Raw genomic sequence first — 57,671 nt, forward strand, 5'->3', positions numbered from 1 at the left:
CCTTCTCGGCGGAGCCACACGGATGGGGAATTTCGATGAGCGTCAGTGGGGAATTTCAGTGAGCGCGGTCACCTCATCGTGTCTTCCAGTGCGACGGCTACGACACCGGGCCCTGTGGGTGTGTCGGGGCGCGCGTCCGACTCGGCTGAGCGCTGGGTGTCGACGGCCGCAGCACCCTGCCGAACCCCGAAGCTAGTGTCGCCTTCGGTTGCTGTTTGGTAGACCACCGGGCAAGGTCGTGACGCTCACACTCGGGGCGTCATCGAGTGGCACTTGGCGATAAGCCCTGGATGCCGTCTCTTCGACAACTTTCCCGAGGAAGACGGGACCATCCACCGAGTCGGGCTCGATGGCGGGTTGCGATGACAGGGGGCAGAGAGCGGTGGAATCCGACTTCGTGTGTGCGTAGGCCAGGCCTGTGCGCCGATTCGCGCGGGTTCGCCGGCCGCACTCGGGACAGTCCCAGGTGACCGCGCTCGGGTTTGGTGGACGCAAAGTCCCGGGCCTTTCTGTCTCTGTCCGGTATTTGTCTCGGTCGGATTATGCACCGACGTCAGGACATCCTTATCCACTACAAGCGGGCAGGCGCCGAAGTCGAAGATTCCGACGTGATCGGTACCGATTGAACCGATATTGCCAGGATCGATCGCGCCGCTGTGTTGGACTCGTGGCGTTGATGGTGACGTACCTCGGAGGTCTCTAACCTGTAGGTTCTGCGAGCTCTGTCGGTGGCAGCGCTCATGCTGATCGTGAACATAGGAGGGACGTTGGCGCCTGATCGCATCACACTGCCAGAGCTTGAGCAGTACCTAGCGAGAGCGGCTGATTTGCTGCGCGGGAGCATTGATCAGGCGGACTTCAAGGCCTACATCTTTCCGCTGATGTTCTTCAAGCGGATCAGTGACGTGTACACAGAGGAGTTCGCGGAGGCCCTCGCCGAGTCCGGCGGAGATTATGAATTCGCGGCATTCGCAGAGAACCACCGCTTCGCCATCCCCGACGGCAACTTGTGGCCCGACGTACGCAACCACACCGAGAACATCGGCAGCGCGTTGCAGACCGCGTTCCGGGAGATCGAGAAGGCTAACCCTGAAACGCTGTACGGAATCTTCGGCAACGCAAACTGGACCAACAAGGACAAGCTGCCCGACCGCAAGCTCGCCGACCTGATTGAGCACTTCTCCACGAAGACACTGTCCAACGCGAACGTCGCTCCCGATGTGTTCGGCAATGCGTACGAGTACCTGATCAAGCGGTTCGCCGACCAGTCAAACAAGAAGGCCGGCGAGTACTACACGCCGCGCTCGGTGGTCGGACTGCTGATCAACATCCTTGACCCGCAAGAGGGTGAGACCGTCTATGACCCTGCTTGCGGCACCGGCGGCATGCTGATCGAGGTCATCGAGCACGTGAAGACCGGCGGCGGTAGTCCAAAGACCTTGTGGGGCAAGCTCTACGGGCAGGAGAAGGTGCTGGCGACCTCTGCGATCGCACGGATGAACCTGCTGCTGCACGGGGTCGAGGACTTCAAGATCATTCGTGAGGACACCCTGCGCAACCCGGCGTTCTACACCGGGAATCACCTTGCGCAATTTGACTGCGTCGTCGCCAATCCGCCTTTCTCACTGAAGAACTGGGGCGAGGTTGAGTGGGCGAGTGACAAGTGGGGTCGCAATCAGCTCGGCGGCGTTCCACCGAAGGGGTACGCCGACTGGGCCTGGGTCCAGCACATGCTCACCTCTGCCAACCCCGAAACTGGTCGTGTCGCCGTCGTCCTCCCGCAGGGCGCACTTTTCCGCCAGGGCGCTGAAGCGCGTATCCGCACCCACGTCCTCAGGGCGGACAAGATCGAGGCCGTCATCGGACTCGCCCCCAACCTGTTCTACGGTGCCGGTCTCGCCGCGAGTGTGCTGATCCTGCGCCATGACAAGCCCGCGGACCGGACGGGCAAGGTTGTATTCATCAACGGCGTGGACCTGATGAAGAAGGGTCGCAACCAGAACACTCTGGAGCCCAAGCACTCCCAGGCGTTGTTCGATGCGTACAAAGGCTTCGCGGACCTCGACGGGCGCGCCCGAGTCGTTGGTCTTGATGAGATCGAGGCCAACGGCTTCAACCTGAACATCCCGCTTTATGTCGTCACCGCTGACACCGGCGAGAAGCTCACGCTCGCTGAAGCGCTCGCCAACCTTGAAGCCGCCCACGCTCGGGCCGCAGAGACTCGCGCCGCACTCGAAGCCGAGCTGACGAAATGGGGGTTGAGCGCATGACCAAGCAGATCAGCCAACGGGAGCTGGAGTCCCACCTGTGGGGCGCGGCCATCGTGCTGCGCGGCCTCATCGACGCCGGCGACTACAAGCAGTACATTTTCCCGCTCGTCTTCCTGAAACGGATCTCCGACGTCTACGACGAGGAGCACGCCACCGCGATGGAGACCTACGGCGATGAGGAACTCGCCGACCTCCCGGAGAACCACCGCTTCGCCATCCCCGACGGCTGTCACTGGGATGATATCCGCTCCGCCACCGAGAACATCGGCGGGACCGTCCTGCGGGCCATGCGAGCGATCGAATCAGCCAACCCCGACACCCTGCCAGGGGTCTTCGGTGACGGGGACTGGGGCAACAAGAACCTGCTGCCCGACTCCACCCTGGCCGACCTGATCGAGCACTTCTCCACAAAGACGTTGTCGATCGCGAACCTGCCCGAGGACGAACTCGGCAACGGCTACGAGTTCCTGATCAAGAAGTTCGCCGACGACTCCGGCCACACCGCCCAGGAGTTCTACACCAACCGCACCCTCGTGCACCTGATGACGCTGATGCTCGAGCCCCAGCCCGGCGAGTCGGTCTACGACCCGACCTGCGGCACCGGCGGCATGCTCATCTCCACTGTCGTTGAGCTCAAACGGCATGGCGAAGAGTGGCGCAGCGTCCGGCTTTACGGTCAGGAACTCAACTACGGGACCTCTGCCATCGCGCGGATGAACCTGTTCCTGCACGGCATCACCGACGGCCACATCGCCCACGGCGACACCCTCGCCCGCCCCGCGTTCCTCAACGCGAAAGGTCGCCTGGAGACCTTCGACGTCGTGCTCGCCAACCCCCCGTACTCCATCAAGACTTGGAACCGTGAGGCTTTCGCCAAGGACCCCTACGGCCGCAACATGTGGGGCACCCCGCCGCAGGGCCGCGCCGACTACGCCTTCTTCCAACACATCGCCAAGAGCCTCGACCCCAAGACCGGACGCGCCGCGATCCTCTTCCCCCACGGCGTGCTCTTCCGGCGAGAGGAGGCAGCGATGCGTGAGGCGCTCGTGAAATCCGACCTCATCGAGTGCGTCCTCGGGCTGGGCGCGGGCCTGTTCTACAACAGCCCGATGGAAGCCGTCGTCGTCATTCTCCGTGCCACCAAGCCCGCTGAGCACAAGGGCAAGGTGTTGTTCATCAACGCGGTCAACGAGGTTGCCCGCGAGCAGGCACAGTCGTTTCTGCGTGACTCGCATCAGCAGAAGATTGTCGGTGCCTACCGCGCCTTCGCCGATATCGAGCAGTTTACCGCCGTCGCGGCACTCGATGAGATCGCCGGCAAGAGATACAGCCTCGCAATCCCGCAGTACGTGGCGGGAGCCAAGGCCGCTGACGCGAGCGAGCAGGTTGACGTCGCGGATGCCGTTGCCGACTGGCGCGCTGCCGCTGAGACATCCGACACCGCCGTCGCCGAGGTGCTGACCCTGCTCGGGTCGGAGGTGATGGCGTGAGTCTCAATCTCGACAAGTCCGCGTGGAAACGAGTCGCCTTCGGTGATGTCGTCCGCAACGTCAATCAGACCGTGCGGAACATCGACGAGGCGGGCACCGATCAGATTATCGCCATGGAGCACATGGACCCGGGTGAGCTGAAGATCAGTCGATGGGGATCGACGGAGGACGGCACCACCTTCACCCGGCGGGTGAAACCCGGCCAGACGCTGTTCGGCAAGCGCCGCGCCTATCAGCGGAAGGTTGCCTGCGCCGAGTTCGAGGCCATTTGCTCCGGTGACATTTACACCTTTGAAGCTGACGAAGCCCAAATGGTCGGCGAGTTCCTGCCGTTCCTGGTTCAGTCGAACGAGTTCTTCGACCACGCCCTCGGTACCTCGGCTGGCTCGCTGTCACCACGCACGAACTGGCGTGACCTCGCCAACTTTGAGTTCGACCTTCCACCCCTCGACGAGCAGAGGCGTATCGCCGACCTCCTCTGGGCTGTCGAGCGCGAGCGCCGTTCGCTCATGGCCCTGTTGAGGGAGTTGGATTGCATTCGAAGTGTTGTGCGCAACGAGCTCTTCGAGGGGTTGTCCGCCGCAACGATGCGATTCGACGCTGTCTGCATGATCGGATCGCAAAATGGCTTGGCGTTGAAGAAGAGCCAACGTGCTGGCGAGGTCCCGATGGTCAACATGGGTGAGATGTTCCGGGGCGAGGTTATTTCTGCAGATGGGGACTATGAGCGGGTTGTAGCACCCGATGAGAGTTTTCTCCTCGCACAGGGTGACCTCTTGTTTGCGCGACGCTCGATAGTGTTTGAGGGTGCGGGAGCCTGTTGCCTTGTGCCAGAGCTGGATGAGCCCTACACGTTTGAATCCTCGGTGATCCGGTCCCGTGTCGCGCTTGATGTGGCGGACCCGAGCTTCGTACTTCATTTTTTCCGCTCCGACCGTGGCCGAGACCTGATGTCGTCGATTGTCAGGCGCGGGCCGGTATCGGGAATCGCGGGTACAGATCTTCGAGGCTTGAAGTTGCCGGTGCCCGATAGAACAGTTCAAGCAGTTGTTGTCGACACGATCGACCGAGCGGGATCTGCCACAGCGGCCGTCCAAGGGCGGCTCGTCGCTTCGACAGTTCTGCTTCGGACTGTCTCTGCCGAAGTATTCGGAGGCAACTGATGGCTCAGTTCAACGAGGCAAGTACTGTCCGCGACTTCGTCCGCGATCTGATTACGTCGATCGACGTCCAGTTCGTGCCGGGCAACGAGTTGCCGCGCCGCACGGACGAAGTGTTGTTGGAAGGCGTGGTCAAGGCCGCACTGATTCGGTTGAACCCCGAGATCGAGACCGATCCGCGTAAGGCAGATGAAGTCATCTACGCATTGCGGGCGATTCTTATCTCGGCGCGTGCGACTCCGCATCCGGTGGTGGCGAACGAGGAGTTCATGGCATGGCTGACCGGGCAGAAGTCGATGCCGTTCGGCCCCAACGGTGAGCACACCACGGTCCGCCTAGTCGACTTCGATCATCCCGAGGACGACTCCTCGAATCAGTGGGTCATCTCCACTGAGGTGACCTACCAGATCGGACGGGTGAGCAAACGCTTCGATCTGGTGTTGTGGTGCAACGGTTTTCCACTGGCCGTCGGTGAAGCGAAGACCCCGATCCGGGCGGCGTACTCGTGGATCGACGGAGCCGCGCAGGTGCACGACGACTACGAGGCGAGCGTTCCGCAGGTCTTCGTGCCCAACGTGTTCTCGTTCGCCACTGAGGGCAAGGACTTCCGCTACGGAACGGTCGGGATGCCGGTCGAGCTATGGGGTCCCTGGCGCGAGGAGGAGACCGATCCCGACGCGCCGGCCAAGGTCGGCCTGGAGGTGGTGAAAGACGCTGTCAACGGCGTGCTCAAACCCGCCGCTGTGCTGGATTTCCTGCGGTTCTTCACGACCTACGCGACCGACTCAAAGCACCGCAAGATCAAGATCATCGCCCGCTTCCAGCAGTTCCAAGCAACCAACCTGATCGTGAAGCGCGTACTGCATGGCAAGATCAAGCAGGGACTGATCTGGCACTTTCAGGGCTCGGGCAAGTCACTGCTGATGGTGTTCACCGCGTTGAAGCTGCGGGCGATGGCCGAGCTGACCAACCCGACGATCCTGATCGTCGTCGACCGCATCGACCTCGACACCCAGATCACCGGGACCTTCAACGCCTCCGACGTGCCCGGACTCGTGTCGACGGACTCCCGCAAGGAGCTGCAGACGCTGCTCAGCCAGGGGGCGCGCAGGATCATCATCACGACGGTCCACAAGTTCGGTGAAGCCGACGGTGTGCTCGATAGCCGGCACAACATCATCGCGATGGTCGACGAGGCCCACCGATCCCAAGAGGGCGACTATGGACAGAAGATGCGCGAGGCGCTGCCCCACGCATTCCTGTTCGGGCTGACCGGAACGCCGATCAACAAACGGGACCGCAATACCTTCATGTGGTTCGGCTCCCCAGAGGACGAGGGCGGCTACCTGTCGCGCTACACGTTCCAGGATTCCATCCGCGACGGCGCGACTCTGCCACTGCATTTCGAGCCGCGCCTGTCCGAGATCCACCTCGACCAGGAGAAGATCGACGCGGCCTTCGAGGAGCTTGCGGCCGAACGCAATCTGACCGAGGGCGAGAAGATCACACTCTCGAAGAAGGCGGCCTCCATCGAGGTGCTCATCAAAGCGCCCGACCGCATCCGCCATATCGCCGCCGACGTGGTCGAGCACTTCGCCACCAAGGTTGAGCCCGAAGGCTTCAAGGCACAGCTCGTCGCCTACGACAAAGCGTCATGCGTCGCCTACAAGGAAGCCATCGACACCATGCTTCCGGCCGAGGCTTCGACCATCGTCATGTCGAAGTCGCGCGCCGACCCGGCAGCGTGGGCGAAGTGGACGCCCGGCGCCGAGGAGCTGGAACAAGTCGTCGCCCGGTTCAACGACCCGGCCGATCCGCTGAAGATCATCATCGTCACCGCGAAGCTGCTCACCGGTTTCGATGCCCCGATCTTGCAGACGCAGTACCTGGACAAGCCGCTCAAGGAGCACACGCTTCTGCAAGCGATCACCCGTACAAACCGCGTCTACCCGCCCAACAAGACCCATGGCTTGATCGTCGACTACCTCGGCATCTTTGACGACGTCGCCAAGTCTCTCGCGTTCGACGAGGCGGCTGTTCAGCAGGTCGTCAGCAACATCGAGGAGCTTAAGAAGCAGCTCGCCCCTGCGATGGCGACTGCGCTCGCGTTCTTTCCTGGGGTCGACCGGTCCGTCGGTGGTTACGAGGGGCTCATTCAGGCGCAGGCCGCGATCGCGGACGACACCACCAAGGATGCTTTCGGCCTCGCGTACAGCGTGGTTTCCCAGTTGTGGGAGGCACTCAGCCCCGACCCGATGCTCCAGGCATTCCACGAGGATTACAAGTGGCTTACCGATGTGTACGAGTCAGTGCGGCCGGCCGACATTACCGGTCGACTCGTCTGGCACGCCCTCGGCGCCAAGACCATCGAGCTGATCAACGAGAACATTCAGGTTGAGATCCCCGAACCTGTCGAGACCATCGTCCTTGATGCGCAGACGATCGAGGACCTGATGACTGGCAAGCGCAAGGACGTGCCGATCGCGGAGATCGAGCAGCAGATCACCGCCCGCATCGCCCGCCACCTGAACAATCCTGTCTTCATCGAGCTTGGCCAGCGTCTCAACGCGCTGCGTGAAAAGTACTCGGACATACAGCAATCCAGCCTCGACTTCCTCCGCGAGCTCTTGGAACTGGCTAAAGACACCGTCGCTGCCGAGAAAGCCATTGATGAGGAGCCCAGGGAAGAGCAGGGCAAAGCGGCGCTGACGGAGCTCTTCCAAGCGCTAAAGACCGACGAAACCCCGATCATCGTAGAGAACATCGTCAACCGTATCGACGAAGTAGTGCGCGGAGTTAGGTTCCAGGGCTGGCAGTCGACTATCCGCGGTGATCAGGAAGTGCGCCAAGCACTGCGCAAAACGCTTTACGTGCAGTTCAAGATTCGGGACAACGACGTGTTTGAGAAGGCTCTGGGTTACGTGCGCGAGTATTACTGAGCGCTCGAAGGAAGGCGTGTGTGTATGCCAGTTATCGAAGACCTCCGGGACTGGGCGGACTTGGCCAGCGATCCGTGGCCTACATTGCTCATCGGAAATGGTATGAGTATCAACACGTGGCACAAGTTCGACTACTCAGAGCTACGTGCTCACGCAGTATTCGAATCCGCGGTGGATCAGCTATTTACGGACTGGAATACGTCGAACTTCGAAGAGGTGCTCGAAGGGCTCTGGCATGCGGAACGAGTGCTGACGGCCATGAAGGAGAACAGCGAGGGTGTACGTGCCCTTTACGAACACGTGCGGCAAGAACTCGTAGAAGCAATACAGCGAGTGCATATTCGTTGGAATAGTCTGCCCATGAAGAACTTGCAACGGGTTGCGGAAGTTCTTGACCAGCACAACCTGGCCTTCACACTGAACTACGACCTGCTTACCTACTGGGCCCTGATGTACAACCAGGGGAGCACCGAAATCGTCGACTTCTTCTGGAACAACCCTTTTGACCCTTTGGACACCGAGATTCATTCGGCTACGGCGACTGGGCTACTGTTCCTCCATGGCGGTATCCACCTCTGGCATGATTCGGTCACCGGAGAAACGGGAAAGTGGACGAACCAGCAACAAGGTGGCCTGCTTTCGCAACTCGGCGACGCTTTGGAAGCAAATCCCAATCGGCAGCCCTTGATAGTCAGCGAGGGCCGACACGCACAGAAGCTCCGCGCAATTCGGCGCTCGGACTACCTATCCTTTGCGTATCGACGGCTGTCTGAGAACCACGACGCAACGGTAATATTCGGTGCGAGCTTCGGTCCACAGGATGAGCACATCGTGTCGGCCTTGCGCGCCGAGGGCCGGCGTAACATCGCCATCTCAATTTTACCGGGCAATGAGAACAAGATGGTCACTGCGATGGCTGAGTACAAGGCGAAGCTGCCGGACCAAAATCTACTGTTCTTCAAATCCACAACACATCCGCTGGGGGATCCAGCATTACTTGTGTCCGACGTCTGAGCTGACACACGTTGTCAACTCCGGTTGAATCCTGAGGAGCCTGCTCCAGTTTGTGGGTGTGAACGGGCACGGTTCCCCCGTCGGCAGGTGCCAACGGAGCGCTCTCGATCGCGTGAGATCGAGGACGCCGACCAGACGTGGCGGGCCGGCCTCCACCCAGGTGGTTCTTCGCGGAAAACTGCGCAGGTCGTCATTCCGCAAGGCGTCGCCGATACCGGTGGCTCGCTGGGTCAAGGTGACGTCACACGTCGTCCACTAAGAGTTCGGGCCTTGAGACGGACAGCGTGGGTACAGTCAACCAACATCATCTTGGGGGTCGCATTGGACCAGCTGGTTGCCGACACACTGGCGGGCTCAGTCGCGCACGTCTGGCCGTTCTTCGGAGAGGTTGGCTGGCCAGACAAGACTTTCACCGCGAACATCGCGAGGGAAGAGAACCGGGTCAAGGTGTCTGTATTGGCGCCGGGGCCGATTGGTTCCGTGCTCGACACCATCCCCGAGCACGACCACATGCCGAATTCCCTGCTCGCCGTCTCTGAAGTCCACGGCACTCTGCTTTTCGACGTCACCCGGATAGGGGGTCGACGCGTTGTAGGCGGCTCGAGGGCTTCCAGCCGCCACTACTACGCACGCGCGATCGCAGTCGGATTCAGCGCCGACAGGCTCAAGTCATCGAAGATGTACGAGATGACGGCGTATTTCCCCGGCATGGAGTACTGGTCATCGCTGACTGGATCAACGACGGAAGTGGAGCGCGATCAATTCGGTCGCCCGAAGGTCATCACGACCAGGATCGAAGCCGCGCCGGAGCACGTCTCCCAACTGTCGTCAGCGCGCTCCATTGTCCTTTCGACACATTTCGCAGTGACAGGTCCAAAGGATGATCAACGGGTATTCACGCCCCTCAGCATCTCCTCCGTCTCACGCTCACCCATGGACTGGCGCGTGCACATGAACACCCTGATCTCAATACAGAACTTGGTCAGTTTGTGCTGGGACGGTTTCGTGAGCGCGGACGGCGGATACGTCCGCCTCGATCTTGTCGATCCGGAGGAGATTTCGAACGCAAAATTCTGGTCTGACCGGCTAATGGAGGTACCCGTAGGAACTCAGCCTCCGGATCCCCATCAATCGTTTCCGCTTCTTCGTTACGAGACCATTGGCGGCATTGACGGGATCAGGCGATGGCTTCGGCTGTCTGCCGAGCATTACCGTGCGACAGGGCCCCTGACCGCGCGCCACCGGATCTCTCGCCACACCCCCGGAGAGAGTCGGCTGCTCGACATATGTACAGGCATCGAGTACTGGGTCAACTACCACACCAAGAAGGGGCGGGCGTGGGCAAAACAGAAGAATCGTAAAGATGTTCAGCCGGAACGGCTCGCGCGCCATCTAGGCAGCGACTTCACGGAATTCGTTGGTGTGCCACAGAAGTGGGCCCGGCTGCTGTGGAAGCGGTACGAGGCATTGAAGCACGAGCCGGTCTACCACTACGACGCCAGGGAGATCGCCGTGTTGGCAGATAGCGCGCAAGTGCTATTGCTCTGCGCGGTGATGAACCGCGTTGCAGGCACAAAGGTGGCGACCAAAGTCATATGCGAGAGTCCTCGGAATGACCATCTCAAATGGGATGTGCGCGAGGTGGTCACGGGCGAACGTTATCCACCAGTCCCAACAGACGATTCGGTGTTCAGACAGTCGTAGTATCCAGTAGCAACGTGGGCTGTCCTAAGGCATGTCAACGACGGGCGAAGTCGGGAACTATGCCGGACAACTGGGCCCGGGCAATGACCGCCGATTCGGAGTTAGCCGTTGTCACGGGGTTGCCAAGAATCTTCAGCGTCTAGTTCTGGCCGCCGCGGAACTGCGAGCCGCTTCTGCCGCGACGGGGCGATCGTTCCGGATGGAGTGGGACAACGTTGTAGCGCCGTCAGATCGAGGAAGTTCCCCGGTGTCGTTTCGATGACGCAGCCGATGCCGTGCTGCTCTAGTAGTCCGACCAGGTCGCCCGTTGGTGTATCAGGCAGGAGCACCGCGAGCCGCGAACCCTCAACGTACCGGCCGTAATCGAGGATCTGACCGAGTGCGAGGCGGACACTCATGCGGTCGGCCGTTCCTTTGGCCTCATACAAGATGTTCTCGGTAGTATCCGCCAGATCGCTGTACAGCGGGGGTGTCCCGGCCGGCGTAATCCGGTACCGCATCACCTGGCGACCATGAGTCTCCAAATACCGCTGAAAGCGCTCCGTTAGTCGCGCTTCCTTCTGGACAGCAGGCCCGCTCACTGTCTGCTTGACCTCAGCGGATTCCGTGGCGAGGGCGTGTACTGGGTGGACGGTGTCCATGGTTACGACTTGCAGCGAAGCGCTCGCGCCGGCAGCGGCTGCAGATGTTCTCGTTGGTCCGGCTGCTGCACGTGTATCCTCGCCCGCGCGTCCGTTCCCACCGCGATGTCGTGGGTCTGGCGCTTGTCGTGGAAGGCGTTGGGCCCCAGACACTACGGCTTTGAACTGTGCGCTCGGGCGAAACACCGGGACGGCGACCGCTTCTCTTTTGGCAATTTCCCCGCTGCGCGGATTGCGCGTGCCGCGGACCTGCCGGCGGCGCTGCTCGAAGGCGCCGAAGCCCGTAATGGTGACGGGGTCACCTTCGTGCACCGTGCGGACGATCGTGTCGACGAACTTCTCCAAGACCACGGTCGCATACCGATGATCCGTGCCCAGTTTTCGTGCGAGTTCGTCGATGAGCTCTGCTTTGTTCACTTTCTGCTGCGCTCCCGTCCAGCCAGCCTGGCAGCGCTGGGACCACGTGCGGCGTCGTTGTCCATGTCGCCATCTCCTGATCGCCATCATTCCCCGGTTGTGGCACAGAACTACCGGCATCCAGTTTTGGTCGACGGCAAGCCAAAGGGTCCACGACGACCTTCGCCGATAGCTGGCGTGTCGATCAATGTACGTGCTCGGCCTTGGCTTTTGCCGCTGAACGCTAATGCTCGCAGAATCGGCAAGGCGGGGGTCAACGCGCGGGAACGCCGATAATCCGGGCATACGTCAACGGTCAAAATGTCAACAATCAACGACGCCCGTTCTCCCGCTGATCAGGTTGCCTCACCGAGATCGTTGACCTGCGAACATCGTGTCACGAGTGCGCTCAGCCGCGGGTGGTTGAGTAGAGCGTCGAGCACCTTGGTCACGGGCACGTCAAGTTCCTCCAGCGCGACGAGGTAGGTGACGAGGTGAACCGACTCAGCGACCGAATGGAGTTCGAAGCTGTCGCGAAGCGCGCGCCACGTTTTGGTGCCGCCGTGTGCGACATGGTTGCGAGCCCACACCGCCCAGCTTGCCCAACGAGCGGTGTCGAGGCCGAGCGCCGCCTGCACATCGGGGGCGAGCCTGTCGTGTAGTGCCTGCAGGCGTGCGTTCAACGTCATGTCGCTCCCGCCGCAAAGGCACCAGCGGTGGAAGCCCTCGGCTGCCGCCAGCGCCTGGCTCACGTACTCCTCAACCATGCGGGATGAATGTCCGCACAGACCCACGACGACACTCCACGCGTAACTTGCCTGGTTTCCTTCGGTGAACCGCCGCCGCGTCCGCAGGTACGACTCGAGGGTGACGTCGGCGAGGGTGAACACGATGGATGCCGGGTTGTGCAGATCATCGGGATGGGCGGTTTGGCCGGTATGTATTAGCAGCGAGACGCTCTTATCGCTGATGGTGTGAAGGGTGATCTGCGAGGTGCCGCAAGACTTGAATGTAGCTAGTTGAACGAGGTCATCCACGGCCGACATCCGCTCCACAAAGTCGGTCATAGACCCGGACGCCCCGCCGGGCAGCTCAATACAGGCGTGAGCGCCGACTTGTAGCCGCACCTGCGGTCCGCTGCGGAACTTGGTCGTCATCATTTCCAGTTTCAGTTCCGGCATGGTCTCTGTCGCTGGACTCATCCACGGTCGCGTCGCCGTGGTGGCGACCACATACGACGCCTCTGGGATCTCAGCCCGCGCGTACTCAGCGCGGTAACCGCCGACGACCGGGAAGATGTACGGCATCAACAGTGTGCCGTCGGGCTGCTTTTCGCCCGGATGCTCAACGCCTTCGATCGGCGACCATTGCGGCGCGCAGAACCGTCCGTCGTCGGTGAGGTAATAGAGCTCGTCGATGGTGACCGTAGCTTTGACCAACGCTGGCTCATCCGTGCTGACGATGTGCGCACCGACGCAGACCCACGACGAATGCCAGAACTCCTCACGCACCGCACCGCCGAAACCTGCCGTGTGCTGGCCTCGCTGAGCATCCCAGATGGAGATCTGTTGTCCGGCGACCGTTTCGCCGTAGATGGTCCCGGGCCGCACGTCGCCCACGAAGCTAGAAGTGACCCATCCACCGGTGGGATTCTGGCGGAACTCGGGTCCCGGGGAGAAACCACCGATCAGCTCCAGGGTCGCGCCGTCATCGGGTTCCCAGGTCAGCACTCCCGGCACACGAGTACTCGGATCCTCGGGAAGGTAAAACCAACCGGTGATCCGTTGCGGCTCAGACTGTCTCATGACCGGGCTCCGTATGTGTTGACAGCATCGGAATGGGTTCCCCCATTGCTGGTGCGGGTAGGTGGTATCGGTCTGCCCACAGCGACACCGTCGACTCCAGTTGTTCGGGGTAGTTTTTGCGGCGCACTCGGGCTCGGGCGGGGTGCGTCGCCTGGGCTTCGTAGAGCGCCACGGCGCACTCGGTCATGATGATCGCCGCGGCGAGGCTGTCGGCGAGTTGGGTGAGGACGCCTTCTTCGGTGCCGAGGTAGGCGGTCATCCATTTGTATCCGTGTACGAAGCTCGATCCGACGGTGTAGAAGCGCTCGGCCCCGATCGACATCCCGTAAGGCAATCCGTCAGCGTCAGTGATGTGCGCGGGCGGGTTCTTGTCGATCCAGTTTCCGGCCCAGCGGACAAAGAACTCGTAGTCTGAGGGAGGCCGCTGTCGGGCCGCCTGCGGTAGCGATGTCAGGAAATTCAACCGCGCTCGATACTGCTGCTCCGTTTCGGCGAAACTCTGGCGCGCAGCGCCGCGGCGGTCAGTGCGCACATCGAGAAAGCGCTTCTCAACGGCGATGTACTTCTTCTGATAGCCGATCTCACGTTCGGTGTAGCCCAGAGTGCGGGCGCGCCGGACGGCGCGGTTGGGATCGGCGAGAAGCCAGATGGTCTTGGCGGCGCTCTCGATGGCGCTGCGGCACAGGATCCCGGTCGACAGTGTGCTGGTTCGCCTCTGCTCCAGCGATGCCCCGAACGCCTGAGATGCCCCTACGAGGCATTCGGCCGCGTTCATCACGGGAAACCGCGCTGTCGAGCTGACGAAGTTCCCGCCAAGCTGAGGCAGGAAGTGCGAGTCGTCGAGGTCAAGGCTGCTTCCCCGGTCCGGAACGAACCGAGACGGATCACGGGGCTTGCTGCTGCCATCGGCGCGGACTTGGTGCAGCAACGCCCACTCGCCCATCCGCCACGCCCGAGCGGCGCGATCGGCGTTGCTCCACATCAAGCCCGCCATCCGCAGCAGGCGCTCCCTCTGATCTGTGGTCACAGCTCGCCACGGTATTCGCTGCCTACGACACGGCTCGCCAACTGTGGCGAGGGGGTATTTCAGGCCCCAGACGATGACTGGGTCGAACGGAGCACGGAATACGAGAAGTGGGCGAGGCAGCACTGTGCTCAGTGGTTGCCATACCTATGAGAGACAGTTGGGCACATGAATCAACTCTTCGAATCTGATCGCAGAGACGCCGCGAGTAGATCGCAGACTGCAAATCATATCGACGGGAGTGGGCTTAAGGACTGTCTGACTAGTTGCCAGACCCGAGACCGCCCCGCACAACCCGGATAGGGTCGCGAGTCGCAGCGAATTCCTTTGCGGCACGGCGGTCCGCCGCCTTCTTATCGCGGAGATTCTTTCGAGCCTGCGGGCTTCGGAGCAACCACTGACAGTGCCGGCATGTCTCAACGTTGTGCGCAGGGTTCTTGAGATTACAGAGACGCGGCACGCGGTCCTTGGGGCTCACACCTACGACCGTATCGGAGGACGGCGGATCGACGTATGGCTTGGGTGTGGGGGATTATGACGCTGCGGCGGGCCGGTTCACCGGATGCAGTGCGCGGCGCTGGAACGTCATTCTTGTTGCGTGGGTGCTGATAAACACGACTCACGGCTGATCTGTTGGGGCTCATAGATGAGTGCTCTGGAACGCGAAGCAGCCTGCCGCCGCTGTCATCCGTACCGTCTGGATCTCGGCGTGGAGCTAAGGTCCGATCAACCTGTGCCGTGCTTTCCTCACTACGTCTTCACTGAATAGATCGGGGTAGTTCAGCACTAGCTGCTTGCTGGTCAGATCTGGGCGGCGTGGAGTTACGTCCCACGTCAGCTTGACGAATCCTTCGGCCGGGCGGGCGGGTATCGATGACCATCCACCGCAATTGGTCCCCCTCATGGGCCCCAGGTGCACCGAAGTGGGCCGGGCGGGGCGGCTGCTGCGGGGGAGGACGGCCAAGGCGCGGCAGGCGATAGGCAGGTCGAGGGTCGTTGAGGTGGCTGCCGCCGAGGAAAGGCGCAGTGGCTGCAGTGGATTGCTGCAGGATGGAGGGGCGATCAAGCGTGCGTGAGAACAGTGCTACGGCTTCCAGAGGAGGCGGCGCTCAACTCATTGCCAGCGATACGCCTGCCTGGACGCCTGGAAGTAGTGCCCGGTTGTGGCGTCCTTACACGTGACCCCGGTCACTTCATCAAAGGAACATGAAATCGCCCCGCGCCCAAACGGATAGCCATAGGTGAGAGTTGTCGCCCCTGGCTCAAATACAGTCGCGGGATAGCAGTTAACGGCAACTGCTCGCCCCTGACGCAGAGCGAAAGAGTTGATGACGTCATGAGAGCAGTCCGACCTCACCTCTGGTTTATATGTGTGATTCCCGACTTCGCAGAGCGCGGTGGTTTGACCATCGGCAGTAGCTAGCTCACAAGTGATGTTGCCGGTTTGGGACCGAAAGCGCACGACTGAGCTAGACGCAGACGTCGTCGTAGGCCCAGGCGGTACGGGATCAACCGCGGGTACAGGTGCTGTGGGCGGAGTTTCCTCGACCGAAGGCCGCGCAACCCCCGCCTTCCACGGTTGGACGACGAATCCAAACTGCGCCAGGGGCTGTAAAGCAGTGGGGTCATCTTGCATCACGTGAAACACAGTGACTAACTCGCCAGTCTCTGCCACCGCGAAATACTCTGTCCCAGACAAAGCTAAGGCATTCATCATCGTGGCCTCGGAATCCCACTGAGACATCATGATCAGGCTCGTCCGCGGCCCGATTCGTGTACATGCGCCACCGCCAACCGCCCCCTTGAGCGGTGGACCCTCAGAGTAATGAACTGTTGCAGGTCCACACACGGCTTTCAGCCAGTCATCGGTAGTACCGGTAATGGCGTGCCTCACCGAGTTGTCTGGGTGGCCCCCACCTCCATTCCCGTTCCCCGAGGTGCCGCAAGCCGCCGCTCCAAGCAAGATGGCCGCGACGCCCGCCACGGCTACCGCGCCCCTAATGCCCAAGTTCGTCATACACTCCGCCACTCCTTTAGCCACCACGATCCAGTGACCTACCCGTCAATATTCTGTGAGTATTCACGACCCGCGAGCTTCTTGTGTCGGCATCGAACAAGCATCGGCGGCACACGCCGGATCAGATCATCCGCAAGCTGACCGAGGGCAACAAGCTCCTCCGGACGGGACAAGAACTCAGCGAGGTGTGCCGGCACCTCAAACGGCTCAAAGAGCTTGAGGGCGACGACGACGCCCGGCTCAAGAAGTGGTCGCCAACCAGGCCCTCGACATGCTCAAGGAGATTTCGGTGGGGGACTTCTGACCCCGAACCGCAAGCGTCGCGTCGTGGTACTTGGCAGCAATCACCGTGGCGATCGGCAGCGACATTCGAACCGAACACGATGCCTTCAGTGTGTTGGACAAAGCCACGAATACTCCAGGAGAGCTGACGGCTGTCCGAATACTCGACATCCTGGCATGGAAGTCGAAAGGAACTAGCCCCGACTAAGCCGTTGGGATGGGCACACCGAGAGGCGAACTCGCAACGTATAGGCACAGACTCGGTGAAGCGAGATACGTTGCAGCTCAGTATTGATCGGCCGCATTGACAAACCGCGAGATGACAGCCGCTGCGGCCTGATCCCCGGTCAACTCTCGGCGACAAAGCGCTTCAATCAGTTGCGTTGTGAAAGGGTGCAGCCTCTGGCCGGCAAGCCCTGATGCGGCCTGTGCGACTGCAACTGCCTCGCACCGCCGGCCAGCGGTGAGAGGCAGTTCAATTCGTAGGCCGGGAACCGATCTGGTGTCAACGCTACGCAGCCGTGCTGCCATTCGGCGGCATCGCTGTGGATGGTCCTGTGGAGTATTTGCGAATAAGGGCACGGCCGATGACGCGGTGGCTGTGAATAACATATGTGTAATTCCCGATACATGCAGTTCAGCGGCTGTAACGGACTGTGGATGAGAAAAGTCTCGGCGTGTCGTTTGGCTCGCCCCAAAGCTTCCGTGTTCGGCGAGGACGCCTATCCGATGATCCACCAGAAGGCCGCCGCGCTACTGGAATCACTTGTCAAGAACGTTGCCCTTGTGGACGGCAACAAGCGGCTGGGCTGGGTCGCCACCAGCCTGCTTTATGGACTCAATGACTGCGACCCGTCGGCCACAGAAGATGAGAAGTACGACTGATTTGTACCCATGCAAGCCTCAATGGTCGTTGCCCCGCTTCTCTCGGTATTCATGGCTAACCACCTCGATCGGCATGGAACTGCAAGGCCTCCGGTGACCGCCGGAACTCGTCCATGTGGTCGAGAAATCCCCGGAAGTCTCTGCTGTTCGCCATCGCCGGTCCCTCGGTACGGTCTCCGTGTCGTTGGGCATCAGCCGGTCACCTCTGCGGAGGGTCGAGCAGGGCTCGGGCGTCTTTGATCAGCAGCAGCAGGTGCAGCGGGTCGGTCGGTGAGGGCTCGAAATCGAAGTGCGCGTAGAACGCCCGCGCCTGCTCGTGCAGCGCGTGCACCAGCAGTGCCCGCACGCCGATGATCTCCGCAGCGGCCACCGCGCGGGTGATCGCATCGCGCAGCAGCGCGGCACCCAGCCCCTGGCCTCGTTCCTTGCGGTCGATCGCCAGCCGCGACAACAGGATCACCGGCACCGGATCGGGCATGTTGCGCCGTACCCGCCCGGGTGTGCCGGCGCGTTCCACCGCCGCCGAGGCCAGCGCGTAGAACCCGACGACACGGCCGTCCCGGCACGTCACGAAGCACCGGGAGGCACCCTCGACATGGTTCGCCAGGGCGCGTCCCCGCAGGTACCCATCCAGGGTGGGCTCGCCGCTGTCGAACTCGGCGACCACATCGTGTTCGCTGATCGGGCGGGGCGCGCTGTAGCCGCTCACTCGTCGAAGATCGAGGGCTCCGCGAACAGCTTCTCCAGCCGCGGCTTGTGCGACACCGGCCGGTCCAGCACCGATACGAACTCCGACCAGGCCGGTGGATCGAGCATGAACAGCCGCCGATCGGCGAGAACGTTGCGGGCATGAGCCAGCGTCGCGGTCACCGTGAAGTTGGTCAGATCGGTCCCCTCCACTTCGGCGGCACGACGAATCAGCGCGTCCTGCTCGGCAGTCAGGCGCACCGCGAACCGCTCTGTCTTCGTAGCCACGCCATCCATTGTGTGCCCATTGGGCACACAATGCAACGGGGTATTGATGAAGCTTCTGAACAGCGGCGATGCACTTCATATCGGTAAGACACGCGCTGACTCACGGGAGGAAGTAGCGGGGCGAGTCGGGCCGCGGTGGGGACGGCCACCCAAGTCCGGCCGGCCAAAATTGCCGCGCGGAGGATGGCCCCGACCGCCGTAAAATCAGCGGTATACCTGCCGGCCATTCGGGGCGGCGCAATTGGTGGGGGGCGTGTATGAGCGGCGGTCAGATCTTGAAAGTCGACCCGGCCGCGTTGACGACCGCCGGCACGGCGTTCAGTCAGGCCGGTGCGAGTGTGGCGGGCCTGGGTGCCGACGCCGTGCTGGCCGACGCCGCGGCCGCGGTGCCGCAGCTGGCCACCGCGGGTGCCTGTCATGACGCGCAGTCCGCCGTCAGCGCCGCCACCACCGCGGTCGCCGACGCGGCGAATACCTTTGGCAGCAACCTGAGCAAGGCCGCGAGCGGGTACGAGTCGCAGGACGAGGCCTCGGCGGCGTCGATCAAAAAGGTGGAGATGCCGGGCGGTTAGCTGTCAGCTGGTGAGTTCGGCCCGGATGTCCTGTTCGTCGGCGCTGTGATCGCCGGCATTGCGGCACTCCCCGTAGATCTCGATGTAGCCGCGGTCGGGATGGTCGGGGTTGGCCGCGATGATGGCCATGACCTCGCCCAGATTCATCGCCCGCCCGTGTGGCTGCTTCCCCGACGGCGCCCCGTCGCGCCAGCCGTCGGCGCGCATGGCCGCGACGATCTGGTCGAGGTAGGCCTGCGGGTCCACCCCGGCGGGGAAGGTGAATCCCATCCCGACCTGCCCGCGGTACGGCGCCACCTCCTGATCGGTGCACGAGTCGAATTCGAAGGTCGCGCCGCGCACCTGCAGCCCGGCGGACGCGACGAGCCGTTTGGCCGGCTCCACGACCTGGGCGCGGGTCTGCTCGTCGCTCATCTGCGGCCCGTCCAGGCTGGCCGGGCGCTCGGCGGGCTTCTCGGAACCCATTGCGCATCCTCCTAGCAATAGTGCGCCGGCCACAGCGGCCGTCCACAGCGCCGCGCTGCGGCGGGCACGGTCAGTACTGGTGGTCTTTGGTGACGGTGCCACGGTCGCCTTCCGGGTCGTTGAAAGCAGGGGTGCCGGGGATTCGAGTGTCCCAGTCGGGCAGGTCGATAGGGGGGAGTCCGGGAAGATCGACCTTGTCCGGCAGTCCGATGTGTGGTTGCCTGCGGCCTTCGGCGGTCAGCCCGTTGTCGGCCAGGGTGGACCCGTCGCCGGTGGCGATGTCGGTCATGGACCGCAACGATTCGCTGCCGATGTCGTAGTAGCGGGAGTGGTCGCCGAAATCCGGCAGGCCGCTGCGCCCGGGCACCTCGGAATCGAAACGCACCGAGCCGAATCCGTCGCCGGCCGGGTCACGGCCGAGACCGGCCTCCATGCCCAGCGGATAGCCCAGTTCACGGTTGATGATGTCCGGGATCGGACCGGCCTGGCCCAGCCAGCTCACCGGATCGCTAGAGGCCGCACCGACATACACCTTTCCGCCCTCGGGCAGATGGAAATCCTCGGCGCTGTTGGCCAAATCCGTTCCGGGGCTGCCGATCAGCACCGCATTGTTGGCGTTCATCCCGCTGCCGGCGAATGCGTCGGCCACCGTGGTGGAACCGTAGGAGTGCCCGATGACGGTGACGTTGGAGGGCCCTCCCTCGTGGGTGGCACCGAGGCCGTTCACATCGGCTGCCAGCAGGTCACCACCGGTGCGGGCCAGGTCGGGGGTGGCGATGCGGGTGTCGGTGGGGCTGTCCGGGGCGTCGTAGCCCATCCAGGCGATCACCGACGTCGACTCATCGGGGTCACCGAGACGCATCTGGTCATACAGGTTGGTGGCGTTGTCGCTTTCCAACCAGCCGTCCTTGACGCTGCTCCCCGTGCCGGGCACCACGACGGCGGTGTTCTGGGCCTTGTCGGGGTTGCCGATCGCCACGGCGGCCTTGCCCTGACCGTTGAAGGCCAGCGGATCGTAGGCCCACAACATCACCGGACGGTCCTGCTTGCCTTCGGCGGCCATCTTCTCCAGACCCTTCTGGGTCTGCACGGCGTTGGTGTAGCGGGTGGCGTCGGCAGAGGTCAGCCCATAGGCACCCGGATTGGCCAGCACCTCCTCGGTGGACACCCCGTGCTGGGTGGCCGCGTCTTGGACCCGGTTCAGATCATCCTGCAGGACAGCCTGATTCACCTGATCGCGCACTTCGGCCGGGATGCCGTTGAGGTTGCCCAACGCCGCCGGGTGCTCGGCGATCAACTGGTTCTTCTCGGCCCCGCTCAGCGAGTCCCACCACTTCTTGACATCCTCGGCGCTGGTTCCCGGCGGGGGCATCGCGCGCGGATCACCGAGGGTGCCCGGCGGGGTTTCGGGGACCGGGCCGCCCAGCGCTGCGGCGATGGCCGCCGCGGTGGCGGTGTCGATGGCGCCGAACACCGCCAGCATCTTCTTGAGGATGGCGGTCCACGCCGGGGCCAGCAGCCGCAGCAGCGGCGGGAAGGGCGGCGGGGTGGCGGTGCCGTCGTCGGCGACCTCCCAGCCCACGGCGCGCAGCATCTCGACGGTGGCCAGCAGCCCGGTCCGCAGGTAGCCCATCTGGGTGCCGCCGGACTGCAGCGCCTGCTGCAGCGCGGAGAGCCGAGCACGCAACTCTTCCTGCTGATCGAGGTTCTGCTCGGCCTTGGCGATGGCCGCGCTGGCGGCCTGGCCCTCCCACGACGCACGCAGCTGCGCCAAGGCTTGCCGCTGCGCATTCATCGTCGCGTCGAGGGTGGAGATCTTGGTGCCGAGGTCGGCGGCGGCGGCAACCAACTGCTGCGGCCGCGACGCCTCCACCGTCGACACCGTTACCGACACTGCGACCCCCTTGCGTCCGCGTCCCATCGTCGCACGGGTTCAGGGCCTGCGTGAGCACCAAATCAGCGCCGAATCGGACGTCGCCGCCGCCGCCCTACTTGTGCTCCAACAGCCCCAACAGGTAGTCGCCGTACCCGGATTTGGACAGCTCGGCGGCGCGGGCGGCCAACTGATCGTCGTCGATGTAGCCGGCTCGCCAGGCGATCTCCTCGGGCACCGCGATCTTCAGGCCCTGGCGGCGCTCGATGGTGCGGACGAAGTCGCTGGCGTCCAGCAGCGAGTCGAAGGTGCCGGTGTCCAGCCACGCGGTACCGCGGGCCAGCACCTCGACCGAGAGCCGGCCCTGGTCCAGATAGGTCTGGTTGATCTCGGTGATCTCGTACTCACCGCGGGCCGATTTACGCAGTGCCCGCGCCAGCTCGATGACGTCGTTGTCGTAGAAGTACAGGCCCGGCACGGCGTACGGGGATTTGGGGAAGGCCGGTTTCTCCTCCAGCGATAGCGCGGTGCCGTCGGGACCGAACTCCACCACCCCGTAGGCCGACGGGTTCGCCACCCGGTACGCGAAAATCGCTCCTCCGCTGACATTTTGGAACCGGCGCAGGCTGGTGCCCAGGCCGGGTCCGTAGAACAGGTTGTCGCCCAACACAAGTGCCACCGAGTCGGAGCCGATGTGCTCGGCGCCGATCACGAAAGACTGTGCCAACCCCTCCGGCTCGGGCTGCACCGCGTAGCTGAGATTGACCCCGAAAACCGAGCCGTCACCGAGCAGCCGCTCGAATGCCTGGGCATCGGCGGGGGTGGTGATCACCAGGATGTCGCGGATCCCGGCCATGATCAGGGTGGAAAGCGGGTAGTAGACCAGCGGCTTGTCGTACACCGGAAGCAACTGCTTGCTGACGCCCATCGTGATCGGGTGCAGCCGGGTGCCCGAACCGCCGGCCAGCAGGATTCCGCGCATGCGTGTCCTAGCGTCCCGGGCCCGGCGTCTGGTCATGGCACACCACGCAGTCACCTTATCGCGGGCCCGGTGCGGGGCCGGCCCGGCGCGCGACCCGCTCAGCTCAGGACATAGGAAGTCATCGACAACGACCCGTAGCTGTAGCCGTCCACCAGAGAGCTCACCGAACCGGTTGCGGCCGCGGCCAACCCGGCGAAGTAGAGCATGGGGATGAAGTGGTCGGGCGTCGGCACCGCGGCCGCATAGTCCGGGTGTGCCTGGAGGCCGAGAACGTCGGCGGGGGAGTCGGTCAACTGCCGGTGCGCGGCGTCGTCGAACCGCCGCGCCCAGTCGAAGCCGCCTTCGGGCCGGCGCGGGTCCATCGCGGCGAGGTTGTGCACGATGTTGCCGCTGCCGAGCACCAACACCCCGCGCTCCCGCAGCGGCGCCAGCTGTGCCCCGAGCCGCAGGTGGTATTCGGCCGGTTGGTCGGCGTTGATCGCCAGTTGCACAACGGGAATCGAGGCCTCGGGGAAGGCGTGCACCAGCACCGACCAGGCGCCGTGGTCGATGCCCCAGCTGTCCACGTCGGCGCCCACCCAGGTCGGGTGCACCACATCGCTGACCTCCTCGGCCAGCTCCGGCAGGCCCGGCGCCGGGTACTGCACGTCGAACAGGTCGCGCGGGAATCCGTAGAAGTCATGGATCGTGCGCGGCCGCGGCATCGCGGTCACCGCGGTGGCCTTGATGTACCAGTGCGCGCTGACCACAAGGACCGCCCGGGGCGGCGGCACCGACCGGCCGAAACTGCGCCAGGCGGTGGTGAAGCGGTTGGACTCGATCGCGTTCATCGGGCTGCCGTGGCCGATGAAGGCGGCCGGCATCGGCGCGGGTGCGGTGTTGGCCATGGCGAACCTCCGGCTGCCAGGTTAGAACGTGCAGCTATGGCCGATGCCATCGCAGCGGGTCGGGCCCACCATGTGTGTTTGATCAGGGCGCTTCTGCGGTAGGTTTCGGTGTGTGCAGACCTGCGGGGATTTGGTGTTCTGATGCCCGATCTGTATCCCGTCGACGATACCGACGACGCGGATCCGCGGCTGGCGCCGTTGTTGGCCTGGCGCCAGCAGCTGGTCGACTCCGGCGCGGTGGCGGCCCGCAGCTTCAAAGAGGCGCATCTGCGCTTGGTGCTGAGGTCCGGGCGCACCGATGTCGAGCAGATCCGCGAGATGCTGCCGGGCTCGGTGGCCGAGCACGCCGAAGCGATGGCCCGGCTGCTGGCCGAGCTGGAAGCGCAGCCGCCGGCGGTACCCACGAGTCCGTCCGACGCACCGGCGCCGCCCGCGGCCGATGCGCACGCCATCGCGTTTCGTCATGACGAGGGGCGCCCCGGTGTCGTCGACCTGAGCTGGCCGGACTACGCAGCCAACGGGGGAGTGGTGCTGTACCGGGTGGTCAGCGCCGAGGACCGGGCCCCCAGATCCCCCGAGAACGCCGACCTGGTCGCCGCGACGCCGCTGTCGGCGGCCAGCGACGACCGCCCGTTGACCGGCCCGGTGCGCTTCTACCAGGTGTGGGTGATCACCGGGACGTCGCGCTCGGACGCCCTGAGCACCCGGCCCGTATTGCACGCCAGTGGGGTACTGGTGGCCCCGCTCAACGACGTATCCATCCGGCAGGACACCGGTCTGGTCGTCGGGGAGTGGACCGCACCGCCGGCCGCGCAGGCCGTGCACGTGTACCGCATCCCGGTCGAGGAGGCCGACGGCGACGAGGCGCGCTACCGGATCCTGGCCGACAGCGACAACCTGTCCGGGTTCGTCGACACCGGCGCGGCACGGGGTAAGCGCTACCGCTACCGGGCCCGCTGCGCGGTCGACGTCGACGGGCGCACGGAACTGTCCGAGCCCGCCGACGCCGAGGTCGAGGTGTCGGCGGTGCTGGCCGCGGTCACCGACATCACGGTGGACACCAGCCTCGACGGCGAGTCGTTCGACCTGTCCTGGGCGGCGCCCGGGGCCGAGGTGGTCGTCTACCTCAGCGAGCGCGGCCCCAGCGCCGGCGGGGTCTCCACGGAGCTGCCCGAGAACGCGCTCGAGCAGGTCGGGTTGACACCGGACCTGCGCCTGCGCCGCCCGGTGGTCGACCAGCCCCACCCCGACGGCAGCCACCGCACCCTGATGACGGGGGTGCCGTGGCCGCCGGGATGGAGCCGGGCCTATGTCACCCCGGTGACGGTCCTGGCCGGGCGCGCTGTGCTGGGGCGCACGGTCTCGGCGGTGCGTACCGGGTTGATCCGCGACATCGAGCTCGTCGAATACTGCAACAAGCAGGTGCTGACCTTCGATTGGCCGGAGGGCGCCGCCGGGGTGGTGGTCACCCTCGCCCCCAAAGGGCACGATCCGCGCATCGGGCTGACCGGCAGATCGTTCGAGATCTCGCTGGAGGACTACGAAAAGTACGGCGGCATGCACCTGACCGGAGCGCTTCCGGTCGACGGCTGCTCGCTGCACCTGGCTTCGGTGGCGTTCTCCGGCGGTCGCCGGGTGACCGGGCCGGTGGCCGGCATCGAATACCCGGGGATGCTGCGGCTGCAGTACGCGGTGCGAATCGGCCGTGACCCCAACGGTTTTCCGACGACCGCCACCGTTGCTGTGCGTTCGGAACACGATGTGCCGGGTTCGCCGTCGTTCGTGTTGGTCAACAACCCGCAGCGGATGCCGTTGAGCGTGCACGACGGCCAGCCCGTCGACGTGGCGCCGCTGGACGCCCAGGGCCAGTTGGCCGACCATCCGTCCAAGGAACTGCGCTGGACCGCGCTGACCGCGTCGGGCAGCGGCGAGCTGTGGGCCGCCAATGTCAGCGGCCTGCACGGTTGGATCCGGCTATTCGTCAACATTCTGGACCCGGCCCAGCTGAGCACCATTGCCCTGTTGGACCCGCCGGTGCAGACCTTGCAGCTCACCGCGACGGTGCTATGACATCGCGCTACGGCCAGCTCGCCTATACGTCGTTCGACGCGGTCGGGACTGTTGGCGGCTGGCAGGTCAAACAGACCGATGGTGACCTGACGCCGGAGGAGACCCAGGCGTTGATCGCCGGTGTGCACACGGTGTTTCGCCCGGTGGAGCCGGCGCCGGATTTCCCGACCGCCGAGCAGCTGGAGCAGGGTCCGCGCCGTTTGATGTACCGCCGGCTCGAGTACGGCGCCGGGTACTGGCACACGTTTCCGGCCGGGGCGGACAGCACGGGCCGTCCGGGCAATGTGTTCGCGCATGTGGTGCTGGACCGTGCGCCGAACACCCATCCGCAGCACCGCGCCATTCAGTGGTGGCGGTCACCGGGCTGGCTGCGGCCCTACGGGGCCGCCGCGGTGGCCCGAGCCGAGCTTGCCGAGGGGACCCCGCAGCCGGGTGATGCGGTGACCAAGGACAGCGTGGTGGCCTTCGCACTGGACAGCGCGACCTGGCGGTTGGCGACGTTGTTCGCCCTGCTCGATGCGGTGGCCGCGGCACTGGCCGGTGGTCCGCCGGTGGTGCTGGGGGCGCGGTCGCCGGATTCGGCGGCGCAGTGGATCGGCCTGGTGAGTTTCCTGATGTCGCCGGGGACCGCGGCCCGGATGAGTTTCTCCACGTTCGACCGTGTCGAGCAGGTCGCGCCGCACCACGGCCAGCTTTTCAGCGCGGTGCCGCTGGAGGATCTCGCCATGGTGGAACCGGGCCTGACGGTGATCAGCGAGGCCGAGACGGTGTCGCTGGGTGAACTCGGCGGTGATCCGCACCGCACGGCCGGCGGACACCACATCGAGGTGACGCGGTGGTCGGTGATGGCGCAGGTGGTGCTGTTGGACGTGGCCTCGGCGCGACAGGTGCTCGAGGACATCGACACGCTGTCCGCCCAGGTCCGCGACGACGGACTGCATCCGGCGTGGCCGATGGCCATGGCGGTGGCCGGACACCCGGAGTTTGCCGATGCGCAGGTGGAAGCGCATGAGGTGATCGCTGCGCATTCGCCGTCGGGCGCGCTGGTCGGGTCGGAGGCCGCGCGCATCATCGCCGAGGTGCTTTCGGGTGTGGTCGGCACCAGCACGGCCGACGCCTGGCGGGCGGTGCACGAGCTGCCGGACGGGGCGGGAGCGGCGTTCGCCGACGCCGCGTATTTCGCCCGGGCCATCGCCGATGATGGCTGGATGACCGGGGACGGCCCAATCCCGTTGGGGCCGAGAATGTTTCACGGGAAACCAATACCTTCGTCGCTGCGGGCCGCCATCGGGCCGGCCCTGGAGCGCAGCCGGCACCAGGGTCCAGACCGGTTGCTGAGGGTCATCGACCTGCTGCTTCGGGCCGGGGTGACCGACGACCGGCTGCAGGCGGCGCTGACCGAGGACGTGCTGCCCGGCCTCACCGATCCCGGGGTGCGTGCCCTGATCGGCCCGGCCGATCGGCTGTCGCTGGCGGCGTTGCTGCTGCACGACACTGATCCCGAGGGCAGTGGGATCGAGGACGAGATATTGGACTGGCTGGCCGAGGCCGCCCCGGTGCCGGGGCACGCGGAGCTTGCCGCGGCCCAACCCGGGGATGCGGTGTGGATTCGCGCCGCACTGCGCGGGCTGCGGTCGCGCCGCCGCGGTGCGGACGCTCCGGGCGCCCAGCTGTGGTGGTTGCGGACGACCGAACCGGCCCGGTTCGAGGCGGCCGCGTCGGCGGCGGTGTGGAATCCGCCGGATCTGTTGCTGGCCGCCGGTACCGGCCCACTGCCCGGGCTGGCCGCGCTGCGCACCCTGGTGGGCGCCGCGGACTCGGCCGACCTGCACCAGCTGGCCGGCAAGGTCATCGACGACAACGGCGACAGCATGGCCGTGGCCTGCGCGGCGGTGCGGCGCATCGAACCGGTGGACTGGCTGCACCAGCGCTATCTGCACACCCACCAGAGCTCATATGTGCCGATCTGGGACCAGGCGCTGGCCTGGTTGGAACCCGAGTCGGTGCACCCGGATTTCTCGGTGCGGCTGCTGTCCTTCGCTTTGCTGGCGGTGCTCGCCGGCCAACCGTATCCGCAGGCCTGCAAGGGATTGGCCGCCGAGACCGGTTACGGAGCACAGGCGGTGGCTCGGGTACTGCCACTGGTGGACGGCGACGGGCTGGCGCCGGTTCCGGTGGTGGCGATGGGTCTGTTGCGCAGCGGACCGGCCGATTACGTCCTCGATCCGGTGGACCAGCTCGTGGTCCGGTTGGCCGGCAAGGTGGCAGTCACCATGTCGGGCGCCGACGCCGAATCCGTGGTGATGTTGATGGCGCAGATGTCAGGTGATGCTTCCGAGGGGACGATGCGCGGATACCGCAAAATGGTGAGCAGGCTGATGCGGCGGGGCGATCATGTGTCGCTGACAGAGCGACTGAGGGGGAGCCGGGGCTGATATGAGCAAGTGCCCGCGTTGCTTCACGCCATTGAGCCCCAACAACCATCTGTGGACGCTGCCGGCCCAGGCCGGTGGCACCCGCTATCGCGACGACGTGGCCTCGGCCTATCTGGGTGCGCCGGCCGATTGCGGCCCGCTCTACACCTGGACCCGCGCTGCGGGTTACCACGGCCCGCCCCCGCCGACGTCGGAGGCCAGCCGTGCGCTGCAGGGTCCGGCGGTGGAGATCTGCCCGGTCTGCCATTTCACGCTGCCCGACGGCTTCCGGGAGGGGCACGCGATCTGCATCGCGCTGGCCGGTGCCCGCGCCACGGGGAAGAGCCTCTACATCGCGGTGCTGGTCAAGCAGCTGGAGTTGTTGTGTGAGCGCTTCGGCGTGCTGATGGAGCCGGTCACCCGCGGCACCATGCAGAGCTACGCCACCAACTACGAGAACCCGCTCTACGTGCAGCGTGGCCTGCTGCCGCCCACCCCGACGGTGCACACCCAGGCGCCGAACCAGCGTGAGCCCCTGGTGTTTTCGATCGGCGTCTGGCATGGCGTGCGACGCTTCCTGGTGCTGCGCGATGTCGCCGGCGAGGATCTGGAGACCGGTGACCTGCACGCGCCGCCCTTCCAGTTCTTCGCCCACGCCGACGCGGTGTTCTTCATGTTCGATCCGTTGCGGGTCAAGGCCATCCGCGATCAGTTGCAGGATCTGTTGCCGCCGCAGCCGTTCAACGGTGGAGAGCCGCGGTCGGTCCTGGCGAATCTGTTGATGGCGGTCAATCCCGGCCAGCCCCGGCTGGCGGTGATCCTGTCAAAGTTCGACGTGCTGCGGGCGCTGCGTGCGGTGCAGGGTTCGGAGTGGGCGCTGGTGATGTCCAACGGCGGCGCGGCGTTCCTGCGCGACACCTCCGACGGCAAGCGCTACGACGACGTCGACGGGCAACTGCTCGACCAGGAGGTGCGCAGCCTGCTGATCCGGCTGCACGGCGGCGCGATCGTGGCGGGTGTGGAGAACCCGACCTCGGGCCCGCGGCTGACCAGCCGGTACTTCGCGGTGTCGGCGCTCGGCCATCCGCCGGCCGGAAACCGTCTGCACGCCAGGGGTATCGCCCCGTTCCGGTGTGTGGATCCGGTGCGCTGGGTGACCTCGCAGTTCGGTGTGTTGTAGCCGCGTGGCATGGTGACCTGACCGAGCAGAGAGGTGACAGGTGGGCAAGAACGAGCGCACGAAGATCGTCATGAGCGACGAGGAGATCGCCGAATTCGTCGAACACAGCCGGACCGCGACGATGGCCACGGTGCTGCCCAACGGTCGGCCCCACCTGGTCGCCATGTGGTACGCGGTGCTCGATGGTGAGATCTGGTTCGAGACCAAGGCCAAGTCGCAGAAGGCGGTCAACCTGCGTCGCGATCCCACGATCACCGTGATGATCGAGGACGGTGACACCTACGACACCCTGCGCGGGGTGTCCATCGACGGCACCGCCGACATCATCGATGATCCGGAAGCTCTTCTGCGCGTGGGGATCAGCGTGTGGGAGCGCTACACCGGGCCCTACACCGACGAGATGCGCCCGTTTGTCGACCAGATGATGAACAATCGCATCGCGGTGCGGGTCGTACCCAGTCGGACGCGTAGCTGGGACCACCGCAAGCTCGGGCTGCCCGCAATGCCGGTGGGGGGCAGCACAGCCCAGTATTTGACCGCGGATACCGACAGCTAGCCCGACGGCCGCGGCCGCGGTTTGAGCCGCCCGCCCGGCAGGGGCGGCGCCGGCAGCCGTGGGATGCGGCCGTGGTAGCCGTGCACCTCGCCGAACCGCGCGCCATGGCCCTGCCACAGTTCGCGGTAGGTGGCGATGTCGTCGTGACTGCGGCCGACGAAGTTCCACCACATCACCAGTTCCTCGGTGAACGGTGGGCCGCCCAGCAGGATCGACCGGGCCGGTCCGGCGCCGCGGTTGGCCAGGTGCAGCTGGGTGCGGCCGGGCGCCTGGTAGGCCAGATCGGCGACGGCCAGTGTCGTGCCGCACACCTCGATCGACCCCCGATCGAGCAGCACGCCGTGTTCGAAGGCCGGGTCGACGTCCAGCGTCAGCGTCGCACCCTCGTCGAGATCGACCTGGGCGCCCAGCAACGGGGTGAAAGTATGTACCGGGGAACATGATTGGGCCAGCTCCCCGAGGAACACCCGGACGGTGGCGCCGTCGCCGGTGCGGGCCGGCGGGACATGGTGGGCAAAGTCGCGGTCGGTGTCACGGGCGGCGTCGGGTAGCGCGACCCACAGTTGGACGCCGTGCAGGATGGTGGTCCGGCCGGTGGAGACCTCCGAGTGAGCGATCCCGGCGCCCGCGGTCATGAGGTTGAGTTCACCGGGAAGCACCATGGCGTGCACTCCGGCACTGTCGCGGTGCTCGATTTCGCCCTCGAAAAGCCAACTGACGGTCTGTAACCCGGTGTGTGGGTGGGGTGGCACGTCCATCCCGGGGCGGGTGCGGATATCGGTGGGCCCGTAGTGGTCGGCGAAACACCAGGCGCCGATCATCGAGCGGTCCCGTTGCGGCAGGGTGCGCCGGACCAGCATGGCCCGTGGCCCGCCCAGCGGCACTTCCCGGGCATGCAGCACACCGGCGAAGTCCGTGTGGGTGCAGGCGACCTCGGCGGGTGCCGTGTCGGTGTTGCTCATGAACTTCACGGTAGCCGTGTGGCGACCGGGCCAGGCCCGGTTAGCATGACGTCATGACCGGGGGATTGACAGCCGAAGACGTTCGCAGCACGGTGCTTTCGAAGCCGCCGCTGGGCAAGCGGGGGTATGACAAGAAGTCGGTGGACGATTTCCTTGCGCTCGTGGCCCGGCGCCTGGACGGGCGGGGGCACCTCGGCGCCGAAGACGTGCGCAATGTCGCGTTCCCGAAGCCGCCGCTGTTCCAGCGTGGTTACGACGAGGACGAGGTGGACCGGCTGCTCGACGCGGTGGTGTCCACGCTCGAGCGGTAGCCGGAGAACGTTGGGGACGGTGCCGTCACTGCGCCTCGCGGCGAGTGGTCGCTCGAAGCGACGGTTCTGGTGTGGGGCCCGGGGCAATGCCCGACACCGTCAGCCGGTGTAACGACATGCCCCGGGCCCCTATTCCTCCCCCAGTGGAAATCTGCCCTTGCCCTGCCGTCCCCTCGAATCGGCAGCGCAAGGGCGCGCCAGAAAGTTCTTGATGCGTTGGTGCCAGGACCGCCTCAGGCGGCTTCGGGGAAGACCAGCCCGAGCTTGCGGACCGGGTAGCCGTTGCGCTCGGCCAGCGAGCGCAGCTGCTTGAGCGCGAAGCTGCGGCCGCGGCCGGCTTCCGGGACCATGATCCCGGCCCACAGGCCTTCGGCGCGGGGAAGTTCGCAGGCCTCCCGGGCGCACAGCCAGCGCCGGGGGCATTCCCGGCAGATGACCTTGGCCTGATCGTCGGGGGTGGAGGTCCACCGCTCCGGGTCGCTGGTGCACACGCCGAGCGGGATGCCGTTGGCCATGAGTGCGTTCATGCTGCTGCTCCTGTGAGGGCTCCTGTTGCGGTGTGTTCCGCGTTGAGGGGAACGCTATAGCAAGAACCGTAGCGATGCAACAGTTTGGTTGGAACCGTTGCATCGCGGTGCTACGGAAATTTGCAAAGGTAACGATGCCGAGTCACCTGGGGAAAGCCAGATTGGATGTAAAACCGCACGTCAGAACGTCTACAGGTACCTGCATGTACCCGTAGCGACAGTACGGTTCGGCCCATCGGACAGCCGTAGCGTTGGGGTTTGTTTGCTGTATGTGCCAGAAACCCAATGCGTAGCGGTGCTGCGGTCTGGGGTTAGGATTGGGGGGTCCCGACAACCGCTTCAGCGCGTCAGCTGAGGCTGAACACAGCGGCGAGGAAACAGCCCAGTCATGACCGACGCTGAGTACGATCTCGCTACTGGTGAGTTCGATGTCGGGCTGATCCGTGCCGGTTCCGCCGCCGCAGCCAGACGCCGCGAGCTGGACATCAGCCAGCGCAGCCTCGCCGCCGACGGAATCATCAATGCCGGTGCGCTCATCGCCTTCGAGAAGGGCCGCAGCTGGCCGCGCGAACGGACCCGGCTCAAACTCGAAGAGGTACTGCGCTGGCCGCCCGGCACCATCGCCCGGCTGCGCCAGGGCGGGCCCGTCCCGGATCCGGCGATGCCCGCGCCGGCGCCCGTCCAGTCGGCCGCCGTCGTCACCGCACCGCTGGCCGCGGGTCCGCCGGCGACCACACCGCCGGCCAGCGACGAGGTCCCACTGATCGCCCAGGCGGTGCTGACCGCGGTCAACACCTTGGAGTCGACGATCGCCACCCTGCCCGCGATCGGTGAACCGGAGTTCACCCCGCGGGTCACCTCGGTGCTGGCCGATCTGCGTCAGCTCGAGGCCGTGGCATCGCGCGCCGCCCGGCTCAGCATGGTGACCCCGGCACTGATCAAGGCGCTCAGCGCGGTCCGGCGTCAGATCGACGAACTGACCACCCGCGCGGCCACCGCACCCGGAGCCACCCTGGGCCAGCGGCTCTACGCCGCGCGCCGGCAGTCGAACCTCACGATCGCCGAAACAGCCACGGCCGCCGGGGTTTCCGAGGACACCGTGGCTCGTGCCGAGGCGGAATACCCGGTCGATGCCTCCGCCGTGCACGCCCTGGAGGCGCTGATCGGCGCGATGCGCTGAGCGCGCGGGCCGGCCCGGGCGAGGCTAGCGGTCCCGCCGCTCGTCGTGGGTGGGGAAATGCTCGGCCAAGGCCGCGGCGATCTCCAGGAAGCGGCGCCGGGTGGGTGTCGACATCTCCCGGGGATCGACGACGCCGCCGGGCCGCAGATGCCCGTCGAACGGCACCTCGATCACCCGCTGGCCCTGACCTGAGAACTGTCCGACCAGGATGGAGCGGGTGCGCTTGTCGGCGTGCCCGTCGGAGTCGTTGAGCACCACCACGGTGCGCTGCAGCAGGCTGGTCATCTCGTGGGCGGCCAGCCAGTCCAGCGTCTGGCCGGCGGTGGCCGCACCGTCGACCCACGGGGAGGACACCACGATCAACCCGTCGAGGTCGCGCAGCACCTCCTGGGTCACCGGCGAATCCATCGTCGAACTGCAATCCACCACCGAGATGGAGAAGTGCTTGTCCAGCCGCGTGGTGGCCTCGCGGTAGATGGCCGCGTCCAGCACCCGGCGCCGGGCCGGGGTTCCTTCGCCGGCCAGGACGAACAGCCCGGCGGCGTTGTTGCCGACCCGGCTGCGCACGTCGGCGAACGAGTCGAGGTGCTTGTCGTTGGCCAGCTCCCAATAGGAACTCTGGGCCTGCGGGTCGACCCGGCTGCCGAGCTTGCCGAACGACGTGTCGGCATCGATGGCCACCACGCGATCGTCCTGACGGAGCTGGGCGAAGATCGACCCGACACTGGCCGAGACGGTGGTCTTGCCGACCCCGCCCTTGCCCATCACGCCCACCTTGTAATGGCCGCGCAGAACACCTTTGATCTTGGCCTCAAGTTCGGCCTGGCGCAGGTCCTCGGCCGACGGCCCGAGGTTGACCAGCCCGAAAGTCGCCCGGTACACGAAGAGCCGCCAGCCGCTGCCGGGCGGCTGACGCTTCGGCGGGACGAGGTCGTTGACCCGGATGCGGTCGGCGTAGGACCCGGGCACCGGCGGCGTGCCGGGCACCATCCCCGGATCGGGGGCGAATCCGCCTTCGGCGGGCCAGGGCTGGCCGGGTGGCGGGCCGTAGGGCGGCTGCGGCGGGCCGCCCGGCCCGGGGGGACGCTGCGACGGCAGGTGCCAGCCCGGCGGATGGTGTTCCCAGACATCCGTTCGGGCCTCGGAGGGCCCCGTGGTCGGCGGGGCATGTCGGACATCCGGTGCCGGCGCCGGTGGCGCGGGCGGGGGCGGCGGCGGGGGTGCCGGCTGCTGGGGCGGCTGAGGCGGCTGGGGTGCGGGTGCCTCCCGGAATGTGTGCCGGGCCCGTTCGGCGTCCGGGTCGGCCGGTACACCCTGCGTAGACCCGGGATCGTCAGGGTCGCTGCTGCCCGGGGCCTTCGACGGCACGAAATCGACCGGCGGCCGCCCCGGTATCGACGGCGGCTCTGGCGGCTTGCGGTGGGTCGGCCGGGTGTCGGGTTCGAAGTGAGATTCCTCCGGCCCCGTCCAGCCGAGCTCTCTGCGCAGGGTGTCGTCGGGGTCGGGCACGCCTGAATCTCCTCACCGAACTCACAAGGGAACTTTGACCGTGCTCAAGTATCGACTACAACCCGTGTCACACGCATGATCCACCCACAATCGGCCTGAAATAACGCACCAGCAAATTTTCAGTGGCAAAGTCCGGTGCGGCGGTCGGGTACCCGGGAGGGAACTCTCGGCCGCGCCCGCAGCGCCTGCGTCCGGCACCCTCGCCCGATGCCGGACCGCACCGGGTCGCGGTCGCCGGCCGCCCGGGGAAAGACGCGTTGCCACGGCGATAGACCAGGGTCAGGCGGTCGTCGGGAGGGTCGGTCGGGTGCGCTCGAGGGTCCGAAATTGGTGCGCTGACCGGGGTGGCTGCGCTGGTAACCTCGGACCCGGCGAAGGGGGGTCGGGGCATGGGTCTGCTGGGCGAGATTGCCGAGCGTGGCAAAGACGTCATCGAGAACAATCTGAGGTGGACCGTGCGCGCCGCGCACTCTCCGATCCTGCACGCCGGGCAACAGACCATCGAGTCGATGAAGCGCAGCACCGGAGTGGGCGATCCGGAGAACGGACAACGCATCGGCGAGGGCGTGGCCGCGCTCGATGTGGCGGGGCAGGTGCTCGTCTCGGCAGCACCGGGCGACGGATGGGACAGCCTCGGGGCCGCCGCCTACGCAGGCGGCAATGCCGATCAGGTTGGCCGGATCCAGACGATGATCGGGTTGGACAACACGCTCGCCGACGTACTGAGGACCGAAGCCGGCCAGATATCGGAGGCCCGCACCAGCCTTGACGGGCATTCCGACTGGCTGGGATCGATGACCCTGCTGAGCATCGGCGCCGGCGGCATTCCGGGTTTCGGGTCCGCCGCCCGGATGTCAGCTGAGATCGCAATGGTGGCCAAGGCCGTCGAGGAGTCCAAGGCCGACCTGAACACCCTGCGCGGCCACGTCGAGCAGAACGCCGCGGTCCTGCAGAACGCCGCCGCCCGGTACGAAGCTGTGGCCCGCGATGCCCTCCCGTCCGGGGCCAAGTTCGAGCCGGGCGGCGGCGACTGCCGCGCGGCCTCCGCTGCGCAGCCGGCCGGCGGCGCGTCGGGGCAGCCCTCGTGCGGCGATGGCTCGGCACCAGACGGCGCGGCACCATTCCAGGCCGGTGCCCCGCTCTCGGCGGCCGTGCCCGCGGCTGCCCCGGCGCCCTCGGGCCTGCCGGCCGCCGGGGCCCAGTCCTTCGATGCGGCCGGAGCCGGGGCGGGCGCCCTGGGCGCGATCTTGGGTTCGATCATGAGCCCGTTGAGCGGGGTGCTGAGCGGGCTGGCGCAGGCGTTCGGTCAGGCGGCACAGATCGCGAGCCAGGCGGCCGGCCAGTTCGGCGGCCTGGGCGCGGAGTCGGCCCAGCTCGACGGGGCCGCCACCGGCGTCGAGGCCGGGACCGGCGACCAGGGTCGCGACGACAGCCATCGAGACGAGCGGCGAAACGACGAGGATGCCGACGACCGGGCCGGTACGGAGGCAGAAGAGAAGGACGAGCGCGCCGACGCCGGCGCTGAGGGCACCACCGGCCCCGCCGAGCGCGAACCGGCCGGACCACCGAACTCCACCACCGAGCACGAGCCCGCCAGGACACTGCCGCCCGACCTGGCCACCGCGGCCTTCGACGGCGGTGCAGCGGGCACGGTTCCGGCGCATGTCGGGGCGGATTTCGAGCAGGGCCAGCTGCCTCTGGCAGCGGCGGCTACATTAGATCGCGGTGTACCCGGATCTGCGGCCGTAATCGACAGGTGAGAATCTGGGGACAGGGATCGAGGGGATTTCATGGCGGGTCAGTTGCGGGTTGCCACCGCGCATTTACATGAGCTATCGACAAAACAAGGCCACGCTGCAACAAGCCTGACGGTGGCTACCGAGGCAGGCGGCGGTATGCCCGCCGCGGTGCGGCGCACGCACGGGTCGATTTCGGCGTCGACCGCCGCGGCGCTCGCGGCGGCGCTGCATGCGCGTCGCGGGGCCGGCGCCGCGGTGGCCGGTGTCTCGCGAGACCTCGGCGAGAAGCTCACCCGCGCCGCGAGTGGTTACGACCGCACCGACGGCGTGCTGGGCGACGCGCTCAACGGGACAGTTCGGTAAGGGGGCGGATTCATGACTACTCCGTACGGCGCCGAAGCCGCGGTGCAGCCGATCGACGATGTGGTCGGCGTCGAGTTGACCATCGACGGGATCCTGGTGGTCGCCGACAAGCTCGGTCTGAGCGATTTCCCGCCCTCGATGGGCATCCGGCTGAACATTCCACAACCGGACCTGCGTCAGATCGTCTGGGAACAGGTCGAGCGCGACCTCACCGCCCAGGGCGTGCTCGACGTCTATGGCACCCCACATCCGGAGGTGGCTGCCATGCTCGACACCCTGAGCCGGCCCGATCGCACGCTGGAGGGTCGCTGGTGGCGCCGCGACGTGGGCGGCAAGATGATCCGGTTCGTGGTGTGCCGCAAAGGCGGCCGGCATGTGGTCGCCGCCCGCGACGACGACATGTTGGTGCTGCAGCGGGTGGCGGCGCAGGTGGGCCTGGCCGGCATGGTGAACACCGTGCTGGGCGAGGGGACGCCGGCCAACGTGGAGCCGCTGACCGGTGTCGCGGAGACGCTGGCCAAATGCCGCACCGCCGACGAACTGACCGGCTACGGGATTCCGCCGACGTCGGCGCGCGTGTACGCGAACATCATCTCCGAGCCCGAGAGTTGGGTGGAGCTGGTGGTGTCCGAGCGCAATCCCGGTGGCACCATCGCCCAGGTCGACGTCGCCGCCGGAGTCCTCGACTCCAAGAACGGCCGCATCGTGTCCATCCCGCGCCGGGTCAACGGGGAGCTCTACGGCAGCTTCCTGACCGGGACCAAGGACAACCTGCAGCGGGCTCTGGACGGGTTGGTCGAATTCCTGCCTTCGGGTTCGTGGTTCGAGAAGTCCGATTCGGATAGTTCCTACCTGAACTGAGAGAGGCCGCCACGGTGGGTGACTTTCCGCCACATTATCCGGACGACGATGACGACTACGATGACCTGTCGGCGCTGGATTTCTCCGATGCCGACGACGATGCGAACGCGTCGGCTCTCGATGCGCTCGGAACGTACGAGGACATCGTCGCCGACGAGGCGTCCGACCCGGGCGGAGAGTGGACGGCCGGCAGCGAGGATGAGGACGAGGATCATGCAGCGCCGATGTTCACCGTCACCAATCCGCCCGAGACCGTCACTGTGACGGCCTTCATGGACGGGCGGGTGCACCGGATCGAGCTGGCGCCCAACGTCGTCAATCTGACGGAGCGCGATCTCGCCGACGAGATCCTGGTGATCGCGGACCTGGCCGCTCAACAGGCCAAGTCCGCCCAGTACTCGTTCATGCTCGCGGGGATGCGCGAGCATGGGCACGACGACGCGGCGACCCGCGACTTTCTGACCCGTGACCTGAATCTGCCCACCCCGGAGCAAGCCGACGATGCTCGGGCCCAGGTCTTCTCGACCCGTTATGGAGGCGAACATGGTTGACCACCTCGCTGGGATGTTCGGCACCGCAGTCGGGATGCTGAGCAGCTCCCCGGCGCGTGCGCTCGAAATGTTCACCGACATCACCAACTACGACGAAACGGCGTGTGATGCCTGGGTGGGCCGCATCCGCTGTGGCGATACCGACCGGGTGACGCTGTTCCGTGCCTGGTATTCCCGGTCGAACTTCGGGCAGTTGGCCGGTGCGGCCGAGATCTCGATGAACGGTGTCGGGGCCCGCATTCCGATCGGTGGGATCTACGGGCGCGACATCTCCTACCCGATCAACTCGCCGTTGGCCATCACCCTGGGTTTCGCCGTCCAGGAGGCCTCCGAGGGCAACTACGCCGATGCGATGGAGGCGCTCGAGGACGCTCCGGCCGGTGGGTCCGAGCACCTGGTCGCCTGGATCAAGGCGGTGATCTACGGGGCGGCCGAACGCTGGACCGACGTGATCGAGCAGGTGCGCGGCGCCGACCGGTGGCCGGACAAGTTCCTGGCCGCGGCCGCCGGCGTGGCCCACGGGGTGGCCGCGGCCAACCTCGGGTTGTTCACCGAGGCCGACCGCCGGCTCACCGAGGCCAACGACACTCCGGCCGGGCAGGCCTGCGCCCCGGCGATCGCCTGGTACCTGGCGATGGCTCGGCGCTACCAGGGCAACGAGGACTCCGCCCAGGTGCTGCTGGAATGGCTGCAGGCCAACTTCCCGGAGCCCAAAGTTACTGCGGCGCTGCGTGATCCGGCGTACCGGCTGCAGACCACCACCGCTGAGAAGATCGCCGCGCGCACGGACCCGTGGGATCCGTCCAGCGTGCAGGCCGACACTTCGGCCCGCGACAAGCTCTTGGCCGAGGCGCAGGCCGAACTCGACCGGCAGATCGGCCTGGGACGCGTCAAGGAGCAGATCGAGGCCTACCGCGCGGCCACCCAGATGGCCCGGATCCGGGCTGCCCGCGGGATGAAGGTGGCGCAGACCTCCAAGCACATGATCTTCACCGGACCTCCCGGTACCGGTAAGACGACGATCGCGCGCGTGGTGGCCAACATCTTGGCCGGCCTGGGCGTGATCGCCGAGCCCAAGCTGGTCGAAACGTCGCGTAAAGACTTCGTCGCCGAATACGAGGGGCAGTCCGCGGTCAAGACCGCGCGGACGATCGACCGCGCGCTCGGTGGGGTGCTGTTCATCGACGAGGCCTACACCCTGGTGCAGGAGCGCGACGGCCGCGCCGATCCGTTCGGTACCGAGGCGCTGGACACCCTGCTGGCCCGGATGGAGAACGACCGCGACCGGCTGGTGGTGATCATCGCCGGTTACGGCAACGACATCGACCGGCTGTTGGAGACCAACGACGGTCTGCGGTCCCGATTCTCGACCCGAATCGAGTTCGACTCATATCTGCCTGACGACATCGTCGAGATCGCCAAAGTGATTGCCAAGGCCAATGATTCACAGCTCGACGAGGATGCGGCCAAGCGGGTGCACGAGGCGGCCACGCTGCTCAGCCAGCGCAGCCTCAACGGTAAGCCGGCGCTGGACATCGCCGGCAACGGCCGGTACGCCCGGCAGCTGGTGGAGGCCGGCGAGCAGAACCGCGACATGCGGTTGGCCCGGTCGCTCGACTTCGAGAGCCTGGGTGTCGAGCAGCTCAGCGAGGTCAACGGCGAAGACATGACGGCGGCGATCGCGGCGGTCCACGGCCGCCTGAACATCGGCGAATAGCGATGGCAGGCTTCCGTCTCACCACCAAGGTCCAGGTCAGCGGCTGGCGTTTCCTGCTGCGCCGCGTCGAGCATGCGATCGTGCGTCGCGACACCCGGATGTTCGACGACCCGTTGCAGTTCTACAGCCGCGCGGTGTTCGCCGGAATCGTTGTCTCGGTGTTGATCTGCCTGGGCGCCGCCTTGATGGCCTATTTCAAGCCGCTGGGCAAGCAGGGCAGTGACCAGTTGCTGGTGGACCGCACGACCAATCAGCTCTACGTGATGCTGCCCGGGAGCAATATGTTGCGCCCGGTGTACAACCTGACGTCGGCCCGGCTGGCCCTGGGGAACTCCGGCACCCCGTCGGCGGTGAAGTCCGAGGAGCTCAACCGGTTGCCCAAGGGGCAGCCCATCGGCATCCCCGGTGCGCCGTACGCCACCCCGACGGGGACCCCCGCCTCACGCTGGACCCTGTGCGACACCGTGGCCAAGCCGGACAGCTCCGCGCCGAAGGTGGAAACCTCGGTGCTGATCCGGTCGCTGGCCACCGACATCGCGGTCGGCCCGTTGCGGGACAACCAAGGCATGCTGGTGTCTTTCGAAGGCGGCAACTGGCTCGTCACCGCCGACGGCAGGCACAGCATCGATCTGTCCGACCGGGCGGTGAGCTCAGCGGTGGGCATCCCGGTCACCGCCAAGGCGACACCGGTTTCGGAAGGCCTGTTCAACGCCCTGCCGAACCGCGGCCCGTGGCAGCTGCCGGCAATCCCGGCCGCCGGTGCGCCGAATACCGTTGGGCTGCCGGACAATCTGGTGATCGGCTCGGTGTTCCAGACCGCCACCGAATCGGATCCGCAGCACTATGTGGTGCTGCCCGACGGGGTGGCGAGGGTGAACGACACCACTGCCGCGGCGTTGCGCGCCACCAACTCCTACGGTCTGCTGAAGCCGCCGTCGGTGGAGGCCAGCGTGGTATCGAAGATCACCGAGCAGGTCTACGTGTCGCCGCTGCCGGACACCGCGCTCGAGGTGCTGCTGCGCCAGGACGCGCCGGTGCTGTGCTGGGCCTGGCAGCGCGAACCCGGCGACCAGTCACCGAAGACCACCGTGATCGCCGGGCGGCGACTGCCGATCCCGTCGTCGGCCGTCGGCACCGGGATCGACCAGATCGGCGGTGACGCAACGGTGTACATCGAGGGCGGTCAGTTCGTCCGGCTGCAATCGCCGGATCCCCGGGTCGGCGAGAGCCTGTACTACATCGATCCGCAGGGCGTGCGCTACGGCGTCGCCAATGACGATGCCGCCGGCAATCTGGGCCTGTCCGGTGCGGTGAACGCGCCCTGGCAGGTCGTCGGGCTGCTGATGGAAGGCCCGGTGTTGTCGAAGGATGCCGCGTTGCTCGAGCACGACACGCTGCCCGCCGATCCCAAACCCCGCAAAGTCGAAAGTGAGCAGGGCTCATGACGACCAAGAAATTCACCCCGACGATCAAGCGGGGGCCGCGGCTCACCCCGGGCGAGATCAACGTCGCCCCACCGGATGACCTCGGCGTCGAGATCCCGCCCTCGGGCATGCAGAAGGCCATGCCCTGGGTGATGGGCGGCTGCATGCTGGGCATGATCTCGATCATGATCTTCACCGGCGTGCGTCAGCTCTCGCCGTACATGCTGATGATGCCGCTGATGATGATCATGGGCACCGTCGGTTTCATGTCCGGTGGCGGCGCCGGCGGCAAGAAGGTCCCCGAGATCAACGCCGACCGCAAGGAATACCTGCGGTACCTGGCCGGGCTGCGCAACCGGGTGACCGCTTCGGCGTCGGCGCAGGTGGCGTTCTTCGGTTACCACGCACCGCATCCCGACGATCTGCTGTCGATCATCGGTACCCACCGGCAGTGGTCGCGTCAGGCGAACTCGGACTTCTACGCCGCCGCCCGGATCGGGATCGGTGCCGAGATCGCGGTGGACCGGTTGCTCAAGCCGAACACCAGCGGTGAGTTGGCCGGTCCGCAAGGGGCGCCGCAGCCGCACCTCGAACCGGTCAGCCACATGTGGGTGACGAAGTTCCTGCGCACCCACGGCCTGATCCACGATTGTCCGAAACTCGTTCAGCTGCGCACTTTTCCGACCATCGCCGTGGGCGGCGACCCCGACGGGGCCGCGGGCCTGCTGACGGCGATGGTCTGCCATCTGGCGGTGTTCCATCCGCCAGACCTGCTGCAGATCCGGGTGCTCACCGACAACCCGGAGGATCCGAAGTGGTCGTGGCTGAAGTGGCTGCCGCACGTGCAGCACCAGACCGACACCGACGCGGCCGGCCCCACCCGGCTGGTGTACACCCGTCCCGACGGCTTGAGCGATCTGACCGCGCGCGGCCCGCACAGTGCCGACGCGGCCCCCGGTGGGCCGTACGTGATCGTGGTCGACCTCACCGGTGGCAAGGCCGGCTTCCCGGTCGACGGACGCGCCGGGGTCACGGTGCTCACGCTGGGCAACCACCGCGGGTCGGCCTACCGGCTGCGCGTCGACGCCGACCACACCGCCGATGACAAGCTGCCCAACCAGAACTACCGCGAGGTGACCCGGGTGGTCGACCGGATGACCCCGGCGCAGGCCGGCCGGATCGCCCGCAAGCTGGCCGGCTGGTCGATCACCGGCACGATCATCGACAAGAACGTCCGGGTGCAGAAGAAGGTCTCCAAGGAATGGCACCACCTGGTGGGCGCCAAGACCGTGGAGGAGGTCACCCCGGCGCGTTGGCGGATGTTCACCGACACCGACCGGGACCGGCTCAAGATCCCGTTCGGACACGAGCTCAAGTCCGGCGAGGTGATGACGCTGGACATCAAGGAGGGTGCCGAGTTCGGTGCCGGCCCGCACGGCATGCTCATCGGTACCACCGGCTCGGGTAAGTCGGAGTTCCTGCGGACCCTGATCCTGTCGTTGGTGGCCACCCACCACCCCGACCAGATCAACCTGCTGCTCACTGACTTCAAGGGCGGTTCGACCTTCCTGGGTATGGAGAAGCTGCCGCACACCGCAGCCGTCGTCACCAACATGGAAGAGGAGGCCGAGCTCGTCGGCCGTATGGGTGAGGTGCTCACCGGTGAACTCGACCGGCGCCAGCAGATCCTGCGCCAGGCCGGTATGCAGGTGGGCGCCGCGGGTGCGCTGTCCGGCGTCGCCGAGTACGAGAAGCACCGCGAGCGCGGTGCCGATCTGCCGCCGTTGCCGACCCTGTTCGTGGTGGTCGACGAGTTCGCCGAACTCCTGCAGAACCACCCCGACTTCATCCAGCTGTTCGACCGCATCTGCCGCGTCGGCCGGTCGCTGCGTGTGCACCTGCTGCTGGCCACCCAGTCGCTGAACACCGGTGGCGTCCGGATCGACAAGCTCGAGCCGAACCTCACCTACCGAATTGCGTTGCGTACCACCAGCTCTGCCGAGTCCAAGGCGGTGATCGGGACACCGGAGGCGCAGTACATCACCAACAAGGAGAGTGGTGTCGGGTTCCTGCGGGTGGGCATGGAAGACCCGGTGAAGTTCAGCACCCTCTACACCGGTGCCAACTACGTGCCCGAGGTTGAGGAGTCGAGCGACGGTGAAGCCAAGCCGCGGGCGAGACGGCAGGCCCGGGTGCGGATCCACCAGTTCACCACCACTCCGATTTTCGATACGGCGGTGAACTGAGATGGCGACGAACGCTGAACCCAGGGTGCTGCGCGAGGTGGTGCTCGAGCAATTGGGCACTGGCGAGAGCCGCGCCTACAAGATGTGGCTGCCGCCGCTGACCGATCCGACCCCGGTCAACGAACTGGTCGATCGGGACTACCAGCGCAAGCCGCTGCGGTTTGCGCTGGGGATCATGGACGAGCCCCGCCGGCACCGGCAGGACATCTGGGGTGTGGACGTCTCGGCGGCCGGCGGCAACATCGCGATCGGTGGTGCGCCGCAGACCGGCAAGTCGACGTTCCTGCAGACCCTGATGCTCTCGGCGGCCGCCACCCACACGCCGCGTCAGGTGCAGTTCTACTGCATCGACCTCGGTGGTGGTGGCTTGATGTACATGGAGGACCTGCCCCACGTGGGCGGGGTGGCCACCCGTGCCGAGCCGGATCGGGTCAACCGGGTGGTGGCCGAGGTGAAGGCCGTGTTGAGGGCCCGTGAGCAGGTGTTCAAGCAGTATCGCGTCGGGTCGATCTCGGCCTATCGCGAGATGCGTGAGGATCCGAACAATCCCGCCGCCCAAGACCCGTTCGGCGACGTGTTCCTGGTGATCGACGGTTGGCCGGCGTTCGTCGCGGAGTTCCCGGACCTGGAGGCCGCCGTTCAGGACCTGGCCGGCCAGGGTCTGGCGTACGGCGTGCACGTCATCATCTCCACTCCGCGCTGGACCGAGCTGAAGTCGCGTGTGCGTGACTACCTGGGCACGAAGATCGAGTTCCGGCTGGGCGATGTGAATGAGACCCAGATCGACCGGATCACCCGGGACATCCCGGCGAACCGTCCGGGCCGGGCGGTGTCGCTGGAGAAGCACCACCTGATGATCGGCGTGCCGCGGTTGGACGGTGTGCACAGCGCGGCGAACATCGTCGAGGCCATCTCGGCCGGCGTGCGGGAGATCGCCGCCCGCCATACCGATCAGGCACCGCAGGTGCGGGTGCTGCCCGAGCGGATTTACCTGCATCAGCTCGATCCGAACCCGCCGGGACCCGATGCGGACTACCGGACGCGTTGGCAGGTGCCGCTGGGGGTGCGGGAGTCCGATCTCACGGTGGCCTACAACCAGATGAGCATGACGCCGCACCTGTTGATCTTCGGTGCCCCGAAGTCGGGCAAGACCACCATCGCCCACGCGGTGGCCAAGGCGATTTGCAGTCGCAACAGTCCCGACCAGGTCAGGTTCATGCTGGCCGACTACCGGTCGGGCCTGCTCGACGCGGTGCCTGACACGCATCTGCTGGCCGCGGGTGCGATCAACCGCAACAGTGCGTCGCTGGAGGAGTCGATCAAGGCCCTGGCGGTCAACCTCAAGAAGCGGTTGCCGCCGCCGGATCTCACCACCGCGCAGCTGCGGTCGAGGTCCTGGTGGAGTGGGCCGGACATCGTGCTGCTGGTCGACGACTGGCACATGATCACCGCAGCGGCGGGGATGATGTCGCCGATGGCGCCGTTGGGCCCGCTGCTGCCGGCAGCGGCCGACATCGGCCTGCACATCGTCGTGACGTGCCAGATGAGCCTGGCGCACCGGGCCACCATGGACAAGTTCGTGGGTGCCGCCTACGGCGCCGGTTCGCCGACTTTGTTCCTGTCCGGTGAGAAGAACGATTTCCCGTCGCGGGAGATCATCGTCAAGAAAAGGCCGCCTGGCCAGGCGTTTATGGTCAGCCCGGACGGCAAGGAAGTCATCCAGGCGGCCTACGTCGATCCACCGGACGAAGAAGTGTTCGCAGCACCCCAGTAGGGCAGTTAGTATTTAACCAACGCACTCAGCAACGCTGGCGGCGGCCCGTCAGCAAAGGGATCGGGGGACAGGTTCCTTGACGACTTGGCAAACTTTCTGCCACGTCGCTTTTGGGTGCTTGTCCCCGGGCATTTGAAATCGAAACAGGGGAGCAGGCAAATGCAACCGTTGATGCACAACCCAGGCGCCGAAGGCGTTGCAGCACAGGTGATCGCGAACGCGGCCCGTGGTCTGGCCGGTGGCACCACCGCTGCCGCAGCCGTCACTGCGCTCGCCCCGGCCGGCGTTGACGAGGTCTCGGCACTGGCCGCCATGGCCTTCGCCAGCGAGGGCGTCGAGGCGCTTGCGGCGAACTCCTTCGCTCAGGAGGAGCTGACCCGGGCGGGGGCGGCGTTCCAGGAGATCGCGGGCATCTACAACACCGTCGACGCCGCCCAGGCAACCACGCTGTAGCAGGTCGCAGGCAAATTCGTCAGAATAGGGTCATCCAGCCATGGCGATTCCACCGGTCGTAATACCGACCTGGGGAGGGTTTCCCCCCGAGGTCAACACGGGTCGGTTGATGCTGGGCGCCGGACCGGCGCCCATGCTTCAGGCTGCAAGCGGCTGGGAAGCTTTGGCCATCCTGCTGGAGACTCAGGCCGACGAGCTGGCCGCCGCGCTCAACGCCCTCACGTCGGTGTGGAGCGGTACGGCCAGTGAGCGGGCCGTTTCCGCCACGATGCCGATGATCGTGTGGCTGCGCACGATGGCGATGCAGGCACAGAAGCGGGCGCTGCAGGCCGGCGCCCAGGCCACGTCGTACTCGACGGCCATGGCGGCGACCCCGCAGATTCCCGAGATCGAGCAGAACCACATCACTCACGGCGTCCTGGAAGCCACCAACTTCCTCGGCATCAACGCGATGCCGATCGGACTCAACGAGATGGACTACGTGCGGATGTGGGTGCTGGCGGCGACCGTGATGGAGGCGTACCACGCCGAAACCACGATGAACCTGCTGTTCGAGCCGATCATGCCGATGACGCCGATCGTGTTGCCCGGGATCGGGGAGACGACGGCGGCGGCGGCACTGGCGTCGACGGCGCCGCGGACCGCCCAGGGCATGCTGCGCAACGCGGTGATCGAGGGGGTCAGCGCCAAGGCGACGATCGAGTCGGTGGCCTTGACCTCGGGCAACCTCGCGGCCCAGGTCAACCATGCCGAGCAGCGTGGGGTCGGGGCGGCGGGCAAGGCCGAGAACGCGGGCCGGCAGGAGCAGGATCCCGACAAGCAGGGCAAGAACCCGCTGCAGCAGGGCATGCAGATGGTCACACAGATCGGGCAGCAGGCCGGTCAGTTGGCGTCGCAGATCCCGCAGATGCTGCAGAGCCCGATGCAGACGGTGACACAGCCGCTGCAGCAGGTGACGCAGTTGGTCAGCCAGTTCGGCAGCATGGGCGGCAGTCAGCCCGGGATGCAGATGGGGTTGATCGGGGCGTCGCCGTTCTCGAACCATCCGCTGGCCGGGGGTACAGGCCCGAGTTCGGGTGCCGGTCTGGTGCGCGCGGCCTCGCTGCCGGGTGCGCTGGGGTCGCCACCCCGCACGGCGCTGCTGACTTCGATGCTGGGCATCAGCGGGGAGGCCAAGCCGGCCGCCGCAGCCGGTGCGGCTTCTGGCGGCGCAGGCCCGGTGGCGCCGGTCGGTGGTGGCGGCGGAGGCGCACCGATGATGGGCGCCGGCAAGAACGACAAGAAGAGCGGTGGCACCAAGGACGGATTGGTGGCGCCGACAGCACTCACGTACGACCTATCGGAAGACGGGGACGACGACTGGTAGTCGTCCACCACACAGACTTTCCGGCCGCCCGGCCGGAGGACTCGCCAAGTTTTTATTGGTGAGGACAAAGGAAAAAAAGGGGAATCCAACATGGCACAGATGAATACAGATGCCGCCGTCCTCGCCAAGGAGGCAGCTAACTTCGAGCGCATCTCCGGTGAGCTCAAGAGCGTCATCGCTCAGGTCGAGTCGACCGGCAGCTCGCTGGCTGCTCAGATGGTCGGCCAGGCCGGTACCGCCGCTCAGTCGGCGCTGGCACGGTTCCACGAGGCTGCTGCGAAGCAGATCCAGGAGTTGAACGACATCTCGAACAACATCCACACCTCGGGCACCCAGTACACCAGCACCGACGACGACATGGCCGGCAACCTGGCCTCGTCGATGAACATCTGACCCAGCTGAACTCAAGAACGGAGACAAAATATGTCAGAACAGGTTTGGAATTTCGCCGGTATCGAAGGTGGATCGTCTGAGATCCAGGGTGCTGTCGGCACCACCGCCGGGTTGCTGGATGAGGGCAAGGGCTCGCTGGCCTCGCTCGCCTCGGCGTGGGGTGGCTCGGGTTCGGAGGCCTACCAGGCCGTTCAGACCCGTTGGGACAACACCTCCAACGAGCTGAACCAGGCGCTGCAGAACCTGGCCCAGACGATCAGCGAGGCGGGGCAGACCATGTCCCAGACCGAGGCCGGCGTCACGGGAATGTTTGCCTGACAATAGGCAGCAACACGCATGCATTTGGTGGGCGGGTACCCGGTCTGTCGATTGATAGGCCGAACCCGCCCACCACTTGTGCTTGGGTGTAAAGATCTAATCATCTGTTTTTGACTATCTGAGGGGTCCCCATGTCGGCCGACTATGACCGGCTCTTCCACTCGTCGGAACCGGGTAAACCGGTCGACGATGCCACCGCCATCGTGGACAGAGATGCCATCCTGAAGGCTGCCGCGGCCGCACCACCGTCGCCGGTCCCGGTCGGGGAAACCAGTTCCACGGATGTGCCGGTCGCTCCCGCGGGCCCCACCCAGACCCAGGCCGCCGCGCAACCGCGGCATGCGGAAGCCGCACCGGAGATGCCGGCGCCGATGCCGCAGCCGCCCGCGAGCGCGCCGCAGTGGCCACAGAACTCCATGCTTCGGGCCCCGCAACAGCAGACCGGCCCGGGCGCCCGCCACGAGCAGCCGCGCACCATGCCCGGCCCGGCCCCGCGCCCGGCACCCGGCCCGGCGCCGTCGCAGTTCGCTGACATCGATCCCGAGGTCAGCGGTGCCTGGCGGGCGGGGCAGGCGATCCCCGCCCCGGCCGCACCCGGCCCCACCTCCGCGGCCTCGATGGGCAACCACCGCGCCATCGACGCGCTCTCGCACGTCGGCGTCAAGACCGGGGTGAAGATGCCCTCGCAGCGTGGCTGGCGGCACTGGCTGTATCTCACGACCCGGATCAACCTCGGTCTGTCGCCCGATGAGATCTACGAACTCGAACTGCACAGCCGGATTCGGCGCAATGCCCGTGACTCGTATCAGATCGGTGTCTTCGGGCTGAAGGGCGGCGTCGGAAAGACCGCGGTCACCGTTGCGCTCGGTTCGGCGATGGCCAAGATCCGCGGTGACCGCATCCTGGCGATCGACGCCGATCCCGACGGCGGCAACCTGGCCGACCGCGCCGGGCGTCAGTCGGCGGCGACCATTTCCGATCTGCTGGCCGACCAGGAACTGTCGCGCTACAACGACATTCGTGCCTACACGAGCATGAACGGGTCCAACCTCGAGGTGCTGTCGTCCGAGGATTACAGCGGCGCGCAGCGTGAGTTCAACGACGAGGACTGGAAGCGTGCCACCGCCGTGGTGTCGCGGTACTACAACCTCGTGCTGGCCGACTGCGGCGCCGGGTTGTTCCAGAAAGCTTCCCGCGGTGTGCTTTCCAGCGTGTCCGGAATGGTCATCGTGGCCAGCGCCTCGATCGACGGGGCTCGACAGGCCGCCATCACCATGGACTGGATGCGTCAGAACGGCTATCAAGATCTGCTCGGCCGGTCCTGCGTCGTGATCAACCATGTGACACCGGGCAAGCCCAACGTGGACGTCGAGGATCTGGTGCAGCAGTTCGAGCGGCACGTGCCGCCGGGCCGGGTCATCGTGCTGCCCTGGGACAAGCACGTCGCCGCCGGTACCGAGATTCAGCTCGACCTGCTCAGCGATACCTACCAGCGCCGCATCACAGAGTTGGCCGCGGCCCTGTCCGACGATTTCGACAGGCTTGAACGCCGTTGACCGCCACCGCCGCCACCGCTGACACGTCGAGCTCCTCGTCCAGCCGGCCGTCGACCACCCGGGTCACCATCCTCACCGGTAAGAGGATGACCGACCTGGTGTTGCCGGCCAGTGCGCCGATCGAGACCTACATCGACGAGACCGTGAATGTGCTGGGCGAGCTGCTCGAGGACACTCCGAAGGACACCCTCGCCGGCTTCGACTTCTCCGAGCAGGGCATGTGGGCGTTCGCGCGGCCGGGCGCCCCGCCGCTGAAGGCCGACGAATCCCTGGATGACGCCGGCGTCGTGGACGGATCCCTGCTGACGTTGGTCTCGGTCAGCCGCACCGAGCGGTACCGGCCCCTGGTCGAGGACGTCATCGACGCCATCGCGGTGCTCGACGAGTCACCGGTGTTCGACCGCACCGCCCTGAATCGCTTTGTCGGCGTGGCCATCCCGGTGGTGGCCACCGTCATCACGGTGATGTCGCTGGTGTCCTGGAGCGGCGCCGGCCAGGGCTGGTGGTGGGCATTGGCACTGGGGCTGTTCGGCCTCGGTCTGCTGGGCAGCAGCTTTGCCGCCCAGAGTCGGTACGAGAACCTCGATCTGTCCGAGAGCCTGCTGGTGGCCGCGACGATCGTGTTGGCCGGTGCCGCCGCGTTGGCGGTCCCGTTGCCCTATGACGCGGATTCTCTCGGGGCGCCGCAGCTGGCCGGTGCCGGCGCGGTGGTGCTGTTGCTGACGTTGGCGACCCGTGGTGGCCCGCGTCGGCGAGCAGATGCCGCGTCGTTCATGGCGATCGTGGCGATCGCCATCACCGGCGCGGCGATTGCCTTTGGCTACGACGCTGGGGCCTGGGTGCCTGCCGGGGCCATCGCGTTCGGTCTGATCGTGGTCACCAACGCCGCGAAACTCACTGTGGCCGTGGCCCGTATCGCACTGCCGCCGATCCCGGCGCCGGGTGAATCGGTGTCCAACGACGAGCTGCTCGACCCGGTTGTCACGCCGGACGAGATCGACGAGCAGTCGCCGACCTGGAAGGCGATCATCGCCTCGGTGCCGGAATCCGCTGCACGGCTGCAGGAGCGCAGTTTGCTGACCCGGCAGTTGCTGATCGGGTTCCTGTCGGCCGGTGCGCTGGTGCTGTCGGTCGGTGCGATTGCGGTTGTGGTGCAAGGCCACTTCTTCGTGCACAGCATGATCGTCGCCGGGCTGGTGGCCGTGATCTGTGGTTTCCGGTCCCGGCTGTACGCCGAGCGCTGGTGCTCCTGGTCGCTGCTGGCCGCGGCGATCGCGGTGCCCACGGGCGTGATGGTGCGGATGTGCCTGTGGAACCCGGGTAGCGCCTGGCTGGTGCTGGTGGCCTTCACCGCACTGGGACTCGTCGCGCTGATCGCGGTGGGCGCCACCGACGGGGTGCGTCGGGTGTCTCCGGTGACCAAGCGGATTCTGGAATTGACCGACGGTGCCGCGATCGCCGCGGTGATTCCGCTGCTGCTGTGGATCGCCGGGGTGTACGACCTGCTGCGAAATCTCCGGTTGCACTGACGTTTGTCGACAAAGCGGGGCGGGTCCGGCATGGACCGCCCCGCTTTGTCGTGTGGGCAGCGAAGTTCTGCCGAGACTGCCGGGGATCGCAAAACAGGTCAGCCCGCCGCGCCACCGGGGCGAAGCGGGCCGACCGTGTGCGGCGGGGTCTCAGCCCGGCTGCGGTCCGTCTGCGGTCAGTTCGGCGACCATCGCGTCGAGCCGTTCGCGGTCGGCCTCGATGGACGTCGTCGCGGCCGCCGTCGCCTTCTGGATGGCCTCGTTGAGCCGTTGTTCGACGGCCGGGGCACCCAGGCGCAGCAACCCGTCCTTGATGTACACGTCGACCAGGTGATGGTGCCCGTTGAGCGTCACCTCGACACTCTGGGCTTCGTCTGTCGCGGTGAACGTTTCGGTGTTCATCTTGTGCAGCTGATCGTCCATGAGGGACTGCAGTTGTTGCGCCTGACGGAGAACCGCAGCGACCTGCGGGTGCATCTCGTCCGTCATTTCGAATCCTGCCCGTCCTGGCCGGGCTTGCGCTTGCGGCGGCCGATGATGCCTTCGGTGTAGTTACGGTCCTCGACGTAGAGGTCTTCGTCGGGCGTCAGGCCGGCGTTGCGGCGCTTCTCCTTGCCCTGGCCTTGGCCATGGCCGCCACCCATGCCGCCCATGCCGCCGCCCATGCCGCCCATGCCGCCACCGCCGGGACCGGCTGCAGGGCCGCCACCGGCGCGGGCACCGGCCGGAGACGGCGCCACCGAATCCGCTCCGACCGACGGGCCGAGCGGGCCGGCGCCCATCCCGCCGCCCATGCCGCCGCCACCGCCGCCGGCGCTGGCGGGCTTGAGGCTCGGATCGTCGAGGCCGGGAATCTCCGGGGTGCCCCCCTCGGGCAGGCCCTCACCGAGGCCACTGGGCATGCCGCCGCCGGCGGGGGACCCGCCACCGGACGGCGATCCGCCGCCGGACGGGGACCCGCCACTGGGCGAACCTGAAGGCTGCTCGCCTGCGGACTGCTTCTCGAGACCAGCCGGGGACATCGACGGCATCTTGGGCATTTCGGGTGTGCCGCCGGAATCGCTGGGGGTGCCGCCGGGTCCACTGGGTCCCCCGGGTCCACCCGGGCCGCCGGGAACCTGACCGGGGTCGATCCCACCGGCGCCCTGCGGGGGCTTGGGTGCCTGAGCCGGGGTCAGCACGAGCGAACTGGCGTACTGTGCGCGCAGTTCCTCGGACTGACGCTGCAATTCCTGCATGGATTCGGTGATGCGCCGGATGCGCTCCGAGTTTCCGGTGGCGCGGTCGAACACCTCCCGGACTTCCCACGGCTTGGTCTCCATGGCGTCCTTGAGTTCGGCCTCGAGTTCCAGATACCGGTTGTAGATCGGGGTGTGCTGGTCGATGGCAGCGCGGTGCTGCGAGTCGATGATGTTCGCGTTGGCCGCCACGGCTTTCCAGGCAACGGATACCTGCTGCATCCAGGTGAGCAGTTCCTGGCGGTACTTCTCGGCCGTCTCGGCGGCCGCGCCCTCCCAGTTCGGGATGTTGCCGTCGGGCATGATCCGGCTGAGGTTGGTGGCGACGGTGGTCCACTGGCTGTACGCCTCGCGTGCCGACGCTCCGCCGTCACCACTGGTCAGTGCCTGCTGGGCGGCCTTGACGTCCATGCATTCACCGGTCGGATACGACGTCAGCGGGGGCATCGGTTCTGGATCGGCCGGACGCGGCGCGGGCGGGCCGGGCACCGTGATATCGGCCATGCCTGCCATCCGGGCGGGATCGCTCGACAGCACCTCGGCGTACTCGGCGTCCTTCTTGTCGTATTCGCCGGCGGTCGTGCGCAGGATCCCGGCGACGCGTTTGGATTCCTCCTCGGCCCACTTGTTGCAGCGCTGCAGCGCCGCGGCGTTGGAGTTGATGTTCTCGATGGCCGGTCCGGTGGAGCGGAGCGCATCCGGGGCGGTGACCGTGACCGGCTCGCCCGGCCAGCTGAGGCCTTCCAGTTCGCCCGCTCGCGCGACGAGTTGGCCGGTGTCGACCCTTAATTCTTCTGCCATGATCTATTCCCCTCGACCTGGCTGGGACCCCTCTCCCAGCAAGTTTGATGTCATTGTTCCAGTGCCATCTGGTAGCGGCTTTCCTCACGTGGATTGATCAACGTGATCGGCAGCTGGCGGTGCCGCGGTGTGTCAATGAAGTTGGGTCGCATGATCACTCGGCCGACCCCCTGATGCGGTCCGAGGTAGGTCGTGGAATTCGGCCAGGCCACGCGCGGCACCCGGCCGACGCGGCCGTTGATCATGGTGGCGAACTCGCGGAACTGCGGCCCGAGGGTCACCACCGCGCCCGAGGCCGCCGAGCGGATCACGAACTGGGTGAACAGGCGGGCGTCCCCGAGGTTGATGCTGACGTCGACGTTGTCGAACGGCATGTACACCGGGTAGCGGTCCGAGGTCTCGCCGACGAGCACGCCGGCTGACCCGATCGGCAGATCGTAGTGCTTGTCGGTCACCGGGCTGATGCCCTGCAGGGCAGCGCGCTGCCCGCCGTACAGGCACGAAAAGCCGCGCGGTGTCGTCGGATTCGACAGCGTGGTGAGCAGCACGGTGGTGGTGGGGGCGGCCCCGGGGCTCAACCGCACCCGGGTGGTGGTGTGATCGGCGCGCGCCGACCACCAGACGTCCGGCCCACCGGGCGCGTTGTAGGCCGCGGTGAAGGTGCTGCGCCCCTTGATCACCGACCAGGTTTCCTTTTCGAAACTGATCTCGGTGGCCTTGTCGTAGTCGTCGAAGCTGCGCGAGCAGCGGGCGTCGATTCCGTTGCTGGCCAACTGGTCTGCGATCCTGGTGGCCGAGGCCACCAGGTAGCGCGCCAATCCGGAGACCCCGCTGTCGCGGCGCTGCGCCGAACGTTCGGTCTTCGTCGGATCGGCGCGCAGCACGATCCAGGTCCGCCGGTTCGCCGGCGCCGGGTACGGACCCACCACCTGCTCGTAGAGCGCCACCAGGCTGGCCGGCGCGGTCTTGCCGACTCGGTAGCCGGCCGACACCACGTCGGCCTCCAGGTCGGGGCAGTGTGCCTCGATCAGCTTCTCGACGAGCTTGGTGCTGACGGTGTCGTCGGAGACGGCGCTGCCGTTGACGATCACGGTCGGGGTGAACGGCCGGGGCACCAGCTCGATCACCGCGACCAGATAATCGCCCTGCCAGCGGACCGCGACATGATCGCCGGGCATCACGGTGGCGCCGACCGCGGGCTCGGAGGCCACATCGGGGGTGCTGCGGTGCCGGCGCCGCCAGGAGAAGATCGCCTTCACCCAGCCGGTGAGCCGTCGTCCTCGGATGGTGAGCACCGAGAAGATCGCGATCAGCGCCGACAGGGTGATCCCCAGCCAGAGCAGCTTGAAATGCAGGCACAGGGCGATGCAGGCCGGGATCAGCGTCGCCGCCCAGATGGCGTGGCCCGTGGTGAAGCGGAACCCGAACTGCCGCAGGAAGTTCATTGGCGCCGCCGCAACGCACGCCGGGTCATCGCCGCGATCCCGAGAAGCAGTGCCAACGCTGCCCCGGCCACCACGACACCGGTGATCGGACCACGGTCTGGCGGCGGGATGTACACCGGCGGGGGCACTTCCTTGACCCGGAACGGTGCCTTCTTCGGTCCGGCGGGAACCTCCCAGGTCAGTGCGGCCACCGGATCGACCACGCCGGCACCGACGTAGTTGTCGACGCCGCCGCCGGGGTGGCGCGCGGTGGCGGTGATCCGGTTGATGACCTGGGCCGGGGTCAGATCCGGGAAGCGTTGCTTGACCAGCGCGGCCAGGCCCGAGACGTAGGCCGCCGAGAACGACGTGCCGTTGAGCGGCACCGGGCCGTCCTCACCGGGGGTGGCGTTGACGGGTTGGCCCTCGTAGCCGAGCGCGACGAGATTCTCGCCCGGGGCGGCCGCGCCGACCCACGGACCCGACATCGAGAAGTTGCTCGGCTGACCGTTCTGGCTGACGCTGCCGACGGTCAGCACCAGCGGGTCGTACCAGGCCGGGCTGACGATCGTCTGCACGCCCTTCCAGCCGCGGGCGTCGGCGGGGACCGACGGATCCGGCGGCGGGTTCTGGGTGCAGTCCTGGCCGGTGTTGCCGGCGGCGACGATGATCACCACGCCCTTGACGTTGACCGCATAGTTGATGGCCGCGCCCAGGCTGGACTCGTCGATCCGGCGGGTCACCTTGTAGCAGGCGGCCTCGCTGATGTTGATCACCTGCGCGCCCAGGTTGGCGGCATGCACCACCGAGCGGGCCAGGCTGCGGATCGAGCCCGCGGTCTGGGTGGTGTTCGGGTCGTTGGGATCCTGACGCGAGCCCTTGGGCTGGAACGCCACCGACGTCTGGCGCAGCGAGAGCAGTCGGGCGTCGGGGGCGACACCGACGAATCCGTCGGTGGGGGCGGCCCGCCCGGCGATGATCGACGCGGTCAGGGTGCCGTGGGCGTCACAGTCGGACATCCCGTTGCCGCCGGCGTCGACGAAATCGCCGCCCGGTTCGGCGGGGACCCGGGGTGAGCCGTTGACCCCGGTGTCGATCACCGCGACAGTTACGCCTGCGCCGGTTGCGAACTTGTGCGCTTCGGGCAGCCGCAGGTAGTCGGCCGCCCACGGTTTGTCGGCGAAGTTGGAATTGGGCATGACCGTGGGTGCAGCGCAGATCTTGCGCTGCTCCATGGGCTGGTCGGGGCCCGTTTCATCAGGGGGAACAGCTGCGGCATCGATTGCCGGCGGATCGATCGCCCACGCCGGAGGCGCACTGAATAGGGCCAACAACGATGCCAGCAGCATCACGGCTACGCGCTGCACGCCTCACACTCCCCCAATTACATCGGACCTGTCAGCAGTGTGCTCGTGCACATTCAGCAAACAATGTCCGGCCTGCTCGAAAATGAACCGTCTCACGTCAAGCCGACCCGCGATTTGCACGCAGGCAATCATAAGGGTGCCTTACGCAGGTCGATGACGCTTTCTCAGCCCGTGGATCAGGCATCGAGGTCCTGCGCGACGAGCCCGGCCACCGTGGCCAACACGTCGGCGTCCTCGCAGGCAACGGTCACCGGGGTGCCGTGGGCAGCGCCCAGGGTCATGATCATCAGGGCCGATCCGGCGTCGACGGGCTCGGCGCCACCGACGGCCAGCGAGACCGGAACCCCGGCGTTCAGCACGGCGTCGGCGATTACCGCGGCGGGCCGCGCGTGCAGTCCGATCGTGGAGCCGACGGTGACGGTCTTGCTAGGCATATCCCTCCTCGGGGGCGCTCGGGACGGTGGTGACGGCGGCTGCGAGCTCAGCAAACGCATTTGTAACCTGTGTCACGTGAGCTCGACAACTCCGGCCACCTCGCCGGTGGTCCTGCAGGGCGTGCCGGTGGTGCCCGGGCGGCAGTGTGCCCCGGTGATCCGGCCGGGCCGCGCGCCGGCCTACGACGGCGCGGCAGCCGATCTGGCCCTACCGGACCGCGCGGCCGAGACCGCCCGGTTCGGTGCGGCGGTGACGGCCGTGTCGGCGCGGTTGCGGGAGCGGGCCGCGCACGCCACCGGTGTGGCCGCCCAGGTGCTCGATGCGCACGCCACGCTGGCCGGTGACCGGGCCTGGTGCGCGGCCGTCGACAAGCGGATCGACGCCGGAACACCCGCGGTGCGCGCCGTCGTGGAAGCCACCGCCGAGTTCGCGGCGATGCTCACCAAACTGGGTGGGTTGATGGCCGAACGGGTCAGCGATCTGAACGACATCCGCGACCGCGTGCTGGCCGAGCTCCGCGGCGTTTCCGAATCGGTGGTACCGCGGCCGCTCGTCCCGTCGATCCTGATTGCCGAGGATCTGGCCCCCGCCGATGCCGCGGGCTTGGATCCGGCCCTGGTGATCGGACTGGCCACCGCGCAGGGCGGCCCGACCGGCCACACCGCGATCATCGCCCGGGAGCTCGGCATCCCGTGTGTGGTGGCGGTCGGCGGGCTCGACGCGGTACCGCCGGGAGCGACGGTGCTGTTGGACGGCGCGGCGGGCACGCTGACCGTCGACCCTGATCCTGTGCAGCCGCCCCGGCTGCCGGAGACCCCCGCGTGGACCGGGCCCGGGGCCACCGCCGATGGGCATCGCGTCGCGCTGCTGGCCAACCTGACCGATGTGCCCAACGCAGATGTGCGGGCCGAGGGGGTGGGTCTGTTGCGCACCGAGCTGTGTTTCCTGGATCGCGACGACGAGCCCACGCTCGCCGAGCAGAGTGCCCGCTACCGGCGGGTGCTCGAGGCGTTCGGCGGGCGTCGCGTGGTGATCCGCACGCTCGACGCCGGCTCGGACAAGCCGCTGCGCTTTGTGGGGCAGGAGCCTGAGCCGAACCCGGCGCTCGGGGTCCGCGGCATCCGCACGGCCGCGGGCAATCCCGGTCTGCTGACCCGCCAGCTGGCCGCGATCGCGGCAGGGGCCGAGGCCACTGGGGAGCGGCCGTGGGTGATGGCGCCGATGGTGACCACGGTCGATGAAGCGAAATACTTTGCCGCGCAGGCGCGGTCATACGGGCTCAGTCCAGGCGTGATGATCGAGGTGCCCGCCGCGGCGCTGCTGGCCGACCGAATCCTGGAGCACGTCGAGTTCCTGTCGATCGGGACGAACGACCTGGCGCAGTACACGATGGCCGCCGACCGGACCTCGGCCGGGTTGGCGGCCCTCACCGATCCGTGGCAGCCCGCGGTGCTGAGGTTGGTGGCGTCGGTGGCACGGTCCGGGGCCGATGCGGGCAAGCCGGTCGGGGTGTGTGGTGAGGCCGCGGCGGATCCGCTGCTGGCGGCGGTGCTGGTGGGGTTCGGGGTGTCCTCGCTGTCGATGGCCCCGGCGGCGATTGCGCCGGTGGGGGCGCAACTCGCGCAGTTCACGGCGGCGCAGTGCCGTGCCGCCGCCGACGCCGTGCTGGCCGCGGCCACCGCGGCGGATGCCCGTGCTGCCGCGCTCGAGCTCCTCAACCCGGGGCGAGCAGACAGTTAGGTACCCGGAATTGGCTGTTCCGGGGTACCGCAGCTGGGGGCCCCTCCCGCTTGCGGGGGACTGCTCGGCGAGGGGAATCAACCACGGGGAAGGCGGGGCACCGGCAACGACGGGGAATAATCGGACCGGAGTCCGGTTATATCTGGCATCAGAGTACGCAAACAGGAGGTAGGCGATGCCAGCCATCACCGCAGACACCTTGACCCTGCCGCGCGTCGCGGCAGCTCAGGCGTCGGACACCGAACGCCCGGTGCGCTCGGTCACCACCGGTCCGCGCGGATTCGAG

The 57,671-nt window shown here is 66.5% G+C and carries 47 protein-coding genes and 1 pseudogene (1 of these 48 running past the window's edge); 31 read left to right on the plus strand and 17 right to left on the minus strand.

What is annotated here, in order from left to right:
* Nucleotides 1-728 precede the first annotated feature (728 nt).
* The 6 genes from FR943_RS00005 (at nt 729) to FR943_RS00030 (ending at nt 10,577) form a co-directional block, all read left to right on the plus strand.
* Nucleotides 729-2,270, plus strand: coding sequence for a type I restriction-modification system subunit M (locus tag FR943_RS00005; protein WP_308170389.1), 1,542 nt, complete (start codon nt 729-731; stop codon nt 2,268-2,270).
* Nucleotides 2,267-3,760 (plus strand): type I restriction-modification system subunit M, encoded by a 1,494-nt coding sequence (locus FR943_RS00010; protein ID WP_217154281.1) that lies wholly within the window; start codon nt 2,267-2,269, stop codon nt 3,758-3,760. The genes FR943_RS00005 and FR943_RS00010 overlap by 4 nt, the downstream gene beginning before the upstream one ends.
* Nucleotides 3,757-4,923: a restriction endonuclease subunit S gene (locus FR943_RS00015; protein ID WP_217154282.1), complete on the plus strand. Its 1,167-nt coding sequence runs from the start codon at nt 3,757-3,759 to the stop codon at nt 4,921-4,923. The genes FR943_RS00010 and FR943_RS00015 overlap by 4 nt, the downstream gene beginning before the upstream one ends.
* Nucleotides 4,923-7,859 (plus strand): type I restriction endonuclease subunit R, encoded by a 2,937-nt coding sequence (locus tag FR943_RS00020; protein ID WP_217154283.1) that lies wholly within the window; start codon nt 4,923-4,925, stop codon nt 7,857-7,859. The genes FR943_RS00015 and FR943_RS00020 overlap by 1 nt, the downstream gene beginning before the upstream one ends.
* Before the next feature lie 24 nt (nt 7,860-7,883).
* Complete coding sequence (locus FR943_RS00025; RefSeq protein WP_275957413.1) at nt 7,884-8,873, plus strand: DUF4917 family protein; 990 nt, start codon at nt 7,884-7,886, stop codon at nt 8,871-8,873.
* A 321-nt stretch (nt 8,874-9,194) separates the two neighbouring features.
* A complete protein-coding gene (locus FR943_RS00030) occupies nt 9,195-10,577 on the plus strand; it encodes an ApeA N-terminal domain 1-containing protein (protein WP_217154285.1) in 1,383 nt (460 codons plus the stop codon).
* A gap of 101 nt (nt 10,578-10,678) precedes the next feature.
* On the opposite strand, the gene FR943_RS26805 is transcribed toward FR943_RS00030, so the two are convergent.
* From FR943_RS26805 to FR943_RS00045, 3 genes are all read right to left on the minus strand, one after another.
* On the minus strand, nt 10,679-11,635 hold the full coding sequence (locus FR943_RS26805) for an HU family DNA-binding protein (RefSeq protein ID WP_217154286.1): 957 nt from the start codon (nt 11,633-11,635) through the stop codon (nt 10,679-10,681).
* Between the two features lie 335 nt (nt 11,636-11,970).
* Nucleotides 11,971-13,419, minus strand: coding sequence for an ApeA N-terminal domain 1-containing protein (locus FR943_RS00040; protein ID WP_217154287.1), 1,449 nt, complete (start codon nt 13,417-13,419; stop codon nt 11,971-11,973).
* The gene (locus FR943_RS00045) at nt 13,406-14,446 is read right to left on the minus strand and encodes a hypothetical protein (RefSeq protein ID WP_217154288.1); all 1,041 of its coding nucleotides are present in this window, start codon (nt 14,444-14,446) and stop codon (nt 13,406-13,408) included. Before FR943_RS00045 ends, FR943_RS00040 begins: the two co-directional genes overlap by 14 nt.
* A 2,097-nt stretch (nt 14,447-16,543) precedes the next feature.
* On the opposite strand from FR943_RS00045, the pseudogene FR943_RS00050 reads away from it, so the two are divergent.
* Nucleotides 16,544-16,832: pseudogene (locus FR943_RS00050) on the plus strand (IS3-like element ISMyma8 family transposase); the annotation flags it as partial.
* A gap of 615 nt (nt 16,833-17,447) precedes the next feature.
* Entirely contained in the window at nt 17,448-17,627 is a 180-nt protein-coding gene (locus tag FR943_RS26810) for a type II toxin-antitoxin system death-on-curing family toxin (RefSeq protein WP_372448053.1), read from the plus strand.
* 199 nt (nt 17,628-17,826) lie between these two features.
* Here FR943_RS26810 and FR943_RS00060 read toward each other — a convergent pair whose 3' ends face one another.
* Both FR943_RS00060 and FR943_RS00065 read right to left on the minus strand, forming a co-directional pair.
* Nucleotides 17,827-18,336 (minus strand): GNAT family N-acetyltransferase, encoded by a 510-nt coding sequence (locus tag FR943_RS00060; RefSeq protein ID WP_217154289.1) that lies wholly within the window; start codon nt 18,334-18,336, stop codon nt 17,827-17,829.
* Entirely contained in the window at nt 18,333-18,611 is a 279-nt protein-coding gene (locus FR943_RS00065; protein ID WP_217154290.1) for a type II toxin-antitoxin system TacA family antitoxin, read from the minus strand. The genes FR943_RS00060 and FR943_RS00065 overlap by 4 nt, the downstream gene beginning before the upstream one ends.
* A 248-nt stretch (nt 18,612-18,859) precedes the next feature.
* Here FR943_RS00065 and FR943_RS00070 point away from each other — a divergent pair, with 248 nt between their 5' ends.
* On the plus strand, nt 18,860-19,174 hold the full coding sequence (locus tag FR943_RS00070; RefSeq protein ID WP_217154291.1) for a type VII secretion target: 315 nt from the start codon (nt 18,860-18,862) through the stop codon (nt 19,172-19,174).
* A 3-nt stretch (nt 19,175-19,177) separates the two neighbouring features.
* Here the strand turns inward: FR943_RS00070 and FR943_RS00075 are convergent, their stop codons facing one another.
* The 4 genes from FR943_RS00075 to ygiD form a co-directional block, all read right to left on the minus strand.
* On the minus strand, nt 19,178-19,639 hold the full coding sequence (locus FR943_RS00075) for a lipoprotein LppJ family protein (RefSeq protein WP_217154292.1): 462 nt from the start codon (nt 19,637-19,639) through the stop codon (nt 19,178-19,180).
* 70 nt (nt 19,640-19,709) lie between these two features.
* Nucleotides 19,710-21,533, minus strand: a complete 1,824-nt coding sequence (locus FR943_RS00080; protein ID WP_217154293.1) for an alpha/beta hydrolase — start codon at nt 21,531-21,533, stop codon at nt 19,710-19,712.
* A gap of 94 nt (nt 21,534-21,627) precedes the next feature.
* Nucleotides 21,628-22,494 carry a glucose-1-phosphate thymidylyltransferase RfbA gene (gene rfbA, locus FR943_RS00085; protein WP_217154294.1) on the minus strand — a complete coding sequence of 289 codons (867 nt, stop codon included), beginning with the start codon at nt 22,492-22,494 and terminating at the stop codon, nt 21,628-21,630.
* 98 nt (nt 22,495-22,592) lie between these two features.
* Nucleotides 22,593-23,357 carry a 4,5-DOPA-extradiol-dioxygenase gene (gene ygiD / locus FR943_RS00090; protein WP_217154366.1) on the minus strand — a complete coding sequence of 255 codons (765 nt, stop codon included), beginning with the start codon at nt 23,355-23,357 and terminating at the stop codon, nt 22,593-22,595.
* 165 nt (nt 23,358-23,522) lie between these two features.
* Between ygiD and FR943_RS00095 the strand changes: the two genes are divergently transcribed.
* The 4 genes from FR943_RS00095 to FR943_RS00110 are packed head-to-tail and all read left to right on the plus strand — an operon-like array spanning nt 23,523 to nt 29,601.
* Entirely contained in the window at nt 23,523-25,451 is a 1,929-nt protein-coding gene (locus tag FR943_RS00095) for a SaeA-related protein (protein WP_217154295.1), read from the plus strand.
* Nucleotides 25,448-27,886, plus strand: coding sequence for a GAP1-N2 domain-containing protein (locus tag FR943_RS00100; RefSeq protein ID WP_217154296.1), 2,439 nt, complete (start codon nt 25,448-25,450; stop codon nt 27,884-27,886). The genes FR943_RS00095 and FR943_RS00100 overlap by 4 nt, the downstream gene beginning before the upstream one ends.
* 1 nt (nt 27,887) lies before the next feature.
* Nucleotides 27,888-29,045 carry a hypothetical protein gene (locus FR943_RS00105; RefSeq protein ID WP_217154297.1) on the plus strand — a complete coding sequence of 386 codons (1,158 nt, stop codon included), beginning with the start codon at nt 27,888-27,890 and terminating at the stop codon, nt 29,043-29,045.
* Between the two features lie 40 nt (nt 29,046-29,085).
* On the plus strand, nt 29,086-29,601 hold the full coding sequence (locus tag FR943_RS00110; RefSeq protein ID WP_217154298.1) for a pyridoxamine 5'-phosphate oxidase family protein: 516 nt from the start codon (nt 29,086-29,088) through the stop codon (nt 29,599-29,601).
* Here the strand turns inward: FR943_RS00110 and FR943_RS00115 are convergent.
* Nucleotides 29,598-30,563, minus strand: coding sequence for a pirin family protein (locus tag FR943_RS00115; RefSeq protein ID WP_217154299.1), 966 nt, complete (start codon nt 30,561-30,563; stop codon nt 29,598-29,600). The two genes, FR943_RS00110 and FR943_RS00115, sit on opposite strands and share 4 nt — an antisense overlap.
* 53 nt (nt 30,564-30,616) lie before the next feature.
* Between FR943_RS00115 and FR943_RS26580 the strand changes: the two genes are divergently transcribed.
* On the plus strand, nt 30,617-30,874 hold the full coding sequence (locus FR943_RS26580) for a DivIVA domain-containing protein (RefSeq protein WP_217154300.1): 258 nt from the start codon (nt 30,617-30,619) through the stop codon (nt 30,872-30,874).
* A 233-nt stretch (nt 30,875-31,107) separates the two neighbouring features.
* Here FR943_RS26580 and FR943_RS00125 read toward each other — a convergent pair whose 3' ends face one another.
* A complete protein-coding gene (locus FR943_RS00125) occupies nt 31,108-31,401 on the minus strand; it encodes a WhiB family transcriptional regulator (protein ID WP_217154301.1) in 294 nt (97 codons plus the stop codon).
* A gap of 388 nt (nt 31,402-31,789) precedes the next feature.
* On the opposite strand from FR943_RS00125, the gene FR943_RS00130 reads away from it, so the two are divergent.
* Nucleotides 31,790-32,581 carry a helix-turn-helix domain-containing protein gene (locus tag FR943_RS00130; protein ID WP_217154302.1) on the plus strand — a complete coding sequence of 264 codons (792 nt, stop codon included), beginning with the start codon at nt 31,790-31,792 and terminating at the stop codon, nt 32,579-32,581.
* 24 nt (nt 32,582-32,605) lie between these two features.
* Here the strand turns inward: FR943_RS00130 and FR943_RS00135 are convergent, their stop codons facing one another.
* Nucleotides 32,606-34,090, minus strand: a complete 1,485-nt coding sequence (locus FR943_RS00135; protein WP_217154303.1) for a MinD/ParA family ATP-binding protein — start codon at nt 34,088-34,090, stop codon at nt 32,606-32,608.
* A gap of 389 nt (nt 34,091-34,479) precedes the next feature.
* On the opposite strand from FR943_RS00135, the gene FR943_RS00140 reads away from it, so the two are divergent.
* The 14 genes from FR943_RS00140 to eccD all read left to right on the plus strand — a co-directional run bounded on the left by FR943_RS00140 (nt 34,480) and on the right by eccD (nt 50,380).
* On the plus strand, nt 34,480-35,850 hold the full coding sequence (locus tag FR943_RS00140; protein WP_217154304.1) for an EspA/EspE family type VII secretion system effector: 1,371 nt from the start codon (nt 34,480-34,482) through the stop codon (nt 35,848-35,850).
* A 30-nt stretch (nt 35,851-35,880) separates the two neighbouring features.
* Nucleotides 35,881-36,192, plus strand: coding sequence for a type VII secretion target (locus FR943_RS00145; RefSeq protein ID WP_217154305.1), 312 nt, complete (start codon nt 35,881-35,883; stop codon nt 36,190-36,192).
* Between the two features lie 12 nt (nt 36,193-36,204).
* The gene (locus FR943_RS00150; protein WP_217154306.1) at nt 36,205-37,053 is read left to right on the plus strand and encodes an ESX secretion-associated protein EspG; all 849 of its coding nucleotides are present in this window, start codon (nt 36,205-36,207) and stop codon (nt 37,051-37,053) included.
* A gap of 14 nt (nt 37,054-37,067) precedes the next feature.
* Nucleotides 37,068-37,604 (plus strand): YbaB/EbfC family DNA-binding protein, encoded by a 537-nt coding sequence (locus FR943_RS00155; protein WP_217154307.1) that lies wholly within the window; start codon nt 37,068-37,070, stop codon nt 37,602-37,604.
* Nucleotides 37,597-39,321 (plus strand): type VII secretion AAA-ATPase EccA, encoded by a 1,725-nt coding sequence (gene eccA, locus FR943_RS00160; protein ID WP_217154308.1) that lies wholly within the window; start codon nt 37,597-37,599, stop codon nt 39,319-39,321. The genes FR943_RS00155 and eccA overlap by 8 nt, the downstream gene beginning before the upstream one ends.
* 2 nt (nt 39,322-39,323) lie before the next feature.
* Nucleotides 39,324-40,766: a type VII secretion protein EccB gene (gene eccB / locus FR943_RS00165; RefSeq protein WP_217154309.1), complete on the plus strand. Its 1,443-nt coding sequence runs from the start codon at nt 39,324-39,326 to the stop codon at nt 40,764-40,766.
* Nucleotides 40,763-42,991 (plus strand): type VII secretion protein EccCa, encoded by a 2,229-nt coding sequence (gene eccCa, locus FR943_RS00170; RefSeq protein WP_217154310.1) that lies wholly within the window; start codon nt 40,763-40,765, stop codon nt 42,989-42,991. Before eccB ends, eccCa begins: the two co-directional genes overlap by 4 nt.
* A 1-nt stretch (nt 42,992) precedes the next feature.
* A complete protein-coding gene (gene eccCb, locus FR943_RS00175; RefSeq protein ID WP_217154311.1) occupies nt 42,993-44,765 on the plus strand; it encodes a type VII secretion protein EccCb in 1,773 nt (590 codons plus the stop codon).
* Nucleotides 44,766-44,924: 159 nt separating this feature from the next.
* Entirely contained in the window at nt 44,925-45,218 is a 294-nt protein-coding gene (locus FR943_RS00180; RefSeq protein WP_217154312.1) for a PE domain-containing protein, read from the plus strand.
* 40 nt (nt 45,219-45,258) lie between these two features.
* Nucleotides 45,259-46,584 (plus strand): PPE family protein, encoded by a 1,326-nt coding sequence (locus FR943_RS00185; RefSeq protein WP_217154313.1) that lies wholly within the window; start codon nt 45,259-45,261, stop codon nt 46,582-46,584.
* Nucleotides 46,585-46,674: 90 nt separating this feature from the next.
* Nucleotides 46,675-46,977, plus strand: coding sequence for a WXG100 family type VII secretion target (locus FR943_RS00190; protein WP_217154314.1), 303 nt, complete (start codon nt 46,675-46,677; stop codon nt 46,975-46,977).
* A 30-nt stretch (nt 46,978-47,007) separates the two neighbouring features.
* Nucleotides 47,008-47,295, plus strand: a complete 288-nt coding sequence (locus FR943_RS00195; RefSeq protein WP_217154315.1) for a WXG100 family type VII secretion target — start codon at nt 47,008-47,010, stop codon at nt 47,293-47,295.
* Nucleotides 47,296-47,426: 131 nt separating this feature from the next.
* Complete coding sequence (locus tag FR943_RS00200; protein WP_217154316.1) at nt 47,427-48,851, plus strand: MinD/ParA family ATP-binding protein; 1,425 nt, start codon at nt 47,427-47,429, stop codon at nt 48,849-48,851.
* Nucleotides 48,848-50,380: a type VII secretion integral membrane protein EccD gene (gene eccD, locus FR943_RS00205; RefSeq protein ID WP_217154317.1), complete on the plus strand. Its 1,533-nt coding sequence runs from the start codon at nt 48,848-48,850 to the stop codon at nt 50,378-50,380. The genes FR943_RS00200 and eccD overlap by 4 nt, the downstream gene beginning before the upstream one ends.
* A gap of 150 nt (nt 50,381-50,530) precedes the next feature.
* On the opposite strand, the gene FR943_RS00210 is transcribed toward eccD, so the two are convergent.
* The 5 genes from FR943_RS00210 to FR943_RS00230 all read right to left on the minus strand — a co-directional run bounded on the left by FR943_RS00210 (nt 50,531) and on the right by FR943_RS00230 (nt 55,644).
* A complete protein-coding gene (locus tag FR943_RS00210; protein WP_217154318.1) occupies nt 50,531-50,869 on the minus strand; it encodes a YbaB/EbfC family nucleoid-associated protein in 339 nt (112 codons plus the stop codon).
* Nucleotides 50,866-52,419 (minus strand): PPE domain-containing protein, encoded by a 1,554-nt coding sequence (locus tag FR943_RS00215; RefSeq protein WP_217154319.1) that lies wholly within the window; start codon nt 52,417-52,419, stop codon nt 50,866-50,868. Before FR943_RS00215 ends, FR943_RS00210 begins: the two co-directional genes overlap by 4 nt.
* Before the next feature lie 50 nt (nt 52,420-52,469).
* Complete coding sequence (gene eccE / locus FR943_RS00220; RefSeq protein WP_217154320.1) at nt 52,470-53,864, minus strand: type VII secretion protein EccE; 1,395 nt, start codon at nt 53,862-53,864, stop codon at nt 52,470-52,472.
* Nucleotides 53,861-55,210: a type VII secretion-associated serine protease mycosin gene (gene mycP, locus FR943_RS00225; protein WP_217154321.1), complete on the minus strand. Its 1,350-nt coding sequence runs from the start codon at nt 55,208-55,210 to the stop codon at nt 53,861-53,863. The genes eccE and mycP overlap by 4 nt, the downstream gene beginning before the upstream one ends.
* Nucleotides 55,211-55,386: 176 nt before the next feature.
* Nucleotides 55,387-55,644 carry an HPr family phosphocarrier protein gene (locus FR943_RS00230; RefSeq protein ID WP_217154322.1) on the minus strand — a complete coding sequence of 86 codons (258 nt, stop codon included), beginning with the start codon at nt 55,642-55,644 and terminating at the stop codon, nt 55,387-55,389.
* Between the two features lie 76 nt (nt 55,645-55,720).
* On the opposite strand from FR943_RS00230, the gene FR943_RS00235 reads away from it, so the two are divergent.
* Nucleotides 55,721-57,385 carry a phosphoenolpyruvate--protein phosphotransferase gene (locus FR943_RS00235; RefSeq protein WP_308170392.1) on the plus strand — a complete coding sequence of 555 codons (1,665 nt, stop codon included), beginning with the start codon at nt 55,721-55,723 and terminating at the stop codon, nt 57,383-57,385.
* A gap of 175 nt (nt 57,386-57,560) precedes the next feature.
* Nucleotides 57,561-57,671: the start of a pirin family protein gene (locus FR943_RS00240; RefSeq protein ID WP_217154323.1), read on the plus strand. 864 nt of this gene lie beyond the right edge of the window; only the first 111 of its 975 coding nucleotides appear in the window; the start codon lies at nt 57,561-57,563; its stop codon lies off the right edge, out of view.

The organism is [Mycobacterium] fortunisiensis (assembly GCF_019050325.1).
Classification (GTDB): Bacteria; Actinomycetota; Actinomycetes; order Mycobacteriales; family Mycobacteriaceae; genus Mycobacterium; species Mycobacterium fortunisiensis.

Coding starts and splice junctions, on each gene's coding strand:
- FR943_RS00040 (WP_217154287.1), bottom strand. CDS start 13,419: ATGAGACAGTCTGAGCCGCAACGGATCACCGGTTGGTTTTACCTTCCC.
- eccB (WP_217154309.1), top strand. CDS start 39,324: ATGGCAGGCTTCCGTCTCACCACCAAGGTCCAGGTCAGCGGCTGGCGT.
- eccCb (WP_217154311.1), top strand. CDS start 42,993: ATGGCGACGAACGCTGAACCCAGGGTGCTGCGCGAGGTGGTGCTCGAG.
- eccCa (WP_217154310.1), top strand. CDS start 40,763: ATGACGACCAAGAAATTCACCCCGACGATCAAGCGGGGGCCGCGGCTC.
- rfbA (WP_217154294.1), bottom strand. CDS start 22,494: ATGCGCGGAATCCTGCTGGCCGGCGGTTCGGGCACCCGGCTGCACCCG.
- FR943_RS00025 (WP_275957413.1), top strand. CDS start 7,884: ATGCCAGTTATCGAAGACCTCCGGGACTGGGCGGACTTGGCCAGCGAT.
- eccE (WP_217154320.1), bottom strand. CDS start 53,864: ATGAACTTCCTGCGGCAGTTCGGGTTCCGCTTCACCACGGGCCACGCC.
- ygiD (WP_217154366.1), bottom strand. CDS start 23,357: ATGCCGGCCGCCTTCATCGGCCACGGCAGCCCGATGAACGCGATCGAG.
- FR943_RS26580 (WP_217154300.1), top strand. CDS start 30,617: ATGACCGGGGGATTGACAGCCGAAGACGTTCGCAGCACGGTGCTTTCG.
- FR943_RS00210 (WP_217154318.1), bottom strand. CDS start 50,869: ATGACGGACGAGATGCACCCGCAGGTCGCTGCGGTTCTCCGTCAGGCG.
- eccA (WP_217154308.1), top strand. CDS start 37,597: ATGGTTGACCACCTCGCTGGGATGTTCGGCACCGCAGTCGGGATGCTG.
- FR943_RS00020 (WP_217154283.1), top strand. CDS start 4,923: ATGGCTCAGTTCAACGAGGCAAGTACTGTCCGCGACTTCGTCCGCGAT.
- FR943_RS00140 (WP_217154304.1), top strand. CDS start 34,480: ATGGGTCTGCTGGGCGAGATTGCCGAGCGTGGCAAAGACGTCATCGAG.
- FR943_RS00115 (WP_217154299.1), bottom strand. CDS start 30,563: ATGAGCAACACCGACACGGCACCCGCCGAGGTCGCCTGCACCCACACG.
- FR943_RS00065 (WP_217154290.1), bottom strand. CDS start 18,611: ATGGATGGCGTGGCTACGAAGACAGAGCGGTTCGCGGTGCGCCTGACT.
- FR943_RS00125 (WP_217154301.1), bottom strand. CDS start 31,401: ATGAACGCACTCATGGCCAACGGCATCCCGCTCGGCGTGTGCACCAGC.
- FR943_RS00145 (WP_217154305.1), top strand. CDS start 35,881: ATGGCGGGTCAGTTGCGGGTTGCCACCGCGCATTTACATGAGCTATCG.
- FR943_RS00215 (WP_217154319.1), bottom strand. CDS start 52,419: ATGGCAGAAGAATTAAGGGTCGACACCGGCCAACTCGTCGCGCGAGCG.
- FR943_RS00200 (WP_217154316.1), top strand. CDS start 47,427: ATGTCGGCCGACTATGACCGGCTCTTCCACTCGTCGGAACCGGGTAAA.
- FR943_RS00070 (WP_217154291.1), top strand. CDS start 18,860: ATGAGCGGCGGTCAGATCTTGAAAGTCGACCCGGCCGCGTTGACGACC.
- FR943_RS00130 (WP_217154302.1), top strand. CDS start 31,790: ATGACCGACGCTGAGTACGATCTCGCTACTGGTGAGTTCGATGTCGGG.
- FR943_RS00010 (WP_217154281.1), top strand. CDS start 2,267: ATGACCAAGCAGATCAGCCAACGGGAGCTGGAGTCCCACCTGTGGGGC.
- FR943_RS00105 (WP_217154297.1), top strand. CDS start 27,888: ATGAGCAAGTGCCCGCGTTGCTTCACGCCATTGAGCCCCAACAACCAT.
- FR943_RS00195 (WP_217154315.1), top strand. CDS start 47,008: ATGTCAGAACAGGTTTGGAATTTCGCCGGTATCGAAGGTGGATCGTCT.
- FR943_RS00095 (WP_217154295.1), top strand. CDS start 23,523: ATGCCCGATCTGTATCCCGTCGACGATACCGACGACGCGGATCCGCGG.
- FR943_RS00230 (WP_217154322.1), bottom strand. CDS start 55,644: ATGCCTAGCAAGACCGTCACCGTCGGCTCCACGATCGGACTGCACGCG.
- FR943_RS00185 (WP_217154313.1), top strand. CDS start 45,259: ATGGCGATTCCACCGGTCGTAATACCGACCTGGGGAGGGTTTCCCCCC.
- FR943_RS00150 (WP_217154306.1), top strand. CDS start 36,205: ATGACTACTCCGTACGGCGCCGAAGCCGCGGTGCAGCCGATCGACGAT.
- FR943_RS00190 (WP_217154314.1), top strand. CDS start 46,675: ATGGCACAGATGAATACAGATGCCGCCGTCCTCGCCAAGGAGGCAGCT.
- FR943_RS00075 (WP_217154292.1), bottom strand. CDS start 19,639: ATGGGTTCCGAGAAGCCCGCCGAGCGCCCGGCCAGCCTGGACGGGCCG.
- FR943_RS00180 (WP_217154312.1), top strand. CDS start 44,925: ATGCAACCGTTGATGCACAACCCAGGCGCCGAAGGCGTTGCAGCACAG.
- FR943_RS00100 (WP_217154296.1), top strand. CDS start 25,448: ATGACATCGCGCTACGGCCAGCTCGCCTATACGTCGTTCGACGCGGTC.